At 44.0% G+C, this 40,622-nt stretch carries 31 protein-coding genes; 28 read left to right on the top strand and 3 right to left on the bottom strand.

Translation table 11 applies throughout. From position 1 onward, the window contains the following. From Q0081_RS05080 to Q0081_RS05215, 28 genes are all read left to right on the top strand, one after another. The coding region (locus Q0081_RS05080; protein ID WP_298350014.1) for a thiamine pyrophosphate-dependent enzyme at window positions 1-501 on the top strand (501 nt) is incomplete at its 5' end. 40 nt (window positions 502-541) lie between these two features. Beyond that, the gene (locus Q0081_RS05085; protein ID WP_298350016.1) at window positions 542-967 is read left to right on the top strand and encodes a hypothetical protein; all 426 of its coding nucleotides are present in this window, start codon (window positions 542-544) and stop codon (window positions 965-967) included. A gap of 12 nt (window positions 968-979) precedes the next feature. Next, entirely contained in the window at window positions 980-1,819 is an 840-nt protein-coding gene (locus Q0081_RS05090) for an MBL fold metallo-hydrolase (protein ID WP_298350018.1), read from the top strand. 42 nt (window positions 1,820-1,861) lie between these two features. After that, on the top strand, window positions 1,862-2,254 hold the full coding sequence (locus Q0081_RS05095; protein ID WP_298350020.1) for a nuclear transport factor 2 family protein: 393 nt from the start codon (window positions 1,862-1,864) through the stop codon (window positions 2,252-2,254). 44 nt (window positions 2,255-2,298) lie between these two features. Then, window positions 2,299-5,166: a molybdopterin-dependent oxidoreductase gene (locus tag Q0081_RS05100; protein ID WP_298350022.1), complete on the top strand. Its 2,868-nt coding sequence runs from the start codon at window positions 2,299-2,301 to the stop codon at window positions 5,164-5,166. A gap of 22 nt (window positions 5,167-5,188) precedes the next feature. After that, window positions 5,189-6,031, top strand: a complete 843-nt coding sequence (locus Q0081_RS05105) for a xanthine dehydrogenase family protein subunit M (RefSeq protein WP_298350024.1) — start codon at window positions 5,189-5,191, stop codon at window positions 6,029-6,031. Between the two features lie 12 nt (window positions 6,032-6,043). After that, on the top strand, window positions 6,044-6,382 hold the full coding sequence (locus Q0081_RS05110; protein ID WP_298350025.1) for a hypothetical protein: 339 nt from the start codon (window positions 6,044-6,046) through the stop codon (window positions 6,380-6,382). Between the two features lie 55 nt (window positions 6,383-6,437). Continuing rightward, complete coding sequence (locus Q0081_RS05115) at window positions 6,438-7,193, top strand: DJ-1/PfpI family protein (RefSeq protein WP_298350027.1); 756 nt, start codon at window positions 6,438-6,440, stop codon at window positions 7,191-7,193. Window positions 7,194-7,209: 16 nt separating this feature from the next. Continuing rightward, complete coding sequence (locus tag Q0081_RS05120) at window positions 7,210-7,782, top strand: DJ-1/PfpI family protein (RefSeq protein WP_298350028.1); 573 nt, start codon at window positions 7,210-7,212, stop codon at window positions 7,780-7,782. 14 nt (window positions 7,783-7,796) lie between these two features. Further along, window positions 7,797-8,210: a VOC family protein gene (locus Q0081_RS05125; protein WP_298350030.1), complete on the top strand. Its 414-nt coding sequence runs from the start codon at window positions 7,797-7,799 to the stop codon at window positions 8,208-8,210. Window positions 8,211-8,384: 174 nt separating this feature from the next. Then, window positions 8,385-10,208 carry an AGE family epimerase/isomerase gene (locus Q0081_RS05130; RefSeq protein ID WP_298350031.1) on the top strand — a complete coding sequence of 608 codons (1,824 nt, stop codon included), beginning with the start codon at window positions 8,385-8,387 and terminating at the stop codon, window positions 10,206-10,208. Between the two features lie 14 nt (window positions 10,209-10,222). After that, window positions 10,223-10,558, top strand: a complete 336-nt coding sequence (locus Q0081_RS05135) for an STAS domain-containing protein (RefSeq protein WP_298350032.1) — start codon at window positions 10,223-10,225, stop codon at window positions 10,556-10,558. Window positions 10,559-10,562: 4 nt separating this feature from the next. Next, on the top strand, window positions 10,563-12,680 hold the full coding sequence (glgX, locus tag Q0081_RS05140) for a glycogen debranching protein GlgX (protein ID WP_298350033.1): 2,118 nt from the start codon (window positions 10,563-10,565) through the stop codon (window positions 12,678-12,680). A gap of 35 nt (window positions 12,681-12,715) precedes the next feature. Beyond that, entirely contained in the window at window positions 12,716-13,036 is a 321-nt protein-coding gene (locus Q0081_RS05145; protein WP_298350034.1) for an anti-sigma factor antagonist, read from the top strand. Between the two features lie 45 nt (window positions 13,037-13,081). Further along, on the top strand, window positions 13,082-13,540 hold the full coding sequence (locus Q0081_RS05150; RefSeq protein ID WP_298350035.1) for an ATP-binding protein: 459 nt from the start codon (window positions 13,082-13,084) through the stop codon (window positions 13,538-13,540). A 32-nt stretch (window positions 13,541-13,572) separates the two neighbouring features. Further along, window positions 13,573-16,767: a WD40 repeat domain-containing protein gene (locus Q0081_RS05155; RefSeq protein WP_298350037.1), complete on the top strand. Its 3,195-nt coding sequence runs from the start codon at window positions 13,573-13,575 to the stop codon at window positions 16,765-16,767. Between the two features lie 26 nt (window positions 16,768-16,793). Continuing rightward, window positions 16,794-19,406, top strand: coding sequence for a TonB-dependent siderophore receptor (locus tag Q0081_RS05160; protein ID WP_298350038.1), 2,613 nt, complete (start codon window positions 16,794-16,796; stop codon window positions 19,404-19,406). A 6-nt stretch (window positions 19,407-19,412) separates the two neighbouring features. Then, window positions 19,413-19,997: a GNAT family N-acetyltransferase gene (locus Q0081_RS05165; protein ID WP_298350039.1), complete on the top strand. Its 585-nt coding sequence runs from the start codon at window positions 19,413-19,415 to the stop codon at window positions 19,995-19,997. Window positions 19,998-20,058: 61 nt separating this feature from the next. Beyond that, window positions 20,059-22,962 carry a HEAT repeat domain-containing protein gene (locus tag Q0081_RS05170; RefSeq protein ID WP_298350040.1) on the top strand — a complete coding sequence of 968 codons (2,904 nt, stop codon included), beginning with the start codon at window positions 20,059-20,061 and terminating at the stop codon, window positions 22,960-22,962. 45 nt (window positions 22,963-23,007) lie between these two features. Next, the gene (locus Q0081_RS05175) at window positions 23,008-26,811 is read left to right on the top strand and encodes an ATP-binding protein (protein ID WP_298350041.1); all 3,804 of its coding nucleotides are present in this window, start codon (window positions 23,008-23,010) and stop codon (window positions 26,809-26,811) included. A gap of 13 nt (window positions 26,812-26,824) precedes the next feature. Continuing rightward, the gene (locus tag Q0081_RS05180) at window positions 26,825-27,724 is read left to right on the top strand and encodes a sensor histidine kinase (RefSeq protein WP_298350042.1); all 900 of its coding nucleotides are present in this window, start codon (window positions 26,825-26,827) and stop codon (window positions 27,722-27,724) included. An 86-nt stretch (window positions 27,725-27,810) separates the two neighbouring features. Continuing rightward, window positions 27,811-28,992: a PP2C family protein-serine/threonine phosphatase gene (locus Q0081_RS05185; RefSeq protein ID WP_298350043.1), complete on the top strand. Its 1,182-nt coding sequence runs from the start codon at window positions 27,811-27,813 to the stop codon at window positions 28,990-28,992. 275 nt (window positions 28,993-29,267) lie between these two features. Continuing rightward, window positions 29,268-30,011 (top strand): LytTR family DNA-binding domain-containing protein, encoded by a 744-nt coding sequence (locus Q0081_RS05190; RefSeq protein ID WP_298350044.1) that lies wholly within the window; start codon window positions 29,268-29,270, stop codon window positions 30,009-30,011. A gap of 4 nt (window positions 30,012-30,015) precedes the next feature. Then, window positions 30,016-31,902: a tetratricopeptide repeat protein gene (locus Q0081_RS05195; RefSeq protein WP_298350045.1), complete on the top strand. Its 1,887-nt coding sequence runs from the start codon at window positions 30,016-30,018 to the stop codon at window positions 31,900-31,902. A 229-nt stretch (window positions 31,903-32,131) separates the two neighbouring features. Beyond that, the gene (locus Q0081_RS05200) at window positions 32,132-32,866 is read left to right on the top strand and encodes a hypothetical protein (RefSeq protein ID WP_298350047.1); all 735 of its coding nucleotides are present in this window, start codon (window positions 32,132-32,134) and stop codon (window positions 32,864-32,866) included. 61 nt (window positions 32,867-32,927) lie between these two features. After that, window positions 32,928-33,434, top strand: coding sequence for a DUF2911 domain-containing protein (locus Q0081_RS05205; RefSeq protein ID WP_298350049.1), 507 nt, complete (start codon window positions 32,928-32,930; stop codon window positions 33,432-33,434). A 162-nt stretch (window positions 33,435-33,596) separates the two neighbouring features. Beyond that, window positions 33,597-34,526 (top strand): sugar phosphate isomerase/epimerase, encoded by a 930-nt coding sequence (locus Q0081_RS05210; protein ID WP_298350051.1) that lies wholly within the window; start codon window positions 33,597-33,599, stop codon window positions 34,524-34,526. A 74-nt stretch (window positions 34,527-34,600) separates the two neighbouring features. Continuing rightward, the gene (locus Q0081_RS05215) at window positions 34,601-36,658 is read left to right on the top strand and encodes a BatA domain-containing protein (RefSeq protein WP_298350052.1); all 2,058 of its coding nucleotides are present in this window, start codon (window positions 34,601-34,603) and stop codon (window positions 36,656-36,658) included. Window positions 36,659-36,932: 274 nt separating this feature from the next. Here Q0081_RS05215 and Q0081_RS05220 read toward each other — a convergent pair whose 3' ends face one another. From Q0081_RS05220 to Q0081_RS05230, 3 genes are all read right to left on the bottom strand, one after another. Continuing rightward, the gene (locus Q0081_RS05220; protein ID WP_298350053.1) at window positions 36,933-37,550 is read right to left on the bottom strand and encodes a hypothetical protein; all 618 of its coding nucleotides are present in this window, start codon (window positions 37,548-37,550) and stop codon (window positions 36,933-36,935) included. 114 nt (window positions 37,551-37,664) lie between these two features. Then, a complete protein-coding gene (purL, locus tag Q0081_RS05225; RefSeq protein ID WP_298350054.1) occupies window positions 37,665-39,914 on the bottom strand; it encodes a phosphoribosylformylglycinamidine synthase subunit PurL in 2,250 nt (749 codons plus the stop codon). A gap of 209 nt (window positions 39,915-40,123) precedes the next feature. Then, window positions 40,124-40,492 carry a helix-turn-helix domain-containing protein gene (locus tag Q0081_RS05230; RefSeq protein WP_298350056.1) on the bottom strand — a complete coding sequence of 123 codons (369 nt, stop codon included), beginning with the start codon at window positions 40,490-40,492 and terminating at the stop codon, window positions 40,124-40,126. Between the last annotated feature and the right edge of the window lie 130 nt (window positions 40,493-40,622).

Here is a 40,622-nt window from a genome sequence, read left to right on the forward strand (position 1 = left end):
GCCATTACACGCTATATTCCGCCACGTCAGGCTGGGAATTACTTCGTGACCCGAGGCGGCTCTTTAGGCGTCGGTTTTCCAGGAGCCATTGGGGTCAAACTCGCCAATTTAGACAAAACCGTGATTGGTTTTTCGGGCGATGGAGGAAGTATGTACACCATTCAAACGCTTTGGTCGGCGGTAAGACACAAAGCCGGGGCAAAGTTCGTGGTTTGCAACAATGGTTCGTATAAATTGCTTCAACTCAACATTGACGTGTACTGGAAAGAACGCAACATTGAACAGCATCCCTATCCGTTGCCTTTTGATTTGTCATATCCTGCCATTCGGTTCGACCTTTTGGCTCAATCGATCGGAGTAAACGCCGTTCGGGTTGAAAAAGAAGAGGATATTCTACCCGCCATTGAGCGAATGCTCGCCGATGACGAACCCTTCCTGATTGATTTGGTACTGGAAGGCGATTATAAGCCGGATTGGGTAAAAACCAATTGCTCTCATTAAACGAAAAAGACTGAAAACAATACATAAAACTCACACGTATATGCTCACGCAAGAATCAATTGAAAAACTCGCAGTAGACTGGTACAGAAAACTAGACGTACACGCGCCGATGGTTGAATTATTACCCATGTTGATTGATGATGGGTTGGAGATGGTTTTTCCCGAAGTTACCGTCTATGGCTATGCCGGTTTTGAAGGATGGTTTCAGCGCGTTATCCGCATTTTTTTCGACGAAGTACATACCGTTAAGAAGGCAGAAGCCACCATCAACGGTGATACAGCCGTGGTAGATGTAATCGTAAAGTGGGAAGCCAGTGTATGGAATGCACCGGAAGCCTACAGCAAGCGTATTACGCTGGATGCTTACCAAACGTGGGAAGTAAAAGCAGGACCCGACGATTCGGTATTGATTACCAAATATATCGTTGGTGATTTGAAATATTACGAAGGATCGGCAACGCTATAATCCTACTATCAGATGAACTTAGAATTTATTACCGTTAAAAAAGTAGAGAGTAGACCGGTCACTATTCACTGCGTTCAGGCTCCTGAATCGGGGGAAATAGCCAATGCCCAGATCATAGAAACTCCCAATAAGCTGTTACTTATTGATACCCTACTCTTAAAACCTCACGCCGACGAATTACGGACCTATATCGAAAGTCTCGGCAAACCTCTGGAGCGTATTCTTATTACCCATCATCACCCGGACCACTGGATTGGGGCGGCTTCATTTGAGGGAGCTCATATTGCGGCCTTTCCGCAAGTGATTGGAATCATCAATGCGATGGCCGATTATTTTTTGAACTTCCACCGTACCATGCACCCCGATCAGCCGGATGCCATCCCTACTAATAAAGTGCTTCCTACGGAGGCAGTGGAAGAGGGAGCGTTTGACTTCGACGGTGTGACCATCAATTTGATAAAAGTGTACGAAACGGAATGTCCCGTGAATATGGTCGTGGAGCTGCCCGAGCAAAAAATCCTGTTGGTACAAGACCTCGTTTACCACAATTGCTACGGCTATTTTGGGGAGAGAACCCAATCGGGAGATTATTGCTTTGACAACTGGATTGCGGCCTTGAAATCGTTTGAACCCAAAGGGTATGAGCATGTTGTACCCGGCCACGGCGACCCTACCGATCCATCGGTCTTTCCGATTATGATTGGCTATTTGACGTTTGCCAAACAAAAGATAGCCGAGGGGCTTCGGGGTGATGACCTGCGTAACAGCATTATGGCTGAGTATCCAAACTATGGCCTTACCATGGCCCTTTGGATGTCCGATTTTATGCTGTTTACATTCAAGCCTCAGTAAATCAATTGTTAAATCAAACAGTGAACCTCTATTACCAACCTCATGAAAAACGTACCTGATACTAAACTGGGGAATATGTACCGTGAGCATATTCAACACATTTTGGATAAGAATATAGAAGCTCTTCTTGACCAATACACGGACGATGCACTTCTCATCAGCAGCTTCATGAAAACGCCGGTCATTTACAAAGGGCGCGAGCAGGTAAATGAACACATGCAGGGCATTTTGGGCATTGACGGCTTAGAGTCCGACATTGTTTTTTGGGCTGAAACCGAAGACCCCGAAACGCTCATGATCACCGAGCAGATTACGATGACTACCAAAGACGGAGTTAGTCAAATGCGCTTTGCCGATAGCTGGGTTTTGCGAGACGGCAGGATTGCTATCCACTTTGCAGGAATGGTTCAGCACCCGGATGGTTCGCTGGCCTAATTGAGTTTTCCCACAATTTGACATAACAAGACTGCTTTAACTATATGGACTTAAGTATTAAAATTAACGGAAAAGAATACGTCAGTGAGGTAGAGCCGCGTACGTTGTTGGTAGATTACCTGCGTGATTCCGCTCAGTTGACAGGAACAAAAGTGGGTTGTAATTCCGGTATGTGCGGGACGTGTACCGTCCTTGTCAACGGAAAAGCGACTAAAAGCTGCCAAGTCTTGGCACTTGAAGCGGCCGGCAGCGAAGTTACAACCATTGAAGGCTTGGCCCAGGGAGGGGAGTTGCATCCGCTGCAACAGGCATTTTGGGACAATTATGCGGTACAAAACGGTTTCTCTACCCCGGGAGCCATCATGGCGGCCGTTGAACTGTTGGGTCTCAATCCCGATCCAACGGAGGACGAGATCAAAGAATGGCTTCAAGGTAACCTGACGCGGGAAACCGGCTATCAGCAGGTAGTGGAAGCCGTACAGGCGGCCGCGGCTGCCATCCGTGGCGAAGAAGCACCTGCCAAGGAAGATACCGGCCCGTCATTGATTGGAAAAGCACAACAGACCCGAAAAACGAAAGAACTCGTTACGGGAAGCGCGGAATTTATTGCAGATATGTCGTTGCCGGGTATGTTGCACGCAGCTATCCTGCAAAGTCCACATGGACACGCAAATATCCTCAGCATTGATACATCTGAAGCGGAGGCAATGCCCGGGGTAGTTCGGGTGTTTACATGGAAAGATACGCAACAGATTATGCCGATGCCCGTCATCTGGGTGCCGCCGTTTGCCGAAAGCCACTTTTTACCGCACCCTTCGGGCATCGTTCCGGGGTCGCACACTGTATTTGCCAAAGACCGGGCGCGTTTTGCAGGCGATCAATTGGCTGCGGTTGTGGCCGAAACCCGTCAGCAGGCTTATGACGCGCTGGACAAAATAAAAGTCGAATACGAAGCCCTGCCGGTGGTTTTAGACCCCGAAGAAGCTCTGAAAGAGGGCGCTCCGCTTTTGCACGAAACGGCTCCGAATAACTTGATGATTCATACCATATTTGGAGATAAAGAAGCTGTAGATAAAGCCATTGACGAGTCTGAAGTGGTAGTAGAACAGCGGATTTATAACCAGCGGATGATGCACAACACGTTGGAAGTGCGCGGGGTATTGGCTCAACACGATCCGGCTACCAATCAGCACACGCTTTGGACCAATACGCAGATTCCGTATCCGCACCGGTTGCTGATTTCGCTCTATGTGTTGGGGATTCCTTATAACAAATTACGCGTGGTGGTTCCCTACATTGGTGAAAGTAACGGTTGCAAAGGGAACCTGTATCCGGATACTCCGCTCGTATTGTGGATGGCCCGGGAACTGGGTCGCCCTGTGAAATGGATAGATACCCGCGCCGGTTTTTCCCGCAACACGGCTCAATCCCGTGATCAGGTTCAATATGTAAAAATCGCAGGAACGAAAGACGGTAAAATCACCGCCCTCAGTTGCCGCGCGTTCAGTAACGTGGGTGCTTACCCGGTTATCAACGCACCCGGTCAGCCACTGGCATTGATAGGTAGGAGTATTACGGGAGCGTATGCCATTCCGAAGGCATCGTACGAGGTCAGCGTGGTGTATACTAACAAAGTGCCTACGGCTCCGATGAGAGGGTCGGGTAGGGCAGAAGCTATCTTTTTGATTGAACGTGCCATTGAACGTTTTTCGCGGGAAATCGGCATGGACTCAGCAGAAGTAAGACGAAAAAATATGGTTCAAAACGACCAGTTTCCTTACGAAAACGGTTTGGGATGGACTTACGATTCCGGCAACTACGAGCAGGCACTCAACATGGCCCTGGAGAAAGCCAATTATTCAAAATTGGCTGAAATGAAGGCCGAAGCCAAAACGCGCAACAAGTTGCTGGGGCTGGGTATTGGCTCGTATGTAGCCGTAGCGGGGGTTGGTAATTCCGCCAAAATGGGAGGCGAAGGTTTAATGAGCGGTACGTGGGGAAGTTCCTATATCCACATTGCTCCTTCGGGCGAAGTAGCCATCACCACGGGTGCTCAACCGCACGGACAGATGCAGGACACCACTTTTGCTCAGATTGCGGCGGCAGAGTTGCAAATTCCGATGGACTACATCACCATTCAGCATTCTGATACCGAATTGCCGCTGTATTACGGACAGGCCAGTTACGGAAGTCGCTCCCTGAGTGTAGAGGGAGCTGCAGTTCAGAAAGCCTGTCAAATGATGATTCAAAAGGCACGCGAGTATGCGGCGTATCTGTTCAAAATGCCGCTTGACCTCATCGAATACAAAGATGGAAAAGTGATCGGAATTCCTGCTCCCGAGCAGGCCGTCATGACCCTTCAAACGGTCGCTTTGATGCTTTGGTTTGGTTGGGACCTTCCCGAAGGTATGTCGCCAGGGTTGGAAGGAACGGCTTATTTCGACCCAAAAAACTTCAACTTCCCGTTTGGAACCCACGTCGCCATTGTAGAAATCGACAAAGATACCTGTGTGGTGGATTTGGTGAACTACGTGGCGGTGAATGACTTCGGTGTGGTAGTAAATCCGGAAGTGGTACGCGGACAATCCTACGGAAACATCCTGCTCGGAATCAGTCAGGCATTGGCCGAAGAAACCCGCTACTCACCCGAGACGGCGCAGGTATTGACCGATGATTTTGACACCTATTCCATTGCACGTTCCAATTGGATTCCTAAGATGGAACTTTACCGAACCGAAACACCGTCGCCGTCTAACCCGTTGGGTGCCAAGGGGGCCGGTGATGTGAGCAATCCCCCCGTAGCTCCTGCGATGGTCAATGCAATCTGTGATGCCTTGTCTGAATACGGAGTTGAACACATAGATATGCCCGTAACCCCCGAAAAGATCTGGCAAGTCATTTATTCGGCCTAAAACCTTTTTTATTCAATTCACCATGACAATCACCCCGTTTGAATACATCTCACCCAACTCCTTGGACGAAGTATTCAGACTTATCCAGCAAAGCGGCTCTCAAGTACTGGTGGGAGACCAGGCATTTGTAAGCCAACTGAAAAAAGGCTACCTCAGTCCCAAAGCTGTCGTAAGCCTCAAAAATATTCCGGATTTCAGTAAGGTCGTGCAAGAACAAACTCACTTAGTAATCGGTGCCACAACAACGTACGCCGATTTAGCTAAAGAGCAGGCAATCAGCGGTTATCCTGTTCTGAGCCAGGCATTGGCAGCTGTCGGCGACCCGCACGTGTCCAACAACAGCACCATTGGAGGCGCCTTTTACTTCGGCGGTAATCTCCACGGGCATGTTTTAGCGGCCCTGTTGGCCCTTGATGCCCAATTGGTGGTGGCCGATGCGACTGCTGAGCACTTCGTACCCATTGCTACTTTTTACCAATTAGGAGGGGTGAAAAGTTTGGTACAGGGAGAACTGATTCGAGCAATACATATCCCGGCTCCCGGTGCAGGTGTGTCTGCTTATGAAAAGATGAGTTTTTTAGGCGGCGGACGAACCATCTGCGGAGTGGCGGTAGCGCTTGAAAAAACAGCAGGTACAGTATCCGACATTCGAATCGTTTTGACGGGCAGTACGGATACTCCGGTACGCCTCGAAAAAGTGGAGAGTGTTCTGCTGGGAGCTTCCATTACCTCAGATCAGGTAGAGGCAGCTCTTGAAAAATTGGAAGACGAAGTGCTTACATTCCAAAGTGAACCGGCTATTCACGAGGCATATCTGCGTCATCTGATTAAAGTTTTACTCAAAAAATCAATAATGAAACTCTAAATACAGACCACTATGACCAACCGTGAATTTTACGACAACCACCTTAAATTGTTGGCAGACAATGATGTTAACGTTTTGGTGGATCACGACTACCACGATGACGCTGTCATGATTTTACACGTAGCCAAAGAACCCATTGTTTTAAGAGGGAAAGAAGCATTGGTAAAGCAATTGGGCGATTACCTCACCTACATCTACCGCGGATTTGTCTCGACCGAAAAACTCGCTATCACCGAAGACAGCATCTTTTTGGAAGCCACCATTAATACTGCCAATGGTCCTTCAAAAGTATATGATGCCCTCTACATGAAAGATGGCAAAATTTTCCGTCACTATTCTGGACTCAAGTAAAAACTCCTCAATCATTTCAATTAAATACAGTCTAAAAAGATAAAAAACGAGCATTATGAGCAAGAAAGTTTTGATTTTGGCTTCCAATGTCGGCCTTTGGGCAGAAGAATTGCAAGCCCCTTGGGATGCCCTTAAAAAAACAGGATTTGAACTTACATTAGCAACTCCATTTGGCGTCACTCCGTTGCCGTTGGTTTTGAGCATGGACAAAGGATTTGTGGATCCAATGCAAAATTATAACGTGAACCCTCCTGAAGTGGTTGACCGCTGCAATGAAATCCTCGACACCGGTGAGTGGGATAGCCCCATCAAAATTGAAGACGCGGTCATGTCAGATTATGACTCGTTGGTGATTGTCGGAGGCCCGGGTTCGGCACTTGATATTGTGGGAAATCCGCATGTACATAAGCTGTGCGTAACTGCGTACGAGCAGGGCAAGATTTTAGGCGCACTCTGCTATGCCGTAGGAGCGTTTGTGTGGGCACGCGAAAGCGATACGTTGCACCGCAGTATTATTTACGGCAAAAAAATTGTGGCACACCCGCGCGAATGGGATTTTACCGGATTAATGGATTATCCGTTGGTACGGGCAAAAGAAGGCAATGCGGGTACAAATATTGTAACTCAGGGATTTGCTTTCCCACTGTTGGTCATCGTGGAAGATGCGGTAGGACCCAATGGTCGTGTCTATTCTGATCCGGGTGCCAATCGCAACAAACCTCAAGTGAACTACGACCATCCGTTTGTGACCGCCCTGTCGGTGGAATCATCTATTGCTTTTGGCCAAAAATTGGTAGAAGTTCTTTCGTAATTTAAATCAACACCTTATGAAACTCAAGGGTAAAAAAATCGGGATTCTTTTTGAGGCTGATTATTACGAAAACGAAATATTTTATTACAAATACCGATTTCCGGAAGAAGGAGCTGACATTCATTTTCTGACGCGTTTGTGGGGACAGGACAAAATCACATTCCATGGGCACGAGTACAAAGTGCCGATGGATTGTTGGGAGAGTTTTGAAAACATGAGTGACGAAGAACTTCGCAGCTATTCGGCTATCATCGTACCGTCGGGCATGGTTTCAGACCGCCTTCGGTACACGGAAGATGTGGAGAAAATCCCGCCGGCGACCGAATTCCTGAAGCGCGTATTTGCCGAACCAACCGTATTAAAAGGAATCATCTGCCACGGCTTGTGGCTGGTGGCTCCGGCTGCCGAATTGGTGAAAGGCCGCAAATTGGTTTGTCATAACAACCTCATCGGCGATGCCAAAGCCTACGGTGCCATTTATACCAACGAAGATGTGGTGGTGGACGGTGACTTGGTGACGGGACGCTCGGGAGGACATGCACACCTCTTTGCTAAAAAAATCATCGAAATTTTGTCTGAACAAGCTTAAAACCACGCCTGATTATGCTCCAAACATCATTTTTTCACGTGGCCGTTACGGTAAAAGATCTGAGTGCTTTTGAAAATTTTTACGCAAAATACTTTGGATTTAGTCGGGCGCGTACCATTTCGTTGGGAGAGGGAAAAGAGCTGGTTTTCTTGAAAGACGCGGGCAATTTTTACTTTGAAGTATTTCCGCCCGACCAAGAACGCCCCGTGCCGCTCGCCGAAGGAGATGGCCCTCATTATCCCGGGTTTCGGCACTTGGCGTTTTCTGTCGATGACGTAGATGCCAAACTGGCCGAAATGGGCGAAGACGCCGTCATTACGCTCGGACCTTTGAAGTTTGACGATTTTATTCCGGGTTGGAAAACTGCCTGGGTCAAAGACCCCGAAGGTAATATTATCGAAATCACCCAAGGATATGTTGACCAATAAGGTCAAGGATAAGCACAAAGCAGTATTTAGTAGTAAGTATTTGGTATTTAGAATGAAATAGTTGACTAACTCGTTGTAAAACAGCTGTTTAATTGCTGTCTAAATACTGAATACTAAAATCTAAGTACTATCTGTTTCTATACAATTTAAACCTTTTAATAACCATTCGAATTCATGAAACTTGATTTTACTTTCTCCGACACCCTTGCTGGGTATGTAATAGAATATAATTCGGCCGAACGCTGGTATACCGTTGAAACTTCCGATAAACGGGTGTTCAAAGTCAATTTGATTCCCTCTACTTACGCCCGTACTTTCCGTAATTTGGAAGAGCCTTACCAAGATGCCTCGGGAGTAATGAACGATTTATTGGCAAAGCCAGGACAGTTTGTGTATTCATACGGTACCTTTTATCCGGCTACCGACGGAGGGGAAACTGTCTTTGAAGTACAATGGATCATCTTTCCAAGTACGGCTCCGCTCGAATACCGTCACGAAGCGCAGGACTGGTGGATCAATCAAATTTCTTCCATTGCCAGTAGCTACCTGAAATGGCAGTTTAACTACCCACAGGAAGAAATTAATTACAAGAACTACCGGACCATGCTGCATTTGGCGGGTTCTAAAAAAGGAGATTACCTACAGGAAACAGATACTATCTCACGGATGATCTACGGCTTTGCATCAGCCTATATGATTACGGGGAACGAAGGGTTTTTGGAAGGAGCTGAATTAGGAACGGAATACCTCCGCGACCACATGCGTTTTTATGACCAGGATGCCGACCTCGTGTATTGGTACCATGGTATGAAAGTAGAGGGAGAAAAAGAAACCAAATTGTTGACCTCTGAATTTGGGGATGACTGGGATTCTTTGCCGATGTACGAACAAATTTATGCGCTTGCCGGTCCTACTCAGACCTACCGTCTGACGGGAGATCCGCGCATTATGTGGGACATTGAAAAAACCATCGAACTGTTTGAGAAATACTTCAAAGACAACGAGCAGGAAGGTTATTTCTCCCACATCGACCCCATCACGCTCGACCCGCGCGCCGAGTCGTTGGCTCACAACCGCGCCCGTAAAAACTGGAACTCCGTAGGTGACCACGCACCGGCATACCTTATCAATCTGTACTTAGCCACGGGCGAGCAGAAATACGCTGATTTCTTAGAATATACCTTCGATACCATTACAAAATATTTCCCCGACTACGAAAATAGTCCGTTTGTTCAGGAGAAATTCTTTGAGGATTGGAGCAAAGACCAAACGTGGGGATGGCAACAAAACCGCGCGGTAGTAGGTCACAACCTCAAAATTGCGTGGAACCTGATGCGGATGCAATCGTTGGTTCCGAAAGATTCGTACCTCGAATTTGCCAAAAAAATTGCTGAATTGATGCCGGAAGCCGGTTCTGACCCACAACGCGGCGGTTGGTATGACGTAGTGGAACGCGCTACCAAAACTAATGGACACCACCAGTTTGTATGGCATGACCGCAAAGCATGGTGGCAACAGGAACAGGCCATTCTCGCTTACATGATTTTACACGGTATTCTCAAAGACGATGAATACCTCAAATACGCCCGTGAGTCAGCGGCGTTCTACAACGCATTCTTCCTCGATACGGACGATGGCGGGGTTTATTTCAACGTCTTTGGTAACGGAATGCCGTACTTGCTTGGAACAGAGCGCTTTAAAGGAAGTCACTCCATGAGCGCGTACCACAGCACGGAGTTGTGTTTCCTTTCGGCAGTGTACACCAACCTGCTCATTACCAAGCAGCCTACCTATTTCTACTTTAAGCCGTATCCAAACGGTTTCAAAGACAACAAGCTGTTTGTTTCTCCTGATATCCTTCCAAAAGATAGTGTATATATCAGTGAGTGCTACATTGACGATGTGCCTTACACTGATTTTGACGCGAGTGCCTTGACCGTGACTCTACCTCAAACGACAGAGCGCGTTCGGGTAAAAGTCCTCATTAGTCCTAAGTAAAATACACTATCACTATGAAAGTAGCAGAAAATATTATTGAGAGTATTGCTGTCATTGAGGTCGAAGGCAACATTGACAGCAAAACTGCTCCCGAGTTTGAGAAGGCCGCGTTGGCCTCCATCAAAAATCAAGGGCAGGTCATCATTGACCTGAGCAAAGTTGAATTTCTTTCCAGTGCCGGCTTGCGGGTACTTTTGATGATTTATCGTCAAATCAAGGTCCAAAGCGGTAAAGTAGTGCTCGTAGGAGTATCGGAAGAGATTCAGGAAGTTATGTCGAACACCGGTTTTATCAACTTCTTTATTATCGTCGGAACCATCGAAGAGGGGATACAAACGTTAAAAAGCTAAAAATATGGCAGATATACGGATTGATTATTACCCTACCCATGAGTTTGAGGGGATTAAATTCAGACGCGGACATCCCCTGCCATTTGGTGCGACGATGGTACCCAACGGTGTTAATTTCAGCGTGTATTCAAGCGCTGCCATTTCCTGCACGTTGGTACTGTTTGAACGCGGCGCTCCGGAACCTTATGCCGAAATTCCGTTTCCTGATGAATTTCGAATAGGTGATGTATTTTGCATGACGGTATTTGATCTTGATTTTGAGCGACTTGAATACGGCTATCGAATGGATGGCCCATTCAAACCTGAAGAAGGATATCGGTTCAACAAAGATGTTATCCTGAGCGACCCGTACGCCAAAGTACTGGGTGGCCGCGATACGTGGCGAGCTCAACCCAACTGGGACGATGTGTATCCGTACCGTTCCCGTTTGGCCTTCGAAGATTTCGACTGGGAAAACGACCACCCGCTCGAAACCCCTATTGAAGACCTGTCCATTTACGAAATGCACGTTCGGGGTTTTACGAGCCACCCCTCGGCCGAAACCAAGAATGCCGGAACATTCAGTGGGATTCGCAGTAAAATCCCTTATCTTAAATCGCTGGGTATCAATTGCATTGAGCTCATGCCGATCTATGAATTTGACGAGTGGGAAAACAGTCGTACCAACCCGATAACGGGCGAATTGTTGGTGAATTATTGGGGCTACAGCACGGTTAACTTTTTCTCGCCCAAAGCAGGGTACGCGGCTACCGGAAAGTTTGGAATGCAGGTGGATGAGTTGAAAACGCTCATCAAGGAGCTCCATAAAAACGGGATTGAAGTGTTTTTGGACGTGGTATTCAACCACACCGCCGAAGGCGACCACCGAGGACATACCATTTCGTTTCGGGGAATTGATAACAAAACGTACTACATGCTGACGCCCGAAGGCTATTATTTTAACTTCTCGGGAACCGGTAATACGTTGAACTGTAACCACCCCGTGGTACGGAATATGGTACTTGACTGCCTTCGCTACTGGGCTTCAGATTACCACATTGATGGTTTTCGCTTTGACTTGGCCGCTATTCTTGGGCGCGCCCAGGACGGTAGCCCGTTGAGCAATCCGCCTTTGTTGGAATCTTTGGCGTATGATCCCATTTTGGCTAAGTGTAAGCTGATTGCCGAAGCGTGGGATGCGGGCGGGTTGTATCAGGTAGGTTCTTTTCCGGCGTATGGCCGTTGGGCTGAATGGAACGGAAAATACCGCGATACCGTGCGTCGCTATCTGAAGGGAGACCCCGGCATGATAGGAGAAATGGCGCAGCGTGTTCAGGGTTCACCGGATTTGTATTCGTTGCGCGGGCCCACCGCCAGTATCAACTTTGTGGCCTGTCACGATGGATTTACGCTGTACGATATGTTTGCCTACAACGATAAACATAACGAAGCCAACGGCGAAAATAATAACGACGGAGCTAACGACAACAATTCCTGGAACTCCGGATGGGAAGGCGAAACTGACGATCCGGAAGTCAATTTTCTGCGGCATAAGCAAGTCAAGAATGCCCTCACAATTTTGATGGTCAGTCAAGGCGTGCCTATGATTTTGATGGGCGACGAAATGGGCCATACCCAACACGGTAATAATAATACCTATTGTCAGGATACGGAATGGAACTGGCTGAATTGGTCTTTGCTGCAAAGCAATCCTGACCTGTTCCACTATGCACAGCAGATTCTGCGATTCAGACGCGCTCACCCCGTGTTGCGAAGTGCCAACCATTTCCGTCATTATGACTACGTAGGCAGTGGATTTCCCGACATCAGTTTCCACGGCACCTTGGCCTGGAGACCCGATTGGTCAGCAGAGAGCCGCACGTTGGCCTTTATGCTTTGCGGAAACCACGCCAAAGGAGGTACGATTCGTGACGAAACCATTTACGTAGCCATGAATATGTACTGGGAGTCGTTACACTTCGAATTACCCATCTTGGCAGACGGCAGCAAATGGCACGTATTTGCCAATACGGACATGACTAATTCGCAGGATATTCATTTGATCGGAGAAGAGCCTTTGCTCGAAGACCAATCCGGCTTTTTTGTAGGAGCCCGGTCAGTAGTTGTACTGGTCGCCAAATAAATTGATTCAATCTCAACATAAAAACACTTTATAACATGGATTTTACAATAAACTCTGAAGTAGTCGATAAAGTAGCTAAAATTACCTTGTCGGGCGAACTCGATTCGTTATCGGCTCGGGTTTTTCAAAAAGAAATCGAAAAAGTAGCGCTTCAGTCGCCTACTGAACTGGTCCTGGATATGGAACACTTGGCTTTTATGTCGTCGGCAGGATTGCGGGTGTTGATTTTCTCGAAGCAAAAAATGGGGGTAGGACTTACTATCTACGTGGTGAAGCCGCAGGAAGCCATTGTAGATACCCTCGAAAAAACGGGATTGCAACACAGTGTGAACATTGTGGACCAATACCCAGCTTAACCCATTCGAGGAGCGCGAAATTCGCTATTACAAGGTAATAACCAAATGAACTCACGTTCGTACTTTGTCTTTATGCAAATGGAATTAAAAACATTTCCCGCAACCGTTGACTCGCTGGACCCGCTTCGGCAGTACGTCAAAGATGTATCCCAACAAGCGGGATTAGATAAGAAAGCTACCTATAATTTGATATTAGCAGTGGATGAAATTGCCACCAATATTATTTTGTACGGCTACGAAAAGGCGGGTTTAGAGGGTTTTATTGATGTACTAACCGAAGTTTCGGACAATCGCCTCAAGGTAGTGTTTGAAGATGACGCAGCTCCGTTTGACCCCACAACCCGCGAACTTCCCGACGAAGAAGACTTTGACCTACCTCTCGAAGAAAGACCGATTGGGGGGCTGGGTATCTATTTGACCATCAACGGGGTAAGTGAGTTTTCGTACGAATACATCAATAATCGGAATCGGAATATTTTCGAGGTAGATATTAAGAGCCCCTAACCTGTTGGAAGGGCTGCTAAATGACTGTTTTTATGAATATGGCTACCAAGCGACCGTATGTTAATCCTTTTCCGGGACTGAGAAGTTTTGACTCCAATGATGCGAATTTGTTCTTTGGGAGAGAAAGTCACGTCAAAAAATTAAGGAAAAAACTAAGCGTTTCAAGGTTTTTGGCAATTATTGGCTCTTCGGGTAGCGGTAAATCTTCGTTAGTCAAAGCAGGCTTAGTGCCTTCACTTGACAAGTATCAACTGGAAAACACAGATTTACAGGGCTGGCATATTTTGATATTCAAACCGGGAGGAGAACCCATAAAAAACTTGGTGAGTGCCTTTACGGACTACATCACAAAGTATACTATTGGCGCTTCTTCTCCCGAAATTACCGCTAATATCGAATCGTTGCTTTTTGACGATTTTGACGGAATCAGTAAAGTGTTCGGAATGCTGAGCGACAAAAACGTGTTGCTTGTCATTGACCAATTTGAAGAGATTTTCCGGTACCAACAAAAGGAGGCTACTTTCAAATCAGACCGTGACGAAACCGTCCTTTTTATTGAATTTCTGGTAAGGGTGATCCATCAGCGTACCATTCCTCTGTACGCAGCCCTGACAATGCGGTCCGATTATTTGGATTATTGCACCAACTATAATGGTCTGACCGAGGCCATCAATCGAGGGTATTTTTTGTTGCCCAAGATGAATCACGCCGAAATTGTATTGGCCATCAACGGCCCTTTAGAAACCATCGGTGTCGATATAAAGCCATCTTTAGTAGACCGTTTGTTGGTGGACATTGGTGATAAAACCGACCAATTGCCTGTTTTACAGCATTCCCTCATGCGCACGTGGGAGCATTGGCAGACGACAAAAACCGCCCAACAACCCATTGACGAGCATGACTATGAGTCGATAGGGACCATGATTGATGCGCTCTCGCTGCACGCCGAAGAAATCTATCAAGATATTTTTGATTCCAAAAGAAAAGCAGTGACCGAAAAGCTGTTTAAGTCATTGACAATTTTGGGGGCAGGTGATGTCGGAATAATCAATCCCACAACCCTGGCCAATATCAAAAAAGTAACCGGTGCTCCTGAGTTTTTGCTGCTGGATGTACTCGACCGGTTTAGAGAAGCGGGTACCTCTTTCTTATCACCTTCTTACACAACTCCCATACACGATGCTTCAGTCATAGACCTTACCCATGAGCGCATTGCTTTCCTGTGGAAACGCTTGAAAACGTGGGTAGACGAAGAGTCGGAATCGGCCAGATTGTACAAAAATCTAAGCTTTTCAGCAGGGTTGTATCAACAGGGTAAAACTGGTCTGTGGATTAACCCCGAATTACAAATTGGGTTGAGGTGGTTAAAGGAAAATCGCCCTACCAAAGAATGGGCTATGCGCTACGATCCCTACTTTGAACGCGCCATCAATTACCTGGAATACAGCCGCAGCCAATATGAATTTGAGATGCAAAGCAAAGAAGCTCGCCACAAAAAGGAGGTAAAACGCGGGCGTCAGTTTGCTGTCTTTTTGGGAATCGGTTCTTTGTTATCCCTGCTTTTTTTGGTGGTGTCCATCATTCTGCGAACTCAGGCCAAACAAAGCGAAAAAGAATCCATTGAAAAGGAACAAATAGCCTTAGCGGAACAGAAAAAGGCCGAAATACAGAAAAGAGAGGCTATCTCGCAAAAACGGATTGCCCAACAGCAGGAAGAAATTGCGGAAGCTCAGAAAAAATTAACCGAAGAACAAAAGCTGATTGCGGTTTCGGAACAGCGGAAAGCCGAGAACCAAAGACAGGAAGCGGTACAGGCCCAACAAACGGCCAACGAGCAACGAATCAGAGCGGAAGATGCCAAACGGGATGCTGAAAACCAGCGCACGAGAGCGGTGACTGCCCAAAATGAGGCGGAAAGACGTAAGGATGAAGCCGAAAAGGCTAAAAATGAAGCGGAAGCCCAAAAACGCATTGCCGACGAAGCCCGCAAGGATGCGGATCAACAAAAAATTAAAGCGATTGTGCGTTCAATCGCTATTCAGTCGTTTCAGATGCCCGAAAATACGCAGGATGGTTTACCTGCATTGCTGGCATTACACGCTAATAACCTCAACGTAAAAAATAAAGGCGAAGTAAATAACCCGGAGATTTTCAATGCGTTATCAAAAGCCGCCGGCTCGAATGCCAAGGTGATTTTGCGGAAACATACTGACGTAGTACGCTCGGTAGCGCTTGGAACAGGAACCGATGCAAATCTCTTTGCTTCCGGCAGTGAAGACGCTACTGTTAAACTTTGGGATGTAAACGCTCCCAATCAAACTCCCCGAACGTACAGTCGGCCCAAATCTACGGAAGGTTTTCGAGCCGTGGTATTTTCCCAAAACGGCCGGAAACTTTTGGCAGGAGGTGCTCAGGGTTCGATTTTGAGTTGGTCCGTAGACCAGCCTGCGGCAGCTCCTACGGTGGTAAAGGGACATAAAAGTCCCATTAACTCCCTGCTTTTAACCAAAGATAATTCTAAACTTATTTCAGTCAGTGCAGATGGCAACATCAGAACATGGAATGTAGCGGGAGGAGGTATTGATTCGGTGGCGAATGCCAGAACGGGTTTCGATTTGTTTTGTGCTCAATTGAGTCCCGACGGTAAAAAATTGGTGTGCGGTTCCAAAGATAAGGTGGTGGTGTTTGATCTGAGTGATTTGAAAAAAGTGCCAGGAGTGTACAATTACTACGGCATGGGAAGTCGGGTAACGGCGTTGGCTTTCAGCCCAGATGGTAAAAAAATCCTGACTGGAAACGTAGCTGGGGTCATTTATCTGTGGTCTTTTGAGAATGACAAAATAATTGAACATACTGGCGTTTCGGTCGTTGGCCGTCACAATTCATCCGTGAGTGATATTGTCTTTTCACCCAACGGCGATTTGGTGGCCACGAGCAGTTTCGATTGGTCGGTGCATTTATTCAATTACGATGAAATCACCCGTCAGCAACAACCTATTGTCATTGCTGATTTTCCTAATTGGGTAACGGGTGTGCGATTTACCAAAGACAGCAAGACATTGATTGCCTACGGAGCCGATAAGACCGTGCGACTTTGGGATATAAACATCCGCGATCTTTATAACGAAGCCTTGAAAAAAATCACTCGCAATTTGACGATTGAGGAATGGAATAAATACGTGGGGAAGGATATCGAATACGCGAAAATTTTGACAGAGGTGAAGTAACCTATTTAACGAAAATGACCTGTGGCATGGGAAAATATCTACAATTATTCAGAATAATAGTAACGGTGGCGGTGTGTTTTCAAGCGGCTTTTTCGTACGGGCAATCGTGCGATGAGTCCGTGAACATACCAGATGCCGAAAAGAAATATGCTACCGGCAATTTTGATGATGTATTTGGACTTCTGATACCGTGTTTAACAACCGGCTTCTCTTCCGATGCCAAAGTGCAGGCGCACAAGATATTGGCCATGACCTATTTGGCCTTGGATTCGACCCGACAAGCAGCGGAGGCTATCCAAAATATTTTGACACTCAACCCCAATTTTGACCCCGACTTTTTGGCTTCTCCGCAATTCAGGGAGCTTTTTGTCCGCATTAAAGATTCTCAGGAACGCATTGTTCAGATTACATCCGTATCCAAAAGGGCGGAAAATGTGCTGAAGGTTCCGGCCACGGTAATCGTTATTACCGAGAAAGATTTTATCAAACGCGGGTATCAAAACTTAGAACAACTCCTGCACGATTTATCAGGATTTGACATTGCCAAAGGCAATGGCCCCGGCTATTCCAATTTCTACACCCGGGGCTATCGCTCTACTTCCAACGACCGGATGCTGATGCTTATTGATGGAGTGGAAGAAAATGATTTAGCGTCGGATAACATTCCCATTTCGCGCCAATACCCACTTTCGGAGGTGGAACGGGTCGAGGTTGTGTATGGCCCTGCCTCTACTCTATACGGAAATAATGCCTTCACGGGGGTGATTAACATTATTACCAAAAAATACCGGGAGATTATAGATGGTAACAGTAAAGTTCGGTTCAATGGCCAAACAAGGTACGGCACCTGGAACACTCGGTATTTTGACGGAACGGTAGCTGTCAAAATCAAAGAAGATGTCGCCGTTTCCGTCACCGGGCGCCTGTTTGAATCCAATGAAATGAATCTGTCGAAATACCCGGAATGGAACTTTGATGCACGTACCCCTACGGACTACGGCAGTCGATTGGATAGAACAGAGACCGACGCCGTAAATTACATCAATAGTACCCAATTACTGACCAAATACCCCAACTCTGATTTATTCAATATCGAATATGCCAACGGGATTCCAACCGCGTTACGCCTTACTGCTAAAGGAGCCGAAAAAGCCGCTGGGTTGGACAATCGACTTTTTAACAGCACTGCCTTTGGTCAACCCGTTGAATTCAATGATTTTTCTAAGGATTGGTACCTGAAAACGAAAATTGAATTTAAGGAATTTACGATTGCCGTTACGAACTGGAAAACCGACGAAGGCGCTTTGCCTTGGTACACTAATTTGTCCCGAATCAGTACCTCCGAATTGGCTCGGTGGATTACTTATTACCGAAGTTTTGCCGTTACCTATAACAAAGTAATCAATGATAAATTTCAGATTCTTAACCTTTCCTCTTACCGCCTGCACGAAATAGACGGAGGGACTAATCTGCCCTCTTACCGGGGTTATTACAACAAAGGCCTGGGGATTGCTGACTTGGCCGCGGGCACTGGACCTACCTACTCTACTACCTATAATTACCGCGTTTCCAACCAATTTCGAAACGAATTTAGGGCCCTTTGGAGCCCTTTGCTCAACTTGGACATTAACGGCGGCATAGAATACCGTAACAGTATTATTCAGGGAAATTATGTTGCCTCCGGCGTGGGCAATCCCAATCCCGAAGAACTGGGATTGCCGGTTAATATTAATTTTCCGGGGGGGAATAATTTCCGGGTTTTTGATATAGGAATCTACGCGCAGGCTACGTATCGTTATACCGAATCGCTCAGTTTGGTCGGTGGATTACGGGTTGACAATAACCGCGTCAGAAAGAGCGGCGGGTACGGAATGGCAGCAAACCCCAGATTATCGGCCATTTACAGTAAGGGGAATTTTATTTTTAAGGTTATTTATGCCGAAGCCTTCAAAGATGCTTCGTACCTTCAAAAATACGCTACTACGGCCGACCGACTCTTAAACAACCCGACCCTGCAACCCGAAAAAGTGCGAAATGTAGAATTCAGCTTGTATTACAAGCCTATGAAGGATGTAAATATTTCGATTGCGGCCTATCGCGCCAATTACAGCAATGCGGTAGGGCTGGCTTCGGTCATAATGGAAAACGGCACCAAGACCAGTCAGTTTCAAGGCATTGGTCGTCAGCGGATTTGGGGGATTCAGGCAGAAGCAAATTATCAAAAAGAGAGACTCAACGTATGGAGCAATTTTACCTACACCAATCCACTCGATTTAACTTCCGATTTGCGTATCAGTGATATCGCCGATTTTTCATTTAACATCGGGGCTAATTATCAATTTACTAAAAGCCTGAGGTTGAACTTAACTTCTCATTACGTAGGAGCTCGCAAAACTGGCGCGGGTACGTATGGCAGCAGAAACCCGATTCAATTGTTTGACCCTTATTTTATCGTGGATGGCGCTTTGACCTACCACGATGTCATCAAAGGCGTATCGTTGCAAGCAACAAGCTATAATTTATTAAACAAAGAATATTTTGTGCCCGGCATTCGCGAAGCTGACAATATTGTGGGAGCATCCCGGTTTCCGCAGGAGCGTCGTAATTTTTCGTTTGGCGTTTTATTTGATATCAAGTAGATGAATATGAGTACTTTACCCAATGTGATTGATGTATTGGCGATGGAAAAGCACAAGACCACATTATTGCCCGATGGATTTGAACTCTCAGCAGGGCATTCTCCTGACTTGATAGAGGAAGTCGGCCGATTTAGAATCAAGGCTTGGCGGAATGAGAACGGAGTGGACCCGCTTTTTTTTTCAAAAGATGCCTGGATTGACTCATTGGATCAAAATGCCCGTCATTGGATTATTACTAAAAATCGAATCATTGTTGCGGCAGCCCGACTGAGTTTTCATGAGTATGTTGAGGAGGTGCCTTATGCCGATTTTTTACACGAAGAACACTTGCCTATTTTCAGTAGAAGTCCGATTGCGTCCATCAATCGATTGGTAGTAGACCCCATGTTTCGAGGAAGAGGTTTTTCCAAAATTCTGGACAATGAACGGATAAAGGCCGCATCGCAGCACGGATCAAAAGTGATAATTGCCTTTCCTCAGTTGTCTCGTTTGAATTCACTGGAAAAACTTGGGTTTTCGTTGATTTCTCAACTTAAAAACATTCCTGAAATGCCCGAACGGCCCTTTTTTCTAATGAAATTAGATTTGTAAAGCATTTTTTGGTGATTTATTTTTTGCCCTTTGCCTATTTTCCTTAAACTAATCCCATTGAATGATTAAAAAACAGGAAATATTTGACCTCCTCAATCTGAAACAGGGCGATATTGCTGTTGTCAGACCTTTCATGTTGTACTCCTTTTTTATGGGGGGAGCGGTAGCTATTTTTTATACGGCTACCATGTCACTGTTTCTGGATAGTTTTGACCGAACGATGCTTCCCAAATCGTACATTGTCAGTGGAATCATTGTCTATGTATTGGGGTATGCAGTCTCTAAATTTCAAAAACGGGTCTATTTTTCAAAAATCTCCCTTTCCTTGATTCTGTTTCTGATTGCATCGGTTATTATTCTGCTTATTGTGCATTTTGTGACTGGTAATAAATGGGTTTATTTTTTCCTTTTCATTTGGAATCGGGTCTTTGTTTTTGTCAATGGTCTTTCGTTTTGGGCGATTGTTTCCCGGATTTTCAATCATGAACAAGCCCGGCGACTCATCAGCTTCATTACGACGGGGGACGTCGTTTCCTCCATTTTAAGTTATCTGTCAGTGCCTTTGCTGTTGCGTTTTACCACCACACACGGCCTGCTCTATGTTTCGCTGGGAGCGTTGATGATTTGTGTAGTATTGTCCATCCTTATTTCAAAAAAATACAATTCGGAGCTCTCCGTTGTAGCCCATTCACACGAGGGAAGGGAGGATAAAAACTGGAAATATTTTTTTAAAACGCCTTATTATACGGCGATTTTTCTACTGGCGATTTTGCCCGTTTTCGGCTTGTTTTATGTAGAATATGTCTTTGCCATTGAGTCAAAAAGTGTGTTTCCGGATAAAGAATTGCTGGCAGGTTTTTTAGGGGTATTTTTCAGTATGTGTGCGGAAATTGAATTGTTTATTAAGTTCTTTTTGTACGGACGCATCATTGAAAAATACGGCCTGAAATTGGGATTGGTCATTTTACCCCTGTCCCTGACCGTCTTCTTTGCCTTTGCAGCCATGTATGGGTCCTTTTACGGCGCCACCTACGTGTTTTTCGCGTTCATTGTCATGAGCCGGTTTTTTATGAGTGCTTTGCGAAAATCAATCAGTGAACCCTCCTTTCAGTTGTTGTTTCAACCCATTGAGCCCGTAGAAAGATTGGAGTTGCAAAGTCGAATAGAAGGAGGACCAAAAGCCATCGGCAGCATTTTGGCCGGGGTTTTTCTGCTTGCTCTTACCTATTTCACGTTTATTGATACCATTTACCTTTCCTATATTTTTCTCTTTATTTTGGTGGGATGGGTTTGGATTGCCTTAACTACTCAAACGCTTTATCGGAATACGTTGAGAAATGTATTGGCCGGTACCAATACATTTTTGAAAAAACGTCGCAGGCAGGTAGAAGACGAACTCTTACCGACGGTGGAAGAAGTAGTGCTGGAGATGCCTGTAAAACGCCTTGATTTTGAGTCTATTATCAAAATGGCTCAATCAAAAGACCCCGATGAACGATTGCAGGCGGTGTATTTGCTGGGAAAATCGGGACGCTATTTTGCGTTTAAATACTTGGAAGAACTTCTCCATGACAAAAATCATCATGTAAAACGGGCTGCTATTCTGGCATCAGGCTCGGTTCGGAAAAATGAGCTTTGGCCTCATTTGTTTAACAGCCTTTCGTCCAAATATTATAAACAACCCGTGGTTTTGGCGCTTGCGGAAATTGGTGAGCCGGTGATTCCCGACCTCGAACGCTTTTTTAATCGTCTGGAAAACGACCGCGCTTCTCAATTGAAAATTATTTGCGTGATTGAGTGCATCAACAGTAATGCATCCATCAAATTTTTAAGAGCCAAAATGAATCACCCTGACCCACATATTCGAGATCGGGTATATGAGGCTTTGAAAAAATTGCATTACCGGGCTACTGTGCTGGAACGCCCTCATATCACGGCCGAAATAGACGAAAAAGCGGCTTTAATGGTCTGGCTGATGGCTGCTCAAAAGGATTTGACTGGACAACCCGAGACTGAGCAATTGGTAGAAGCATTGGAGGAAGAAAGCTATCAGACCACTCCTAAGCTTTTCAATCTATTGGCAATTTTGAACGGCGACCAAGGGTTTGATTTGATCAAAGAAATGTACGAAAACAAAAGCCCGGAGACACGCGGCTTTTTGCAGGAAATCTTCAATATGGCACTTACGGAAGATATGCGGGTAAAGCTGATGCCTCTTTTTGATGACTTACCTCTTTCGGACAAATTGCAAAAGTGCCAGGAGAATTACCCACAACAACATTTATCGGTTGAAGACCGGATCGTGGACATTGTTAACAAAGATTTTTCCCAAATTTCGAGCTCACTCAAAGCGGTAGGAATTCAAAATCTCTTGGATTTTCCGGAATCTGAATACGAATATTTGCTGGTTGCTTGTGCCAATTCGGGGGTGGAAATTATTGCTGAAACTGCTCTGTATGTGTTGAAAAAGCTATATCCAGACGCTTTGGCTGATTTTAAAGAAATCGCCCAGTTTCGGGAAGTGACTCAGGAGATAGAGTATTGTCATACGATTGAAAACAGTGTGGATGGGGAGGAGTTGTTAGTCAATAAATTGAAATCAGTACGAAAGATAGAGTTATTGGCAAAGTTACCTCCCGACTCCCTTATCCCGGTGGCAGCTACCTTGCGATCGTTTCGTCTAAACCAAGGAGATGTTGTTGAGCTGAATTCGTATTGTGTGGACGGAATCCCTTTTCTGATTGTATCATACGGAACTATCGAACTCATCGAAACCGATGGTACCACCCATCCCGTAGGAGAGTGGGACTATTGGTATCATGCCCCTGAGCCGCCGCCCACTACGAAGTTAGAGTCTATCAGAGCCTTATCCAATGCCGAAATTATACTTTTAGACCCCTATTTAATTTATAACCTAATCGCCGATATCTTTTCTCACCGAGAAGAACGGGCCTTAGCGGCCTGATTCTGAAGTGTAATGAGCTATTTTTTTGAATTAATGAAAAACAAATTGTCAACGTACCAACAACCGAAGAGGTATAAGCAAGCGTCAGTTTTTGTACGTGGCTGGTTTGCATTGCTTGCGGTACTGCTGTGGGGTGGGGGAGCATGGGGACAAAGCAATAAAAAAAAAAAAAAAAAAGGGATTCCACTCAGTAAGATGTACAATCCCAAAGAATACAATGCTCATGGTCAGAACTTTGCAGTGGCGCAGGACCAACGGGGATTGATGTATTTTGGAAATTTTGCGGGCGTACTTGAATACGACGGGGTTTCGTGGCGAACCATCCCAACCGGAACCATCACCAAAGTGTCCGCTTTGTGCGTGAGTAAATTTGGACGGGTGTTTGTGGGAGCAAAAGGGGAATTCGGGTATTTGAAACCTGATAGCACCGGAACCCTTGGTTTTGAAGGCCTCAGTAAAGATGTGAAAGCTGAGTTTGGGCAAATATTGACTGTTTTTCAAACAGAGGCAGGGATTTATTTTGTGGCTCAACATCATATTTTTCTGTTAGACTCAAAGGGTGTCAAGGAATTTCAGGTAGGCGGTACTATTTTGTCTTCCTTTTATGCCAATCAGAAAATCATTGTTTTGTTGAAAGACGGAGGTCCCCATTTTTTTGAGGGACAAAGATTGGTACCCATAGAAAAGGCCCCTCTGACACCCGTTATTTTTGATATGACTGCCGTATTTCCAACTGCAGACGGCCAATTGTTACTCCTTACCAGCAGTCAGGGATTATTCAAATTAGCAAATAATACCATTCGTACGTTTGATTGCCCGGTCAATAGCTATTTGATTGCGAATCAGACTACGGCGGGACAGGTGTTGGAAAATGGTAATTTGGCCATTGGAACGCTCAAAGAAGGAGTTGTGGTAATAACTCCCAACGGGCAAATTGTCAATCGAATCAAAGACAATGATTATTTGCAGGATATGCAGGTCAATGCTATGTTCTGCGATCGGGAAGGAGCCTTGTGGTTAGCGCTGAATAACGGGATTGTATCCATCGATATATCTTCGCCCATTGAGCGATTCAATGAGTTTTCAAATCTTAAAGGAGAAGTGAAAGGCATTGCAAGAGCCAACGGACGGTTGTACGTAGGAACCCTTAACGGTCTTTTTTCCCTCAAAGATTTTACCGTAAATCCCATTCCAGCGGTCAATGCCAGTTGTTTTGATTTGGAAGTCGTGGGAGGAGCCCTGTTTGTGGCAACCAATAAAGGTTTGGTGCAGGTCTCAGAAAGCGGTGTTCAAAAAATCACTCCTTTTTACACGCTATGTCTTCAGGCATCGAGAGTGAATCCTTTTCATTTATACGTGGGCCAGCAAAGTGGGCTCGGTATGATAAACATGAAAAATGGAAAAGGCGGAGAGTACCGATTGATTGGAGCCATCAACGAGCAAATCATGGGCATTGCGGAAGACGCCGATGGCACGATTTGGCTCGAAACCCTGTCGGATGGACTTTTTAAAGTGAATGCGAAAACCTACGAAGTGAAAAAGTATGCTGCCAAGGAAGGTTTGCCGCCAATGTCGTACAACCGTGTCACCTATACATCGCAGGGATTGATTGCTTATAATCAAAAAGGAACGTTTAGATACGATAATCAAAAAGACCGATTTGAACCTTACAATCTTTTTCAAACCGAAAACTCCTCTACCGTTTACTGGAAAGGAAATATCGTAGAAGACGATAAAGGGAATATTTGGACGACTCAGGGAGATGAAAAAATGGTGACGGCTTACCTTAAAACAGGGCAGGACAAAAAACCGTACCGAAAACTTACCTCGTCTTTTTTACCCATTGCCGATATTCCTTTGAACGTCATTTACCCCGATAACAATAATTTGATTTGGTTTGGCGGTCCGGAAGGGGTCATTCGGTATGACCTTACCATGAGCCGAGATTATCAGCGTACGTATGCGGCTTTGATTCGGAAAGTGACCATAAAAGGAGAAAATGTACTTTACAACGGGTATCCGACTGATACCGCCGCTGCAAAGTCTGACTTGGCGGTTCAGGAAATAGATTTGGACTATCAAAATAATAACATTCGATTTGAATTCTCGGCTCCCAATTACCACGCAAGCGAGGTATTGGTGTTTCAATACTATCTCGAAAATTTTGATAAGGCTTGGTCAGAGTGGACATCGCAGTCGCAAAAAGAATATACCCACCTGCCGTCCGGCGATTATCGGTTTCGAGTAAAAGCAAAAAATATTTACGGGATACAAAGCGAAGAGGCCATCGTACAATTTACCGTGCAGACGCCCCTGTACTTAAAGTGGTGGGCTATCTTGCTGTATTTTATTTTGTTCAGTGCCATTATCTATTACGCAGTCCGGTGGCGATTGCGGGTGTTGGAACGTGAAAAAATGGAATTGGAAAATCTCATCAAAGAGCGTACCGAAGAAGTGGTGAGCCAGAAAGTCGAGCTCGAAAAGCAATCGAAAGAACTGACGACCAAAAACGACCAACTCGAAAAGATTGACATCATCGTGCAGGCGATTAATGCCGAAATCAATTTCGCCAATCTGTTTCAAACCGTATTGACGCGCCTGAAAATCATCCGAAACATGGACAATGCGAGCGCGTTGATTTTTGATAAGGAAACCAACAGCTTTCGGTTCAAAGCACTGTACGGTTCCAATGCGCTAGGGTTGGTCGCCTCCGTTGAGTTGAGTCACGAAGAAGCCGAAAACCGCTATTTGTACGAAGCCCTCGAAGTATACGAAGATATCTATTTCAAAAATGACATTAAATACGATAAACTGAACAATGCGGTAGATCAATTGATGACTCCGAAGTCAATGATTGCGATTGTTATCAAAGTCGATAGTCAAATCGAAGGTTTTATTACGCTCGAAAACTGCGCCCGTTCCAATGCATTTGATCAGCGAGATTTCAACATGATCAAAAACCTGAAAGAACACTTGATTGCGGCCTACATTAAAACCCGGATATTAGAAAACCTTGAAAAAACGCTTACCAATTTAAAAGACACCCAGGAAGAATTAATCAGGCAGGAAAGACTGGCTTCGGTCGGACAATTAACCAAAGGGATTGTCGACCGTATTTTGAATCCCCTCAACTACATCAACAATTTTTCGGAGTCATCAAAACTGTTGGTAGATGAGTTGAATGAAATGATTTCAAAAAATGAGAATTCGGTAGCGGATGAAATCAAAGATGATTTGTACGATGTACTGGATTTGATCAAAAACAGTGTTTCAAAAATCTATGACCATGGCAACAGTACCACGCGCATTGTAAAAGACATGCAGAAGTTGCTGAAAGAAAAATCAAGCGACTTTTTTGAAACCGACCTCAACGCGTTTGTAGAAAGCCGGGCAAAAACCGCACTGCATGATTTTCAGGTAAACAATAAGGATTTTAACGGAGATTTAGTATTCAATTTGGAAAAGGAATCGGTCAAAACCAAGATTTTGCCGCCTGAACTGGGTGATGTGATTTTGAGTCTTCTGGACAATTCTTTTTACACGATTTATGAGAAAGGTAAGCTTAGTAAAACGTTTTCTCCACAGGTGCAGGTGTCTACTGAATTAGTGAAAGATGAAATTTACTTAAAAATAAAAGACAATGGCAAAGGCATTCCGCGACGTGATTTAGAGAGACTTTTTAGCCCGTTTTTTACCACTAAGCCTACTTCCAAAGGCACTGGCTTAGGGTTATTTATGAGTAAAGACATTATTGAAATGCACAAAGGTAAAATTGAAATTTATTCCAAAGAGGGCGAATTTACGGAGGTAGTGATTGTTTTGCCAACGGTAAATAAGTTTCCTTCCTAATCACGAAACGTACATGGAAAAAGCTAACAAATTGATAGACGGGGAACAAAGCGATGCTTTGCTCCAACAAAAAGATGGGCAGCCAAATGAAGAGTTGGATGAGTTCAAAGAGCGTTTTGTGCAAATCAACAAATTGGCTGAAATCGGTCAGTTAACGGCGGGGATACTTCACGAAATTCAGAATCCACTCAATTTTATCAATAATTTTTCCCGACTTTCGGTCGATTTAGTGGGTGAAATAAAAGAAATTTTGGAGAAAAAACAGGGACAGCCGCTTACAGAAGATGAACAGGAAGACCTTCTTTTTTTGCTCAATAAATTAGAAGGGGTTAATACGAAGGTAGGCGAAAACGGGGGGCGTATCGGGCGAATAATTCAAAGCATGTTGGCCCAGACCCGATCGGAAAACAAAACGGTTCAATTTGAGCCGGTCGATCTGAATCAGCTTTTGGAAGAGTTTACCAAACTGGCGTATCAGGGAATCAGGGGAGAAGATCGTTCTTTCAACGTATCCTTTCTTTTTCAACTGGACCCGGCCGTGGGTCTGGTCAAATTGGCAGCTACTGAAATAAGCCGGGTGGTGTTGAATTTGGTCAACAATGCCTGCTACGCCATCAATGAAAAGCGTAAATTGGCGCTGGAGGGCTATACCCCGCAACTTGCCGTGAGTGCAGTGAGATTAACTGATCTGATTGAAATCAAAATCAGGGATAATGGGATGGGCATTCCGGATGCGGTCAAAGAAAAAATATTTACCCTTTTTTTTACAACCAAGCCCGTCGGCAAAGGTTCCGGCTTGGGATTGGCCTTGAGTCGAGACATTGTTACGGTCATGCACAAAGGTCACTTGAGTGTAGTCTCTGAACCCGGAAATTTTACCGAATTTACCATTCAATTACCCCTTAATTTATAAAAAGAACTTTATCTTTAATGATTAAATGACATAACCTACCTGTTGATTTAAAAAGTTAAGAAAACTCACCCCAAATTAAAACGACGATGAGCATCAAGATACTCAGTATGGATGATGAATTGGACATGGAAATGTTAATTCAGACCCGATTCAGAAAACAAATACGGGAAAAAAGATTTGAATTTATTTTTGTGCACAATGGCTTTGAAGCATTGGAAGCCATTGAAGCCAACAACGATATTGACATTGTACTTTCGGATATTAACATGCCCGAAATGGATGGTTTGACATTCTTGTCAAAACTGAACGAAATGAATAAAGCGCGACTGAAAGCAGTGATGGTGTCGGCCCACGGCGACATGGACAATATTCGCCGGGCCATGAACTTAGGTGCTTTTGATTTTATTAACAAACCCATCAATTTCGAAGACTTAGAGATTACCATCGATAAAACGGTGGGGTATATCGAAATGATTAATCAGCATCAGAAAGAGCGCGATCAATTGGTCTCGATCCAGAATGATTTGTTGATAGCCCGCGATATTCAGCAGGCGATGCTGCCCAAGATTTTTCCTCCCTTCCCGCAACGAAAAGATCTGGATTTACATGGTTTTCTGGAACCGGCAAAGTCAGTAGGCGGGGATTTGTTCGATTTCTTTATGATGGATGAAGATCACCTGTTTTTTATCATTGGTGATGTCTCTGATAAAGGCGTGCCGGCCTGTATGTTCATGGCCATTACGAAAGCCATCTTCAAAACCCACTTTTTACACCGGAGTTTTGAAAATATTGCCGAAGAAGTAAAGCAGGTCAACGCATTTTTATCAGAAGACAACGACTCCTTTATGTTTGTAACTGCGTTTGTTGGAATATTGGATTTGAAGACCGGTGTGGTGGAATACGTAGATGCCGGCCACGAGCCTCCTTTCATTATGAGAAAAGGTAAAGGAGTGGAAATCGTGAAAAAAACGATGGGAATGGCCTTGGGCATTGATCCTACGTTTGATTATCACTCGCAGCAACTTACCCTTCAACCGGGAGATACGCTGTTTCTATACACCGACGGAGTTCCGGATGCCAACAATGCGGCGGGGGAACGTTTTGGTCTCAAAAACGCGGAACAAATCCTGACTTCGTTCATTAATGATGAATCTCCCCGCGAAATCAATTCCGTAATCCGGGTACAATTAAAAGAGTTTATTGGCGAAAATGCTCAGTTTGACGACATTACAACCCTTACCATTCAGTACTACGGGGATGTAAAGTAAATCCCGGAAAAGGTAAAAATCGGTAAGCAATTTATCAATTATCAGTAAGCGGTCATCTATTTAGGATGACCGCTTTATTTTTTAATGGGTGAGTTGAACCTTCCGGCTGTCTTCTGAATTCTACCTTTAAATAATTAAAAATCCTAAATCGCACTCTTTGATGGTAGGTTTTAATCAAATTAACTTAATTTTGACTTAGTACTTAGATAAAGGGGAAAAACCTCAGGAAGCATACTCAGACCATACGTTAGAAAAATTATATTTTCAGTATCCAAATGGATAAAACCCGAATACTCATTGTAGAAGATGACCCAATTATTGCTGCCGACCTCGAAGACCGCCTACTGGAAATAGGATATTCTGTAATAGGGCCCTACGACCAAGGGGAGGAAGCTTTTGAAGTAATTAAGAAGGAAGTGCCAGATTTAGTGATTATGGATGTTCAGTTGGCCGGTAAATGGGATGGAATAGAAACGGTACGCCAAATCGATAAAGTAGTTCAGTTACCTATTATTTTTCTGACGGATAATACCGACGAATCTACTTTTATAAGAGCCAAAAGTAGGTACCCGGCCGCTTTTTTATCAAAACCTTTTCGTGGAAGAGATTTAAAACATGCCATTGAATTAGCGATAAGTCAGTCGTCTCAGGAAAATAAAAAACTCACCACGGCTCCTGAAAATGAAAATACGTTCATCCTTCACGATCGAGTATTTGTCAAAACCAAAGACCGGATGGAACGGTTGTTTTATCAGGATATTCTGTGGATAGAAGCCGATGATTATTATTGTAAAGTTTGTACGAAAAATCGGGAGATTCAGATTTTACAAACGCTCGGGAAATTCAATGAAACCCTGAAAAATCTACCAGAGTTTCTGCGGGTTCATCGCTCCTTTATTGTAAATTTGAAACATGTGGAGCAAATTGGAGATTTGTATTTGCACATTGCTAAAAAACAAATTCCCGTCAGTAAATCCATCAGAGAAGAAATAATGGGTCGTATAAAAAAAATAAGCTGATCCCGTGAAAAATGTATTTCTGCTTCAATTGTTTTTAATAGTAGTATCCTGCCCTGTTTTCTCTCAGAAGGCAGGATTGGACAGTTTATTGAAAGTAGTCAAGAATTTACCTGATGATACGGTTAAAATAAGAAGATTATATCAATTGTCAGAGGCGTACAGCAGCTTTGATTTGAAGCAGGAAAAGGTACTTTTGCACCAATCGTATCATCTTGCAAAACAAGTAAATGCGGAAACCCGGATACCAGAATTGGAAATGGGTATTGGTCGCTCAAGTGCAAACCTAAGCCAGCCAGATTCTGCCTTGTTTTACTTCAATAAAGCGCTTCAGGGGTTCGAAAATCAGAACAATCAAAAATCCATTGCTAAAGTTTACAGCAAAATCAGGTGGGTTTATAATTACCTCGGAGATTTTGAAAAAGCTCTGAGATATGCGTTTAAAGCCCTCGAAATTTACCGAAAATTCAACGATTCCGTCGGTTTGGCAAGTGTATACAGTGATATTTCGGTCATTTTTTACTCACAGCAAAAGTTTGAAGATGCGGCAAACTACGCTCAGAAAGCGTATGACCTTCAGAAGAAACAAAACCTTTTAGATAATCTTGCCTATTCGGCACAATCACTCGGCGATGCCTGGCTTCAATTGGGAGACTATCCTAAAGCCCTGAATTTTCAGAATGAAGGCTTGGCAATTCGGCGTAAATTATCTTCTGAAATTGATGTAGCGCTTTCGCTGAATAGCCGTGCTAATGTTTATAAATACTTGAAACGTTACGATCGGGCACTGGACGATTATCGTGAAAGTTTAAAAATTGCCCGGAAAGCGGGTTTTACTGGGTTAGTGCTTTCCTGCCTTGGTAACATTGGACATGTCTATAATCTGGTAGGGAAATACAATAAAGCGTTGCCCTATCATTTTGAGAATCGGAGATTGATAAGGCAAACGCAGCAATTGGATAAGGCGGTCGAAAATTATCAGTTACTTGCAGAAGCCTATGGAGCTATCAGCAAATATGATTCAGCGTATTACTTCCAAAAATTGACGACAATTATGGGAGACAGCTTGCTGAATGAGCAGAACAATCTCCAAATGGCAAGACTGAAAACTCAGTTTGAAACCGAACAGAAAGAAGAGGAAATTAAGCGACAGCGTGATTTATTGGAAGAGGATCATAATAAGCTTTGGGCTTTAACTATTTTTCTGGCCCTCACCTTGTTGGTGGGGGCCATGTTGTTTATTCTGATCCGGACATTGCGAAAACGCAATCAGGAAAAAGAATACCTGATCAAAGAAATTCACCACCGAGTCAAAAATAACTTGCAGGTTCTGGCGAGTTTGCTTCATCTACAGGGACGCTATATAAAGGATGAGGCGGCATTGGACGCTGTTCGGGAGGGACAAAGTCGGGTGGAAGCCATGGGGTTGATTCACCAAAAACTGTACATGGGAGAGAATGTAGCGGCTGTTGATATGGTCGATTACATTCATAATCTTGGAAATTCATTGCTTGATTCTTACGGATTATCTGATGATGATCGAATTCAAATTAGCTATAACCTTCAGCCGCTTCAGCTTGATGTAGATACGGCAATTCCTATTGGTTTGATTATCAATGAATTGGTGACAAATTCGTTGAAGTACGCATTCCCCGACAGGCGTTCAGGAATCATACAAATAGCGCTGTGTGAAGATGCTTCAAAAAAACTTTGCCTTCAGGTAAACGACGATGGAGTAGGGCGGCATCAAGCCCCTGAGTTAAAAAACAGCACTTCGTTTGGCACCAATCTCGTCAAAATTTTAAGCAAAAAATTAAAAGGGAGTTCACAGGTTTTGGAAACTACCCATGGCTATGCTACCTTGATTCGATTTGAACGTTATAAATTGGCTTAGTCCGAATGACAAATGAGCGAATGACGAGTTACGAATCTCTGCCCTTGTCTGTGTCTCCACATACAACCTTTGTTTCGTTTAAATCAATGCAGAATCCTTCATTATAAATTGCTTGAAAGAAATATTTACTAGGCAGAATATTTTCAAAATTGAAAAAAGTTTGTAAAATTGAATAATTGTTTGAAAATATAGTAAAATAATGAGTTGTTGTAAGGTTTAAGCACGTTAAATGAAAACTTTTCTGCTTATTCTCTTTTCGCTTTGTTGGGGATTGTCTTCTAATTCTCAGGAAAAAAATGTCTATAATTACTTTGTGCAGGTCATTAAAACACCTGACAGCAATACGAAAATAGAAATCAATAAAAAAGGCGATACGGTTTTAGTCGCGTATTATAATACCCAAGATTTAATAAATCGCACAAATCAAGAGTTTGTAAAAGTCTATAAAGGCACTCCTTTTTTTAAAAACGGTTGGTATAAAGGAGTACTTTTGACCGATAACGGGGCGAGTTTAAATTTTACAATGGCTTACAATGTTCAGAAGGATGAAGTATATATGGTGAATAATCCTACTGAAAGTGCTGTTTCTATAAAACCCATTGGATTCTCCATGGAAGGCCATACTTTCAGGCAATTCAAAGACAGGTATTACGAATCCATTTATGAAGGCAAAAGCCTGATTCTGAAAGAACATCAATGTTTGCTGCAACTCAACAGGCCCATTCAAAAAACGGGCTACGAATCAGAAGGAGGCGAAAATGAGTATGAAGGCGAATTTATAAAATCAGTAAAATATTACCTTATCAATGAGGGGAAATTTAAAGAAATACCCTTGAGCAAACGCATTTTTAGATTATTTGGTGAGCATGGCAAAACAGTGGAAGCGTTTGCAAAGACAAAAGAACTAAGCCCCAATAACGAAGGTAGTTTAATTGCGTTATTTAAATATTTTGAGTCTCTCTGATAATTTTTTAAATCGAATATCGTTACCATAAAGTTCAATTTAACCAAATTTTAAGCCAAAGATGAAAAATTCAGTATTCGCCCTCTTTTTGTCACTTATTGCACTCAATTTTGCCTGCAGCCAAAATCCCCCTGCCAGTCCCCATACGACAGTCGACGGGAAAGATGTTAAAATAACGTTTGGTCAACCTTCTAAAAAAGGACGGGTTATTTTTGGAGCTGAAGGGAGCCAAAGCCTTGAAAAATACGGTAAAGTATGGCGTACAGGTGCCGACGAAGCCACCGTTATTACCTTCAAAAAAGATGGTATGTTTGGCGGGAAAGCCGTAAAAGCAGGTGAATATAGCCTATTTACAATTCCGGGTGAGAAAGAATGGGTGGTTATTCTCAACAGCGAACCAAAACAGTGGGGTGCTTATAACTACAAGCAGGACAAAGACGTTTTGCGTGTAACAGTGCCTGCAGTTACAAACAAAGAATCGGCAGAGAAGTTGAATTTTAAAGTGGGAGACAATGCGCTTGTATTTGCATGGGATACTTCAGGTTTCTCCGTCCCGTTGAAATTCTAAAATTTTTGTATTAAATGCTTGAAGCCTGACCCTTAAGTCAGGCTTTTTTTGTAATAAATAACAGGGATTAGGATTCGTAAGCAAGTTTTTTAGCCATTGGAGCAATAAATTTTGATGTTAGAAGTCTTTAGTAAAATATCTGAACCTTATTTACTTATAATTATGCCCACTTCCCGCCGCCAAGCCCTTGCTGTACTTGCCTCTACTGCCGGAGCAAGCCTTTTGCCCGAAACTTCAACTGCCGCTGTAAAATCACCTTCTTTTGTTCCATGCCTCAATATGAGCACCATTCGGGGGCAAAAGTTAGGATTTGTGAAAGAATTGGAAACGGCTTCCAAAGCGGGTTTTCGCTCCGTTGAAGTTTGGATGGAGACACTTCAGGAGTTTGTGAAAAGTGGAAATACGCCTGCTCAAGCCCGAAAAATTGCGGATGACTTAGGTATTAAAATCGAAAATGCCATCGGTTTTGCCGCCTGGATTGTTGATGATGAAACAGCTCGCACCAAAGGCGTTGACCAGCTCAAACGGGAGATGGAACTGTTGGCCCAAGTGGGATGTATGCGGGTGGCTACGCCGCCTGTCGGTGCACAATCCCCCCAATCGCCTCGTATTGACCTGCTTAAAGCCGCAGAGCGTTACCGAACTATTCTCGAAATCAGTGACCAAACCGGCGTCATTCCCCAGTTGGAACTGTGGGGGTTTTCTAAAAACCTTAATCTTTTGAGCGAGGTCATGTACGTAGCCATTCAAAGCGGTCACCCGTCGGCGCGCTTGCTGTTGGATGTGTATCATCTATACAAAGGTGGCTCCAGTTTAGACAGCCTGAAATTGGTAGGTAAACTTGGGATTGAGATTTTTCACATCAATGATTATGCCGCTGGTTTTCCAAAAGAAACCATTGTCGATGCTGACCGTGTATATCCGGGCGATGGCATTGCACCGATTGGTCAAATCCTGAAAATTATTAAAAATCCGGATCGCCCGATTGTGCTGTCGTTGGAAGTATTTAACAAATCCTACTACGCCCAAGATGCGTTGCAAGTAGCCAAAACAGGCCTTGCAAAAATCAACAAGGTAATTGCTGGAATTTGATTTTAGTGGTAATATAAACCGTTTGCACGATATTTGCGTTAGACATCTAACGACTACGCTAACACCAAACCTGAATGCAGTTTCTTTTTCCGACCTTTTTGTGGAGTTTACTGGCCGTGGCGGTGCCTATCGCCATTCACCTGTTCAACTTCCGGCGTACACGACGCATTTATTTTTCTAACGTATCGCTTTTAAAAAGCGTCGAGATGGAAACCAGTTCGTTCCGACGTCTGAAACAATACCTTATTTTAGCAACGCGTGTACTGGCCCTTGCTGCTTTGGCATTTGCATTTGCTCAGCCGTATTTGCCGAGCCAAAACAAGTCAGGTACCAATGCGCAAAGTGTAACGAGTGCGTACATTGATAATTCGTTTTCGATGCAAAACGAAGAAAATAATCAACGCTACCTGGACATTGCAACGGGAAAGTTGGACCAATTGCTGACGTTGTTTCGGAATGCAACTCGTTTACAACTGCTTACCAATGATTTTGATGCTCAGGAACAGCAACTCACAACCACCGACCGAATCAAAGACCGTCTGACAACGCTTAAACTGTCGCATACACCGCGTACATTACCCAGCGTTTATAAGCGACAAACCAATATTTTGGCCCGTCATGCGGGAAGTGGGAAGAATCAATTGTTTTGGTTTTCTGACTTTCAAAAAAGCACGTCAGGAGACCTTTCCACTATCAAAATTGATTCTACAAACCGACTTTTCATTGTACCTGTACAAGCCAAAGCGACTCAAAACGTGTATGTGGACTCGGTGTGGCTCAATACGCCTTTTGTGAGAGAGTTTCAGAATAACATTTTGTACGTACGTGTCAGCAACGCCGGAAACGACGATGTGCAGAATCTGGTGGTGAAGTTATTTTTGGACGATGTACAGGTTTCAACGGCTCCGGTGAGTTTGGCCCCCAAAGGTTCGGCCACCACCGCTTTCAACTTCACCGTTCGCGGCAAAGGTTTCAAGCGAGGCCGCGTAACTTTCGACGACTTGCCGATAACGTTTGATAACGAATACTTTTTTGTCCTCAATGCTTCTCCTGTCATTCGTGTGTTGCATCTCTATGGTCAAACCAATTCATCCAAGGCTGTAGAGAATGTATTTGACAACGACAGCCTTTTTACCTTACGCAGTCTCAATGCCGGTAATGCGGATATTGGTTTGCTAAAGCAATCTGATTTAGTGGTGCTTGAAAGTGTAGAGCGAGTGGAAGGGGCGATGCGTTCTGAAATAGAGAACTTTGTCCGTCGAGGTGGAAGTGTAATGGTAATCCCGCCTTCCAATCCTGATTTGGCTACTTATGGCGGGTTCTTGTCTGCATTGGGGGTGTCAGGATTACTTGAACGTCCTTCAGAAGAGTCCATTCCTTTGGCCAATCCCGAACGGAATAGTCCTTTCTTCAGTGACGTATTTGAACAATCCATTCGGCAGGAAAATCTCGAATTGCCTGTCTCAAAGCCCGTATGGCAGTGGCAGGCGGGCGGAGCCAAGCTGTTGAATTTGCGGAGCGGTGATGTATTCCTGAGTCAATCTACGGCGCAACGCGGCAAAGTGTATGTATTGGCGAATCCTCTGACGGAGGCCTTTGGTAATTTTGCACAAAATGCTCTTTTTGTTCCCGTTATGTACAAAATTGCGGCGCAAAGCGTCCGTGAACAGCGCACAGCTTATTCATTTGACGAAAATACCATTACGCTAACCGTACCCGAAGCGCCTCAAAATACGATTTATAAGCTTAAAAAAGACAAGATAGAACTGATTCCGGTGCAGCGTCTCAACGGAAACCAACTCATCATTGAACTTCCCAAAAGCAATCAACTGAATGTTGACCAGGAATTGGAGTCGGGCTATTATGAGTTGCAAAAAGACGGGCAAACGCAGCAGTTATTAGCCTTTAACCACGACAATCAGGAATCGCAATTGGACTATTATTCACCCGATGAACTGAGACGAATTTTTGCAAATCAACCCAATGTTCAGATTTTTGATAATGTGGCCGACGGAGATTTTGTGAAAGAATTCCAAAAACAAAATGTGGGCGTTAGCCTTTGGAAATACTTTCTTTGGGCAGCTTTGTTGTTTTTGTTACTGGAGATTTTAGTGATTCGATTTATAAGATAATAATCTTACAAATGTGGGAGGAACTACTCATAATGGGTAAATAATTCCACAATTATTTTGTAGTCATTGATGGGCTATTTTTTTGGAAGTACTCCTAATTTCTAATCATAAACAAACCCGAACAAATGAATAACCTATTCAGAGGATTGCTTGCCGGCTACGGTGCTAAAAAATTGGGAGGCGGTTGCTTCAGTACTGTCCTTATATTTATTGTATTGTGGTATGTATTAGGTCAATGCAATAACTAAAAATAGTAAGTATCCTGACAGGATGATTATTCGGAAACAGGTGGCAAAATATCTTCGTCTTCTAAGATTTGTTGCAGGCAAAACGAATAATCATCAAACAAAGGAATCGTTTCATTCCACTGAAAAATTTCTACAATTCGGTGAGATTTAATAACAATAATTCGGCGTCCTTTGGTCAAAATCCATACAATGCCCTCTACCCCAAAATCTAACAATTGCCCCGATTTCTCCAGGATGTAATCCATCTCCGTACCCGTGGGCGGTTCGTCTTGGTAATCTTTGGGGTCTATTTTTATGTCAACTTCAATGATGAATTTAGGAGGCACGTTGCTGTATTTCTCTGAAAATGGGTCAATAAGTTTGCTTTTTTCTACAATGACAATGTCATTCGACAGGTTTTGCTTGTGGTTCAGATGTAAACCGGCTTCGTTGGTAGGTACCCAATACTGTTTTCTCGGAAGAATGGTTTTCAAATAAAACACAACTGCCTGTACAATAAGTGATTGAAAAATACTGCTACCCATTATTTCTTCTTTTGTTTTAAGCCCTAATAATACCTGTCGATAGCCTCTCCGGTAATAGACTCGACCACCAAACTCTTCATAAATAAGGCTTTCAGGAATTTGCTGCGCTGTCGTTGCCATAGTTGTTGTGCTTTACTTTTCAAATATAAGGATTTTCAAAACTTTGCCATAAAAAACGCCGACAGGTTTTGTCCTGTCGGCGTTTTTATTTCCTTGACTTTTAGATTGAAAGCTTTAATTCATCAGTTTCCCCAATGAATTATCGTATAAATCTTTAGCTTCCGAAGTGGAGATAACGGATTCTTTATCAACGACAAAACCGGTTGAGGTAACTTTTCCAAGTAAGGCGTGAACGGTTTTTAATTCTCCTCCTACTACCTTCTGGAATTCAGCCTGCTTGTCAGGACTGACACTGACTACTACCCGGCTTTGGGATTCACCGAATAAGAAAGCATCTTTGCGGTAATCGTCCATCGTTACTACGTCAAAACCTAATCCGCGAGGCAAGGCTGATTCAGCCAAGGCAATGAACAAACCTCCGTCTGATACATCATGTACTGATTGCACCAATTGCTTGCTGATTAGACTTCCAACGGCTTGTTGTAAATCAAATTCTTCGTTTAAATCAAACGCAGGGGCCGGAGAGGCTTTTAATCCACGATAAGAATAAAGGTATTCGGACGACGCAATGTCATTTTGTGACTGCCCTACGAGATAAATTAAATCCCCTTCGTTTTTGAAATCCAACGTCATTTGGTTCTCAGGGTTTTCAATCAAACCGATCATTCCAATGGTTGGCGTTGGAAATACCGGACCGTCGTCGGATGATTGATTGTAAAAACTTACGTTTCCACCCGTTACCGGCGTTCCGAATTTTTTACAGGCTTTTCCCATTCCCTGTACCGCATTTACAAATTGCCAATATACTTCAGGGACGTAAGGATTACCGAAATTAAGGTTATTGGTAACGGCCAAAGGTTCCGAACCAGTACAGACTAAATTACGGGCCGCTTCGGCTACGGCAATCTGAGCTCCTACAAACGGGTCTGCGTTGACATAACGGGCGTTGCAATCCACCGTCATGGCAATACTTTTTTGATAATGAGGGCGTTCCACATCACGAATTCGGACAACGCCTGCGTCGGAAGGGCGATTGGTCGTGCGATTGGCCGTTCCAACCGTTGAATCATATTGCTCATAGACCCATTTTTTAGAAGCAATGTTAGGGTGTGAAAGCAAATGTTTCGCAACAGCACTCACGCCTGAGGGTGAATTTGTATCAGGAACAGAGTTAATATCAAATTTCTTAAATTCTTGAAAATAAGCCGGCTCACGGTATTCACGGTGATTTTGCGGTGCTCCGCCACCTAATACCAAGTCATGCGCAGGTACGTCAGCAATGATTTCGCCGTGTTGTAAGAAATGCAGGCGACCTCCTTCCACTACTTCTCCAATTTGGGCACAATGCAAATCCCACTTATCAAAAATTCCTTTTATGATGTCTTCTTTGCCTTTTTCAACAACAACCAACATTCGTTCTTGCGACTCTGACAACAAAATTTCCCAGCCTTTCATATTGGCTTGACGAGTGGGAACCTTATCCAGGTCAATAACCATTCCGTGTTCGCCTTTGGCGCTCATTTCAGATGTAGAGCAGATAATTCCTGCCGCACCCATGTCCTGAATACCAATAACATACCCCGTACGAATGATTTCTAAGGAAGCCTCCAACAGTAATTTTTCCATAAAAGGGTCACCAACCTGTACAGCGGGCAGTCTTTCCGAAGATTTTTCTGAAATGTCTTCCGAAGCAAAACTTGCTCCGCCAATACCGTCTTTTCCCGTGGCAGAGCCAACAATAAACACAGGGTTCCCAACGCCATAACTGATGGCTTTCGCTACTTCTCCGACTTTTACAATACCTGCCGAAAAGGCATTAACGAGCGGATTGGTATTGTAACATTCGTCAAAAAATACTTCGCCGCCTACGGTCGGAATACCAAAGGCATTGCCATAATCGCCAATACCTTTCACGACTCCTTTCACAAGCCATTTGGTTTTGGCTAAATCCGGATTGCCGAAGCGAAGGGAGTTCAATTGGGCAATGGGACGAGCACCCATCGTAAAAATATCTCGGTTGATTCCGCCTACCCCCGTTGCCGCTCCCTGATAAGGCTCAAGGGCAGAAGGGTGATTGTGAGATTCAATTTTAAAACTACAGGCCAATCCATCTCCGATGTCTACGAGCCCGGCATTTTCTTCGCCGGCTTTTGCAAGCATACGGTCTGAATCGCGCGGGAGGGTTTTGAGCCAAACAATGGAGTTTTTATAGGAGCAGTGCTCTGACCACATGACTGAGAAAATACTCAGCTCGGTGAAATTAGGCGTACGACCTAATATCTGCTTGATTTGTTCAAATTCTTCGGGAAGAATCCCTAATTTTTTGGCAGTTTCGACGGTTGGGAGTTGTTCGACGTGTTCCACAGAAGGGGGAGTTGTGCGGGGCCGCCCGCGCGGTTGGTGATTTGTGATTGGTAGTTTGTTGTTTTGTAACTAACATATCGTGCTGCAAAGTTAGAACTTTGAGGCCAGAGGCTCAAATCTATTTTTGTAATCTTGAGAAATGGTTGAAAGTATTTCCAGTAATCAAGAGCCATAAATTAATGAAGTAAACATTGCTTTTTACCAATTTTTTAATTTTTGAGCTTTTCATTAAGTATCTCAATTTGCCGTTGTAAACTCTCAATAAGCATATCTTTAGCCTTAAAAAGCTCTTGTTGAAGTTCTTGCATTCTATCATTCCGATTTTGCTGATGCAATATGTTGATATTATCTCCTTGTTCGTTGTGTTGTAGGGCAACAGGAGAGTTTTGCCCCAAAAGTTCCCCTACACCTACGTTCAGATTTTCGGCAATTTTTATTAAAAGATTAGGTTTGAAGCTGTTTATTTTGCAATTTCCAATCCTGTTGAGGGTGGAGACATCCATATCAAGCCTATTAGCAAAATCCTTTGGGCTAATCCCTTTTTCTTCTCTTAGTGCTCTAATCTTGTGTCCAATCATCGTATTTTTAAGATGCAGGATTCAAGTTACAAATGCAACTTCTTGATGGTTAGTTAATTGATTAAAAATTTGATTTGGTGTTTGAAAATCATGTCTTTTTCTTGGCCTGTTATTAAGTTCATTCTCTACA

It is taken from the genome of Runella sp., assembly GCF_027484545.1.
GTDB lineage: Bacteria > Bacteroidota > Bacteroidia > Cytophagales > Spirosomataceae > Runella.

Bases quoted from the DNA above. Each gene is read 5' to 3' on its own strand.
- Q0081_RS05085 (WP_298350016.1), top strand. From the start codon at position 542: ATGCTCACGCAAGAATCAATTGAAAAACTCGCAGTAGACTGGTACAGA.
- Q0081_RS05090 (WP_298350018.1), top strand. From the start codon at position 980: ATGAACTTAGAATTTATTACCGTTAAAAAAGTAGAGAGTAGACCGGTC.
- Q0081_RS05095 (WP_298350020.1), top strand. From the start codon at position 1,862: ATGAAAAACGTACCTGATACTAAACTGGGGAATATGTACCGTGAGCAT.
- Q0081_RS05100 (WP_298350022.1), top strand. From the start codon at position 2,299: ATGGACTTAAGTATTAAAATTAACGGAAAAGAATACGTCAGTGAGGTA.
- Q0081_RS05105 (WP_298350024.1), top strand. From the start codon at position 5,189: ATGACAATCACCCCGTTTGAATACATCTCACCCAACTCCTTGGACGAA.
- Q0081_RS05110 (WP_298350025.1), top strand. From the start codon at position 6,044: ATGACCAACCGTGAATTTTACGACAACCACCTTAAATTGTTGGCAGAC.
- Q0081_RS05115 (WP_298350027.1), top strand. From the start codon at position 6,438: ATGAGCAAGAAAGTTTTGATTTTGGCTTCCAATGTCGGCCTTTGGGCA.
- Q0081_RS05120 (WP_298350028.1), top strand. From the start codon at position 7,210: ATGAAACTCAAGGGTAAAAAAATCGGGATTCTTTTTGAGGCTGATTAT.
- Q0081_RS05125 (WP_298350030.1), top strand. From the start codon at position 7,797: ATGCTCCAAACATCATTTTTTCACGTGGCCGTTACGGTAAAAGATCTG.
- Q0081_RS05130 (WP_298350031.1), top strand. From the start codon at position 8,385: ATGAAACTTGATTTTACTTTCTCCGACACCCTTGCTGGGTATGTAATA.
- Q0081_RS05135 (WP_298350032.1), top strand. From the start codon at position 10,223: ATGAAAGTAGCAGAAAATATTATTGAGAGTATTGCTGTCATTGAGGTC.
- glgX (WP_298350033.1), top strand. From the start codon at position 10,563: ATGGCAGATATACGGATTGATTATTACCCTACCCATGAGTTTGAGGGG.
- Q0081_RS05145 (WP_298350034.1), top strand. From the start codon at position 12,716: ATGGATTTTACAATAAACTCTGAAGTAGTCGATAAAGTAGCTAAAATT.
- Q0081_RS05150 (WP_298350035.1), top strand. From the start codon at position 13,082: ATGAACTCACGTTCGTACTTTGTCTTTATGCAAATGGAATTAAAAACA.
- Q0081_RS05155 (WP_298350037.1), top strand. From the start codon at position 13,573: ATGAATATGGCTACCAAGCGACCGTATGTTAATCCTTTTCCGGGACTG.
- Q0081_RS05160 (WP_298350038.1), top strand. From the start codon at position 16,794: ATGGGAAAATATCTACAATTATTCAGAATAATAGTAACGGTGGCGGTG.
- Q0081_RS05165 (WP_298350039.1), top strand. From the start codon at position 19,413: ATGAGTACTTTACCCAATGTGATTGATGTATTGGCGATGGAAAAGCAC.
- Q0081_RS05170 (WP_298350040.1), top strand. From the start codon at position 20,059: ATGATTAAAAAACAGGAAATATTTGACCTCCTCAATCTGAAACAGGGC.
- Q0081_RS05180 (WP_298350042.1), top strand. From the start codon at position 26,825: ATGGAAAAAGCTAACAAATTGATAGACGGGGAACAAAGCGATGCTTTG.
- Q0081_RS05185 (WP_298350043.1), top strand. From the start codon at position 27,811: ATGAGCATCAAGATACTCAGTATGGATGATGAATTGGACATGGAAATG.
- Q0081_RS05190 (WP_298350044.1), top strand. From the start codon at position 29,268: ATGGATAAAACCCGAATACTCATTGTAGAAGATGACCCAATTATTGCT.
- Q0081_RS05200 (WP_298350047.1), top strand. From the start codon at position 32,132: ATGAAAACTTTTCTGCTTATTCTCTTTTCGCTTTGTTGGGGATTGTCT.
- Q0081_RS05205 (WP_298350049.1), top strand. From the start codon at position 32,928: ATGAAAAATTCAGTATTCGCCCTCTTTTTGTCACTTATTGCACTCAAT.
- Q0081_RS05210 (WP_298350051.1), top strand. From the start codon at position 33,597: ATGCCCACTTCCCGCCGCCAAGCCCTTGCTGTACTTGCCTCTACTGCC.
- Q0081_RS05215 (WP_298350052.1), top strand. From the start codon at position 34,601: ATGCAGTTTCTTTTTCCGACCTTTTTGTGGAGTTTACTGGCCGTGGCG.
- Q0081_RS05220 (WP_298350053.1), bottom strand. From the start codon at position 37,550: ATGGCAACGACAGCGCAGCAAATTCCTGAAAGCCTTATTTATGAAGAG.
- Q0081_RS05230 (WP_298350056.1), bottom strand. From the start codon at position 40,492: ATGATTGGACACAAGATTAGAGCACTAAGAGAAGAAAAAGGGATTAGC.